The sequence below is a fragment of the Streptomyces sp. SolWspMP-5a-2 genome, assembly GCF_900091845.1.
Taxonomy (GTDB): domain Bacteria; phylum Actinomycetota; class Actinomycetes; order Streptomycetales; family Streptomycetaceae; genus Streptomyces; species Streptomyces doudnae.
This window is the reverse complement of sequence record NZ_FMCI01000250.1, coordinates 115,344-171,068: the sequence shown is the minus strand read 5'-3', so window position 1 is coordinate 171,068 and position 55,725 is coordinate 115,344. Positions and strand designations below refer to the sequence as shown.

At 72.6% G+C, this 55,725-nt stretch carries 47 protein-coding genes, 1 tRNA gene, 1 rRNA gene and 2 pseudogenes (1 of these 51 cut by a window edge); 32 read left to right on the top strand and 19 right to left on the bottom strand.

Translation table 11 applies throughout. The features are described from left to right. Positions 1-43: 43 nt before the first annotated feature. The 3 genes from rrf (at position 44) to GA0115242_RS25315 (ending at position 1,098) form a co-directional block, all read left to right on the top strand. Positions 44-160: ribosomal RNA gene (rrf, locus tag GA0115242_RS25325) — 5S ribosomal RNA — on the top strand. A 115-nt stretch (positions 161-275) separates the two neighbouring features. Next, positions 276-938 carry a DegT/DnrJ/EryC1/StrS family aminotransferase gene (locus GA0115242_RS25320; RefSeq protein WP_093832278.1) on the top strand — a complete coding sequence of 221 codons (663 nt, stop codon included), beginning with the start codon at positions 276-278 and terminating at the stop codon, positions 936-938. Between the two features lie 84 nt (positions 939-1,022). Further along, positions 1,023-1,098 (top strand) — tRNA-Thr (locus tag GA0115242_RS25315). A 65-nt stretch (positions 1,099-1,163) separates the two neighbouring features. Here GA0115242_RS25315 and GA0115242_RS25310 read toward each other — a convergent pair. Further along, positions 1,164-3,917 carry a SpoIIE family protein phosphatase gene (locus GA0115242_RS25310; protein WP_093832276.1) on the bottom strand — a complete coding sequence of 918 codons (2,754 nt, stop codon included), beginning with the start codon at positions 3,915-3,917 and terminating at the stop codon, positions 1,164-1,166. Positions 3,918-4,224: 307 nt separating this feature from the next. Between GA0115242_RS25310 and GA0115242_RS25300 the strand changes: the two genes are divergently transcribed. The 10 genes from GA0115242_RS25300 to GA0115242_RS25255 all read left to right on the top strand — a co-directional run bounded on the left by GA0115242_RS25300 (position 4,225) and on the right by GA0115242_RS25255 (position 18,999). Continuing rightward, complete coding sequence (locus tag GA0115242_RS25300; RefSeq protein WP_093832274.1) at positions 4,225-9,699, top strand: HAMP domain-containing protein; 5,475 nt, start codon at positions 4,225-4,227, stop codon at positions 9,697-9,699. 277 nt (positions 9,700-9,976) lie between these two features. After that, positions 9,977-10,657 (top strand): response regulator, encoded by a 681-nt coding sequence (locus GA0115242_RS25295; protein WP_093832272.1) that lies wholly within the window; start codon positions 9,977-9,979, stop codon positions 10,655-10,657. 123 nt (positions 10,658-10,780) lie between these two features. After that, positions 10,781-13,489, top strand: coding sequence for a DNA translocase FtsK (locus GA0115242_RS25290; protein ID WP_176729912.1), 2,709 nt, complete (start codon positions 10,781-10,783; stop codon positions 13,487-13,489). 239 nt (positions 13,490-13,728) lie between these two features. Beyond that, positions 13,729-14,568 (top strand): helix-turn-helix domain-containing protein, encoded by an 840-nt coding sequence (locus GA0115242_RS25285; protein WP_176729911.1) that lies wholly within the window; start codon positions 13,729-13,731, stop codon positions 14,566-14,568. Between the two features lie 107 nt (positions 14,569-14,675). Continuing rightward, on the top strand, positions 14,676-16,148 hold the full coding sequence (gene rimO, locus GA0115242_RS25280; protein WP_093832267.1) for a 30S ribosomal protein S12 methylthiotransferase RimO: 1,473 nt from the start codon (positions 14,676-14,678) through the stop codon (positions 16,146-16,148). Continuing rightward, complete coding sequence (gene pgsA, locus GA0115242_RS25275) at positions 16,145-16,936, top strand: CDP-diacylglycerol--glycerol-3-phosphate 3-phosphatidyltransferase (protein ID WP_093832265.1); 792 nt, start codon at positions 16,145-16,147, stop codon at positions 16,934-16,936. The genes rimO and pgsA overlap by 4 nt, the downstream gene beginning before the upstream one ends. Then, positions 16,933-17,478 (top strand): CinA family protein, encoded by a 546-nt coding sequence (locus GA0115242_RS25270; RefSeq protein ID WP_093832263.1) that lies wholly within the window; start codon positions 16,933-16,935, stop codon positions 17,476-17,478. Before pgsA ends, GA0115242_RS25270 begins: the two co-directional genes overlap by 4 nt. Before the next feature lie 109 nt (positions 17,479-17,587). Continuing rightward, positions 17,588-17,962: a helix-turn-helix domain-containing protein gene (locus GA0115242_RS25265; protein ID WP_030947329.1), complete on the top strand. Its 375-nt coding sequence runs from the start codon at positions 17,588-17,590 to the stop codon at positions 17,960-17,962. A gap of 174 nt (positions 17,963-18,136) precedes the next feature. Then, complete coding sequence (locus tag GA0115242_RS25260; protein ID WP_093832261.1) at positions 18,137-18,607, top strand: Dps family protein; 471 nt, start codon at positions 18,137-18,139, stop codon at positions 18,605-18,607. 110 nt (positions 18,608-18,717) lie between these two features. After that, complete coding sequence (locus tag GA0115242_RS25255) at positions 18,718-18,999, top strand: hypothetical protein (RefSeq protein ID WP_093832296.1); 282 nt, start codon at positions 18,718-18,720, stop codon at positions 18,997-18,999. Here GA0115242_RS25255 and GA0115242_RS25250 read toward each other — a convergent pair. The 3 genes and pseudogenes from GA0115242_RS25250 to GA0115242_RS25240 all read right to left on the bottom strand — a co-directional run bounded on the left by GA0115242_RS25250 (position 18,947) and on the right by GA0115242_RS25240 (position 25,852). Further along, positions 18,947-19,711 (bottom strand): SDR family NAD(P)-dependent oxidoreductase, encoded by a 765-nt coding sequence (locus GA0115242_RS25250; protein ID WP_093832259.1) that lies wholly within the window; start codon positions 19,709-19,711, stop codon positions 18,947-18,949. The two genes, GA0115242_RS25255 and GA0115242_RS25250, sit on opposite strands and share 53 nt — an antisense overlap. 57 nt (positions 19,712-19,768) lie before the next feature. Continuing rightward, positions 19,769-20,572 carry an Fpg/Nei family DNA glycosylase gene (locus GA0115242_RS25245; RefSeq protein ID WP_093832257.1) on the bottom strand — a complete coding sequence of 268 codons (804 nt, stop codon included), beginning with the start codon at positions 20,570-20,572 and terminating at the stop codon, positions 19,769-19,771. 332 nt (positions 20,573-20,904) lie between these two features. After that, positions 20,905-25,852 (bottom strand): annotated as a pseudogene (locus GA0115242_RS25240) (ATP-dependent helicase). Positions 25,853-25,957: 105 nt separating this feature from the next. Here GA0115242_RS25240 and GA0115242_RS25235 point away from each other — a divergent pair. The 3 genes and pseudogenes from GA0115242_RS25235 (at position 25,958) to GA0115242_RS25225 (ending at position 27,866) form a co-directional block, all read left to right on the top strand. Continuing rightward, positions 25,958-26,899: pseudogene (locus GA0115242_RS25235) on the top strand (AraC family transcriptional regulator). Further along, the gene (locus tag GA0115242_RS25230; RefSeq protein ID WP_093832294.1) at positions 26,842-27,561 is read left to right on the top strand and encodes an AzlC family ABC transporter permease; all 720 of its coding nucleotides are present in this window, start codon (positions 26,842-26,844) and stop codon (positions 27,559-27,561) included. The pseudogene GA0115242_RS25235 and the gene GA0115242_RS25230 overlap by 58 nt, the downstream one beginning before the upstream one ends. Then, entirely contained in the window at positions 27,558-27,866 is a 309-nt protein-coding gene (locus tag GA0115242_RS25225; protein ID WP_093832253.1) for an AzlD domain-containing protein, read from the top strand. Before GA0115242_RS25230 ends, GA0115242_RS25225 begins: the two co-directional genes overlap by 4 nt. Positions 27,867-27,885: 19 nt before the next feature. Here the strand turns inward: GA0115242_RS25225 and GA0115242_RS25220 are convergent, their stop codons facing one another. Next, entirely contained in the window at positions 27,886-28,830 is a 945-nt protein-coding gene (locus tag GA0115242_RS25220) for a hypothetical protein (RefSeq protein ID WP_093832251.1), read from the bottom strand. A gap of 81 nt (positions 28,831-28,911) precedes the next feature. On the opposite strand from GA0115242_RS25220, the gene GA0115242_RS25215 reads away from it, so the two are divergent. From GA0115242_RS25215 to recX, 4 genes are all read left to right on the top strand, one after another. Then, on the top strand, positions 28,912-29,106 hold the full coding sequence (locus tag GA0115242_RS25215; RefSeq protein ID WP_093832249.1) for a DUF3046 domain-containing protein: 195 nt from the start codon (positions 28,912-28,914) through the stop codon (positions 29,104-29,106). A 60-nt stretch (positions 29,107-29,166) separates the two neighbouring features. Beyond that, positions 29,167-30,582 carry an AI-2E family transporter gene (locus GA0115242_RS25210; RefSeq protein WP_256089627.1) on the top strand — a complete coding sequence of 472 codons (1,416 nt, stop codon included), beginning with the start codon at positions 29,167-29,169 and terminating at the stop codon, positions 30,580-30,582. Positions 30,583-30,941: 359 nt separating this feature from the next. After that, positions 30,942-32,060 carry a recombinase RecA gene (recA, locus tag GA0115242_RS25205; RefSeq protein ID WP_093832247.1) on the top strand — a complete coding sequence of 373 codons (1,119 nt, stop codon included), beginning with the start codon at positions 30,942-30,944 and terminating at the stop codon, positions 32,058-32,060. 3 nt (positions 32,061-32,063) lie between these two features. After that, positions 32,064-32,984 carry a recombination regulator RecX gene (gene recX / locus GA0115242_RS25200; protein WP_093832245.1) on the top strand — a complete coding sequence of 307 codons (921 nt, stop codon included), beginning with the start codon at positions 32,064-32,066 and terminating at the stop codon, positions 32,982-32,984. A 444-nt stretch (positions 32,985-33,428) separates the two neighbouring features. On the opposite strand, the gene GA0115242_RS25195 is transcribed toward recX, so the two are convergent. The 8 genes from GA0115242_RS25195 to GA0115242_RS25165 form a co-directional block, all read right to left on the bottom strand. Beyond that, complete coding sequence (locus GA0115242_RS25195) at positions 33,429-33,830, bottom strand: rhodanese-like domain-containing protein (protein WP_256089624.1); 402 nt, start codon at positions 33,828-33,830, stop codon at positions 33,429-33,431. Then, positions 33,827-34,441 (bottom strand): cysteine dioxygenase, encoded by a 615-nt coding sequence (locus GA0115242_RS25190; RefSeq protein WP_093832290.1) that lies wholly within the window; start codon positions 34,439-34,441, stop codon positions 33,827-33,829. Before GA0115242_RS25190 ends, GA0115242_RS25195 begins: the two co-directional genes overlap by 4 nt. 77 nt (positions 34,442-34,518) lie before the next feature. Next, on the bottom strand, positions 34,519-34,971 hold the full coding sequence (locus GA0115242_RS42550; protein WP_346013888.1) for a putative leader peptide: 453 nt from the start codon (positions 34,969-34,971) through the stop codon (positions 34,519-34,521). A 27-nt stretch (positions 34,972-34,998) separates the two neighbouring features. After that, positions 34,999-36,642, bottom strand: coding sequence for an FAD-dependent monooxygenase (locus GA0115242_RS25185; protein WP_093832243.1), 1,644 nt, complete (start codon positions 36,640-36,642; stop codon positions 34,999-35,001). 262 nt (positions 36,643-36,904) lie between these two features. Further along, complete coding sequence (locus tag GA0115242_RS25180; RefSeq protein ID WP_093832241.1) at positions 36,905-37,798, bottom strand: amino acid ABC transporter permease; 894 nt, start codon at positions 37,796-37,798, stop codon at positions 36,905-36,907. Continuing rightward, complete coding sequence (locus tag GA0115242_RS25175) at positions 37,795-38,463, bottom strand: amino acid ABC transporter permease (RefSeq protein ID WP_093832288.1); 669 nt, start codon at positions 38,461-38,463, stop codon at positions 37,795-37,797. The genes GA0115242_RS25180 and GA0115242_RS25175 overlap by 4 nt, the downstream gene beginning before the upstream one ends. Positions 38,464-38,538: 75 nt before the next feature. After that, positions 38,539-39,375, bottom strand: coding sequence for a glutamate ABC transporter substrate-binding protein (locus tag GA0115242_RS25170; RefSeq protein ID WP_093832239.1), 837 nt, complete (start codon positions 39,373-39,375; stop codon positions 38,539-38,541). A 50-nt stretch (positions 39,376-39,425) separates the two neighbouring features. After that, positions 39,426-40,202: an amino acid ABC transporter ATP-binding protein gene (locus tag GA0115242_RS25165; RefSeq protein WP_093832237.1), complete on the bottom strand. Its 777-nt coding sequence runs from the start codon at positions 40,200-40,202 to the stop codon at positions 39,426-39,428. A gap of 285 nt (positions 40,203-40,487) precedes the next feature. Here GA0115242_RS25165 and GA0115242_RS25160 point away from each other — a divergent pair, with 285 nt between their 5' ends. Together GA0115242_RS25160 and GA0115242_RS25155 are read left to right on the top strand one after the other, a co-directional pair. Then, positions 40,488-41,174, top strand: coding sequence for a response regulator transcription factor (locus GA0115242_RS25160; protein ID WP_093832235.1), 687 nt, complete (start codon positions 40,488-40,490; stop codon positions 41,172-41,174). 13 nt (positions 41,175-41,187) lie between these two features. Next, on the top strand, positions 41,188-42,591 hold the full coding sequence (locus tag GA0115242_RS25155; RefSeq protein WP_093832233.1) for a sensor histidine kinase: 1,404 nt from the start codon (positions 41,188-41,190) through the stop codon (positions 42,589-42,591). Here the strand turns inward: GA0115242_RS25155 and GA0115242_RS25150 are convergent. Further along, positions 42,581-43,582 (bottom strand): TAXI family TRAP transporter solute-binding subunit, encoded by a 1,002-nt coding sequence (locus tag GA0115242_RS25150; RefSeq protein WP_093832231.1) that lies wholly within the window; start codon positions 43,580-43,582, stop codon positions 42,581-42,583. The two genes, GA0115242_RS25155 and GA0115242_RS25150, sit on opposite strands and share 11 nt — an antisense overlap. Before the next feature lie 166 nt (positions 43,583-43,748). Here GA0115242_RS25150 and GA0115242_RS25145 point away from each other — a divergent pair, with 166 nt between their 5' ends. After that, positions 43,749-44,153, top strand: a complete 405-nt coding sequence (locus tag GA0115242_RS25145) for a MazG nucleotide pyrophosphohydrolase domain-containing protein (RefSeq protein WP_093832229.1) — start codon at positions 43,749-43,751, stop codon at positions 44,151-44,153. A gap of 75 nt (positions 44,154-44,228) precedes the next feature. On the opposite strand, the gene GA0115242_RS25140 is transcribed toward GA0115242_RS25145, so the two are convergent. Both GA0115242_RS25140 and GA0115242_RS25135 read right to left on the bottom strand, forming a co-directional pair. After that, the gene (locus GA0115242_RS25140) at positions 44,229-45,446 is read right to left on the bottom strand and encodes a cation:proton antiporter (RefSeq protein ID WP_093832227.1); all 1,218 of its coding nucleotides are present in this window, start codon (positions 45,444-45,446) and stop codon (positions 44,229-44,231) included. A 4-nt stretch (positions 45,447-45,450) separates the two neighbouring features. Continuing rightward, the gene (locus GA0115242_RS25135) at positions 45,451-45,936 is read right to left on the bottom strand and encodes a cation:proton antiporter regulatory subunit (protein WP_093832225.1); all 486 of its coding nucleotides are present in this window, start codon (positions 45,934-45,936) and stop codon (positions 45,451-45,453) included. A 179-nt stretch (positions 45,937-46,115) separates the two neighbouring features. Between GA0115242_RS25135 and GA0115242_RS25130 the strand changes: the two genes are divergently transcribed. The 3 genes from GA0115242_RS25130 (at position 46,116) to miaB (ending at position 49,386) form a co-directional block, all read left to right on the top strand. Next, positions 46,116-47,075 (top strand): HAMP domain-containing sensor histidine kinase, encoded by a 960-nt coding sequence (locus tag GA0115242_RS25130; protein WP_256089616.1) that lies wholly within the window; start codon positions 46,116-46,118, stop codon positions 47,073-47,075. Continuing rightward, complete coding sequence (locus GA0115242_RS25125) at positions 47,072-47,755, top strand: response regulator (protein WP_093832221.1); 684 nt, start codon at positions 47,072-47,074, stop codon at positions 47,753-47,755. Before GA0115242_RS25130 ends, GA0115242_RS25125 begins: the two co-directional genes overlap by 4 nt. Before the next feature lie 101 nt (positions 47,756-47,856). Beyond that, positions 47,857-49,386 (top strand): tRNA (N6-isopentenyl adenosine(37)-C2)-methylthiotransferase MiaB, encoded by a 1,530-nt coding sequence (gene miaB, locus GA0115242_RS25120; RefSeq protein WP_093832219.1) that lies wholly within the window; start codon positions 47,857-47,859, stop codon positions 49,384-49,386. Positions 49,387-49,587: 201 nt separating this feature from the next. Here the strand turns inward: miaB and GA0115242_RS25115 are convergent, their stop codons facing one another. After that, positions 49,588-50,040 (bottom strand): Lrp/AsnC family transcriptional regulator, encoded by a 453-nt coding sequence (locus tag GA0115242_RS25115; protein WP_093832217.1) that lies wholly within the window; start codon positions 50,038-50,040, stop codon positions 49,588-49,590. A gap of 111 nt (positions 50,041-50,151) precedes the next feature. Here GA0115242_RS25115 and GA0115242_RS25110 point away from each other — a divergent pair, with 111 nt between their 5' ends. Beyond that, entirely contained in the window at positions 50,152-50,778 is a 627-nt protein-coding gene (locus GA0115242_RS25110; RefSeq protein WP_093832215.1) for a LysE family translocator, read from the top strand. Between the two features lie 69 nt (positions 50,779-50,847). Further along, a complete protein-coding gene (locus tag GA0115242_RS25105) occupies positions 50,848-51,567 on the top strand; it encodes a class III extradiol dioxygenase subunit B-like domain-containing protein (RefSeq protein WP_093832213.1) in 720 nt (239 codons plus the stop codon). Between the two features lie 137 nt (positions 51,568-51,704). Here the strand turns inward: GA0115242_RS25105 and GA0115242_RS25100 are convergent, their stop codons facing one another. Both GA0115242_RS25100 and GA0115242_RS40900 read right to left on the bottom strand, forming a co-directional pair. After that, positions 51,705-51,998: an antitoxin gene (locus GA0115242_RS25100; protein ID WP_093832211.1), complete on the bottom strand. Its 294-nt coding sequence runs from the start codon at positions 51,996-51,998 to the stop codon at positions 51,705-51,707. Positions 51,999-52,013: 15 nt separating this feature from the next. After that, positions 52,014-52,208 carry a hypothetical protein gene (locus GA0115242_RS40900; RefSeq protein ID WP_237549292.1) on the bottom strand — a complete coding sequence of 65 codons (195 nt, stop codon included), beginning with the start codon at positions 52,206-52,208 and terminating at the stop codon, positions 52,014-52,016. Between the two features lie 272 nt (positions 52,209-52,480). Between GA0115242_RS40900 and miaA the strand changes: the two genes are divergently transcribed. From miaA to GA0115242_RS25075, 4 genes are all read left to right on the top strand, one after another. Further along, positions 52,481-53,419 carry a tRNA (adenosine(37)-N6)-dimethylallyltransferase MiaA gene (miaA, locus tag GA0115242_RS25090; protein ID WP_093832207.1) on the top strand — a complete coding sequence of 313 codons (939 nt, stop codon included), beginning with the start codon at positions 52,481-52,483 and terminating at the stop codon, positions 53,417-53,419. 103 nt (positions 53,420-53,522) lie between these two features. After that, on the top strand, positions 53,523-54,026 hold the full coding sequence (locus tag GA0115242_RS25085; protein ID WP_093832286.1) for a hypothetical protein: 504 nt from the start codon (positions 53,523-53,525) through the stop codon (positions 54,024-54,026). Between the two features lie 46 nt (positions 54,027-54,072). Continuing rightward, on the top strand, positions 54,073-54,942 hold the full coding sequence (gene dapF / locus GA0115242_RS25080; protein ID WP_093832205.1) for a diaminopimelate epimerase: 870 nt from the start codon (positions 54,073-54,075) through the stop codon (positions 54,940-54,942). A gap of 298 nt (positions 54,943-55,240) precedes the next feature. Then, on the top strand, positions 55,241-55,725 hold the beginning of the coding sequence (locus GA0115242_RS25075; RefSeq protein WP_093832203.1) for a RelA/SpoT family protein. The gene runs 1,642 nt beyond the window's last position; the window shows 485 of its 2,127 coding nt (coding positions 1-485); it begins with the start codon at positions 55,241-55,243; the stop codon falls past the right edge of the window.

Sequence of the window (55,725 nt, the reverse complement as noted above, 5' to 3'; positions counted from 1 at the left end):
CTATTGAGGGATGGCGTGGTGCGGCTGGACAGTTTCATAGTGTTTCGGTGGTTATAGCGTGAGGGAAACGCCCGGTTACATTCCGAACCCGGAAGCTAAGCCTCACAGCGCCGATGGTACTGCAGGGGGGACCCTGTGGGAGAGTAGGACGCCGCCGAACAATCATTCAAAAGGGCCGGTCCCGGGATTTCGATCCCAGGACCGGCCCTTTTCTGTTGCGCGTCATCTCGTGTTCACATTGCGCAACAAGCATCGACGGCATGGGTACTGCTGCAATGCTCAGGGCCGCCGGCGTCGGACTCGGTGACGAGGTCATCGTCCCGGCCTTCGGGAACGTCGAACTCGCCGAGGCTGTCGCCCTGGTCGGGGCCATGCCGGTGTTCGCCGACATAGATCCGGCGACCTACTGCCTCGACCCCGGCGCCGTCGAGGCCGCCGTCACCGCGCGGACCGCGGCCGTCACCGTCGTCCACCGCTTCGGGCGGCCCGCCGACCTGGCGCGGCTGCACGGTGTCGGGCAGCGGCACGGGCTGCTGGTGCTGGAGGAGGGCGAGTCCGAGGCGCCCTACGACGAGATCGCGCAGCGGCGGGAGCGGGCCTCCTACCTGGACGCCAAGCTGCGCGGAGTCCGCACCCCCGACCACGGCGACGGGCACACCTACCAGCAGTACGTCGTGCGGGTGCCCGGCAACGGGCGGCCCGACCGCGACGCGTTCGCACGCGCCCTGCGGGTCAAGGGAGTCGACTGCCGGGTGCCCGTGAAGACCCCGGTGCACCGGCTGCCCGACTTCCGCCGCTGCGTGACGCTGCCCGAGACCGAGCGGGCCGCCGACGAGACGCTCGCGCTGCCCGTGGACGCCGCGCTGACCAAGCGGGACATGCAGCGGATCGTGTCCGCCTGCAACGCGCTCGGCGGGCTCCTCCAGCCCGCGTTCTGAGCCGCGGAAGGTGGTTGGGAGCCGGCTCCCGTTCGGGGTATGATCTATTTCGTTGCCACGGGGGAGACCCCGAAAAGGCAACTGGCCCCTATAGCTCAGTCGGTAGAGCGTCTCCATGGTAAGGAGAAGGTCAACGGTTCGATTCCGTTTGGGGGCTCCACACAGAAGGCCCCGCCCACCAGGGCGGGGCCTTTCTCGTGTCCGCGGGTCCCCGCGGGGACCCGGTCAGTCCTTCTGGAGACCGGGCACCCGCATCGCGAGGATCGCCATGTCGTCCGACGGGGCGTCCGAGGCGAAGCGTTCCACCGCCCGCATCACCCGGGCCGCGACCGCGCCCGCCGTGAGGCCCGTGCACGTCGTGAGGACGTCGGTGAGGCCGTCGTCGCCCAACATGCGGGTGCCCTCGCGCCGTTCGGTGACGCCGTCGGTGACACAGAGCAGGACGTCGCCCGGGTCGAGGGTGACCCGCTGCTCGTACAGCTCCAGGTCCTCCATGACGCCGAGGAGCGGCTGCGGCTCCGCGGCCGGTTCGACCGTGCCGTCCTGGCGCAGGCGCAGCGGCAGCGGATGGCCCGCGCAGACCACCTTCAGCTCTGCGCTGCCGTCCTCCTGGGGCCTCAACTCGCCGTAGAGGAGCGTCAGGAAGCGGCTGCGGGCGCCCTCGTCCAGGATCGCGGAGTTGAGACGTTCGAGGACGGCGGGGCCGCTGAGGCCCTCCCTGGCCAGCAGGCGCAGGGCGTGCCGGGCCAGGCCGGTCACCGCGGCGGCGTTCGGGCCCGTGCCGCAGACGTCGCCGATGGCGAACCCGTAGGCGCCGTCGCTGATCGGGAAGAGGTCGTAGAAGTCGCCGCCGACCTCGTTGCCCTCGCCGGCCGCGCGGTAGATGACCTCCACCTCGACGCCGTCGATCACCGGGAGTTCGGGCGGCAGCAGACTGCGCTGGAGGGACTGGCTGATCGCCGTGCGCTCCGAGTAGAGGCGGGCGTTGTCCAGGGCGAGGGCGGCCCGGCGGCTCAGGTCCTCGGCCAGCTCCAGGATCTCCTGGCGGAAGTGCTCGTCGGTGGGCTTGCCGAGGGTCAGCATGCCGATCACGCGGTTGCGGGCGACCAGCGGCAGCACGACCGTCTCGCCGCCGACCGCGGACGCCGTCGCCAGCGTCGGGCCGATGCTGGACGCGACCTGGTGGGTGGGGCCGCCGGAGAGCCCGAGGCTGCGCATGGAGCTGCGCAGGGCCGCCTGGTGGGCGACCTCGCCCGGGGCGGGCCACACCCGGGCGCCGGGGGTGGGCACCGGGTCCGGCGGGGCGATCTTCGACAGCAACGACTTGATGCCGTCGATGAGTTCCTCGTCCTCGTGCAGGACGTAGGAGAGGTACGGCTCGGACGCCTGGTCGGCGATGGTGTAGACGGCGCACCAGGTGGCGAGGGTCGGGACCGTCATCTGTGCCATCAGGGCCAGGGTCTGGTCGCGGTCCAGGGTGCCGGCGAGCAGGTCGGACGCCTCGACGAGGAAGCTGAGCGAGCCGCGGCGCAGGCGTTCCAGCTCGCCGAGGCGGGCCGACTCGACGGCCAGCGCGATGCGGTCGGCGGCGAACTGCAGGCGCAGCGCCTCCTCGTTGGAGTACCTGCCGGGGCCCTCGGCCGCGACGCCGAGCGAGCCGGTGAGACGGCCCTCGACCTTCAGCGGCACGGTGACCACCGAGCGCATGCCGGTGCCGGAGAGCAGCGGGACGGCGCCGGGGACGGCCGTCAGATCGTCGTGGACGGCGGGCATGCGGGCGGAGCCGTAGCGGCCGGGGCCCGCCTCCACGGGGACCCGTGCGAAGCGCTGGCGGGCCGAGGGCAGGCCGGTGGAGGCGCGGACCTCCAGCTCCGTCTCGTCGTCGGTGGCCAGGAGCAGGAACGCGGAGTCGCCGTCGAGCATGTCGCGGGCGCGTTCCACGGTGCGCTGGAGGAGGCCGTCCAGGTCGTCGGGGGCGGGAGAGCCGATGAACACCTCGAAGGGGTCGGCGCTCTGGCTCTCGGAGCCGCCGGACCCGTCGGAGGACGCCATCCTGGTCGGCGTCTGGAGCACGGCCCGTTCGTGGTCGCGGACCAGGAGGCAGACCGTGGACGGCTCGCCGCCGGTGTCCCGGACGCGGAGGTGGGAGGCGTAGACGGGGGTGACGCGGCCGTCGGCCCCTCTTATGCCGTAGCTGCCCTCCCAGCGGGAGAGCTGGAGCGCCTCCACGATGCCGGTGCTGGTGCCCGGGGTGTGCGGCCAGGCGGCGAGGTCGGTGAGGGGCTTGCCGACGACCTGCTCGGCGGGGTAGCCGAACAGCTCCTCGGCGTCCTCGTTCCACGCGGAGATGGCGCCCGTGCGGTCGATCTGCACGACGGCGACCCGGACCCGGCCGTCGGCGAGGGGCAGCAGGTCGGCGGGGAGGGAGGGGCCCGCGGCGCGGGTGCCGACGGCGCGCTCGGGCAGGTGGAGCTGGAACCAGACCTGCTTGTGGGTGGGGGTGTAGTCGACGCCCCAGCGGCCGGCCAGCGCCGCGCAGAGCTGGAGGCCGCGGCCGCCCTCGCGGTCCGGGCTGCCCATGGTGGCGGGGGAGCCCTGGAGCGGGATCTCGCGCTCCGGGTAGTGGTCGGCGACCTCGATGCGCACTCCGTCGTCGCTGCGCAGGCAGAGGACGTCGGCGGCGGTGCCCGCGTGCACCACGGCGTTGGTGACCAGCTCGCTGGTGAGGACGACGGCGTCGTCGACGATGTCGGAGAAGCCCCAGCCCTGGAGGGTGTCGCGGACGAAGGAGCGGGCGGTCGCGACGGAGCGCCCGACGGGCTCGAAGCTGGCTGCCGCGCGCGCGGTGATCACGGAACTCCTCGGCCGGTTGTCGACGTGCAGGGCTGCTGGACCGGCATTCTCCCGCCGCTGCTGCGGCAGTCCGCCCGTCGGCCCGTGGTCCGGGGGGTTCGCCCCCGGGATCAGTCCGGTGGTCATGGTGCCGGCCGCCCCTCCGATGCCCGCTCGTCTCGTGCCACCGCCCAGACCGGTCGGACCGGTGCGGCTGGACAGCCGCATGCAAGGTTACTTACCTTCACCGTCCACGCGGATGCCGGTCGGCACTGATTCCGCCCAGAGGGTGTGCGGACGATGTGCGAAGCTGCCGAACTGTTATGGCCTGGTTCGGACAGGGTGAAACACTGGGCACGATTCACGATGACACAGCACGGGCCGCGGCGACGAACAGGTCACGCGGTCGTACGCGAGCACAGCGGTGACGGTCGACCCCTTCGGGAGGGACACAGTGGAGTCTGGCGCAGCGACGCGGGGCACGAAAGCGCGCGCGAAAGGCGGACAGTCCCTGAAGAACCAGGGCAAACCTCGCAACAACACGACCACTGTGGACACGGCGGCCCTGAACCGGCTGATGGCGGCTCTCGTGTCGATGCGGGACGGGAACTTCCGCAAGCGGCTCACGGTGTCGGGCGACGGCGTGATGGCGGAGATCGCGGCGGTCTTCAACGAGGTGGCCGACCGCAATCTGCATCTCACCGGTGAGCTGTCCCGGGTGCGGCGGATGGTCGGCCGCGAGGGCAAGCTCACCGAGCGCCTGGAGACGGGTTCGGGGGAGGGGTCGTGGGCCGCGGCCGTCGAGGCGTCGAACGCGCTCGTGGACGACCTCGTGCGGCCGGTCTCCGAGGTCGGGCGGGTGCTGTCGGCGGTGGCCGAGGGTGATCTGTCGCCGCGCATGGAGCTGCGGACGCAGGCGCCCGACGGGACCGGGCATCCGCTGCGCGGGGAGTTCCTGAAGGTCGGGCGGACGGTCAACAACCTCGTCGACCAGCTCTCGACGTTCACCGACGAGGTCACCCGGGTGGCCAGCGAGGTGGGCACCGAGGGCAAGCTCGGCGGGCAGGCCCGGGTGCGGGGCATGTCGGGTTCGTGGAAGGACCTCACCGACTCCGTCAACACGATGGCGTACCGGCTGACCGCGCAGGTGCGGGACATCGCGCTGGTCACGACGGCGGTCGCCAAGGGCGATCTGTCCCGCAAGGTCACGGTGCACGTGGCGGGCGAGATGCTGGAGCTGAAGAACACCGTCAACACGATGGTCGACCAGCTCTCCTCGTTCTCCTCCGAGGTGACCCGGGTGGCGCGCGAGGTGGGCACCGAGGGCGAGCTGGGCGGGCAGGCGCAGGTGCCCGGTGTGGCCGGGGTGTGGAAGGACCTCACCGATTCGGTGAACCTGATGGCCGGCAACCTGACGGCCCAGGTGCGCGGGATCGCGCAGGTGACCACCGCGGTCGCCAACGGCGACCTGTCGCAGAAGGTGACCGTGTCGGCGCGCGGCGAGGTCGCGCAGCTCGCGGACACCATCAACCAGATGACCGAGACGCTGCGGATCTTCGCGGACGAGGTGACGCGCGTCGCGAACGAGGTCGGCGCGGCCGGGCAGCTCGGCGGGCAGGCGAACGTGCCGGGCGCGGCCGGTACCTGGAAGGACCTGACGGACTCCGTGAACACGGTGTTCCGCAACCTCACCACCCAGGTGCGGGACATCGCCGCGGTGACGACGGCGGTGGCCAGCGGTGACCTGTCGCAGAAGGTCACCGTGGACGTGGCCGGCGAGATGCTGGAACTGAAGAACACCGTGAACGGCATGGTGGACCAGCTGTCCTCGTTCGGTTCCGAGGTGACCCGGGTGGCCCGGGAGGTCGGTGTCGAGGGCGAGCTGGGCGGTCAGGCGCAGGTGCCCGGCGCGGCCGGTACCTGGAAGGACCTCACGGACTCCGTGAACACCGCCTTCCGCAACCTGACCGGGCAGGTCCGCAACATCGCCCAGGTGACGACGGCGGTGGCCAACGGCGATCTGTCGCAGAAGGTCACCGTGGACGTCTCGGGCGAGATGCTCCAGCTCAAGAACACCGTGAACACGATGGTCGACCAGCTCTCGTCGTTCGCGGACCAGGTGACGCGGATGGCGCGGGACGTGGGCACCGAGGGGCGGCTCGGCGGTCAGGCGGTGGTGCCGGGCGTGGCCGGTACCTGGAAGGAGCTGACCGACTCCGTCAACGGCATGGCCGGCAACCTGACGGCCCAGGTGCGCAACATCGCGCAGGTGACGACGGCGGTGGCGCGCGGCGACCTGTCGCAGAAGATCGACGTGGACGCGCGGGGCGAGATCCTGGAGCTGAAGAACACCATCAACACGATGGTCGACCAGCTCTCCGGCTTCGCGGACCAGGTGACCAGGGTGGCCCGCGAGGTGGGGACCGAGGGACGGCTCGGCGGCCAGGCGCAGGTGCCCGGTGTGGCCGGGGTGTGGCGCGATCTGACCGACTCGGTGAACGGCATGGCCGGGAACCTCACCGCGCAGGTCCGCAACATCGCCCAGGTCGCGACGGCGGTGGCGCGCGGTGACCTCTCCCAGAAGATCACCGTGGACGCGCGCGGGGAGATCCTGGAGCTGAAGAACACCCTGAACACGATGGTCGACCAGCTGTCGTCGTTCGCGGAGGAGGTCACCCGGGTCGCCCGCGAGGTGGGCACGGAGGGCCAGCTGGGCGGCCAGGCCGAGGTGCAGGGCGTCTCCGGCACCTGGAAGGACCTCACCCAGTCGGTGAACTTCATGGCGAACAACCTGACCATCCAGGTGCGTCAGATCGCCGAGGTCACCACCGCGGTCGCGAAGGGCGACCTGTCGAAGAAGATCACCGTCGACGCCCGGGGCGAGATCCTCGAACTCGTCACCACCGTCAACACCATGGTGGACCAGCTCTCCTCCTTCGCCGAGCAGGTGACGCGGGTGGCCCGCGAGGTGGGCACCGAGGGCATCCTGGGCGGCCAGGCGCACGTGCCCGGCGTCACGGGCATCTGGAAGGACCTCAGCGGCAACGTCAACCTGATGGCCAAGAACCTGACCATGCAGGTGCGCAACATCTCGCAGGTCGCGGCGGCCGTCGCCAACGGCGATCTGACCCGGACGGTGACGATCGAGGCGCGCGGCGAGGTCGCGCAGCTCGCCGACACCTTCAACACCATGGTGAAGACGCTGAGTTCGTTCGCCGACCAGGTCACCAAGGTGGCCCGTGAGGTGGGTACGGACGGCATCCTGGGCGGTCAGGCGCGGGTGCCGGGCGTGGCGGGCACCTGGAAGGACCTCACCGAGTCGGTGAACCAGATGGCGTCCAACCTGACCGGTCAGGTGCGCAACATCGCCATGGTCACCACCGCCATCGCGAAGGGCGATCTCACCAAGAAGATCGACATCGACGCGCGCGGGGAGATCCTCGAACTGAAGACGACCATCAACACGATGGTCGACCAGCTCTCGTCGTTCGCCGAGGAGGTCACCCGCGTCGCGCGCGAGGTGGGCACCGAGGGGCAGCTCGGCGGGCAGGCACGCGTGCGGGACGTGGACGGCACCTGGCGCGACCTGACCGAGTCCGTGAACGAGATGGCCGGGAACCTGACCCGGCAGGTGCGGGCCATCGCGCGCGTGGCGACCGCGGTGACCCGCGGCGACCTGAACCTGAAGATCGACGTGGACGCGTCCGGGGAGATCCAGGAACTCCAGGACTACATCAACAAGATGATCGCCAACCTGCGCGACACCACGATCGCCAACAAGGAGCAGGACTGGCTGAAGGGCAACCTGGCCCGGATCTCCGCGCTGATGCAGGGCCGCCGCGACCTCCAGGACGTGGCGTCGCTGATCATGAGCGAGCTGACGCCGGTGGTCTCCGCGCAGCACGGCGCGTTCTTCCTGGCGATGCCGCTGGTCGACGGCAAGGATCCGGGCGGCGGCCAGGAGGACGCCTACGAGCTGCGGATGCTCGGGTCCTACGGCTACTCGATGGGGTCGATGCCGACGTCGTTCAGGCCCGGTGAGGCGCTGATCGGGACGGCCGCGCAGGAGAAGCGGACCATCCTGGTGGAGAACGCGCCCAGCGGCTACCTGAAGATCTCCTCGGGGCTCGGCGAGGCGCCGCCCGCGCAGGTGATCGTCCTTCCGGTGCTCTTCGAGGGGCAGGTCCTCGGGGTGATCGAGCTGGCGTCCTTCACGCCGTTCACGCACATCCAGAAGGACTTCCTGAACCAGATCGCCGAGATGATCGCGACGAGCGTCAACACCATCTCCGTCAACACCAAGACCGAGGTGCTGCTGAAGCAGTCGCAGGAGCTGACCGAGCAACTGCGCGAGCGGTCGGCCGAGTTGGAGAACCGGCAGAAGGCCCTCCAGGCGTCCAACGCCGAACTGGAGGAGAAGGCCGAGCTGCTGGCCCAGCAGAACCGCGACATCGAGGTGAAGAACACCGAGATCGAGGAGGCGCGGCAGGTCCTGGAGGAGCGCGCCGAGCAGCTCGCGGTGTCGATGCGCTACAAGAGCGAGTTCCTCGCCAACATGTCGCACGAGCTGCGCACACCGCTCAACTCGCTGCTGATCCTGGCCAAGCTGCTCGCCGACAACGCGGACGCGAACCTGACGCCCAAGCAGGTCGAGTTCGCCGAGACGATCCACGGGGCCGGTTCCGACCTGCTCCAGCTCATCAACGACATCCTCGACCTGTCGAAGGTCGAGGCGGGCAAGATGGACGTCTCCCCGACGCGCATCGCGCTCGTGCAGCTCGTCGACTACGTGGAGGCGACCTTCCGCCCGCTGACCGCGGAGAAGGGCCTCGACCTGTCGGTGCGGGTCTCGCCCGAGCTGCCCGCCACCCTGCACACCGACGAGCAGCGGCTCCTCCAGGTGCTGCGCAACCTGCTGTCGAACGCGGTGAAGTTCACCGACTCGGGCTCGGTGGAGCTGGTGATCAGGCCGGCCGGGTCGGACGTGCCGCCCGCGATCAGGGAGCAGCTCCTGGAGGCGGGTTCGCTGCGGGACGCGGACGCCGGTCTGATCGCGTTCTCGGTGACCGACACCGGCATCGGGATCGCGGCCAGCAAGATGCGGGTGATCTTCGAGGCGTTCAAGCAGGCGGACGGCACGACCAGCCGCAAGTACGGCGGTACCGGGCTCGGTCTGTCGATCTCGCGGGAGATCGCGCAGCTCCTCGGCGGTGAGATCCACGCGCAGAGCGAGCCGGGCCGCGGTTCGACGTTCACGCTGTACCTGCCGCTGCACCCCAGCGAGCTGCCGCCCAACGGCTACCAGCAGCCGGTGCCCGCGCTGGAGGCCGGGGACCTGGTGGCCGCCGCGGAGCTGGCCCAGCGGGCCGACGCGGCGATCGAGACGCCCGCCGAGGTGAAGTCGTACCAGGAGACGCAGAACGGCGCGGCGGCCCTCTTCAGGCGCCGTCGCAGGCCCGCTCTCGACCTGGAGCAGGGCTCGGCCGAGCTGGAGCGCTGGACGACCCCGGAGCAGCACCCGGCGCCCGCGCCGTCGTCGCGGGGCGTCCGTTTCGGTGGCGAGAAAGTGCTCATCGTGGACGACGACATCCGTAACGTGTTCGCGCTGACGAGCGTCCTGGAGCAGCACGGCCTGTCGGTGCTGTACGCGGAGAACGGCCGGGAGGGCATCGAGGTCCTGGAGCAGCACGACGACGTCGCGGTGGTCCTGATGGACATCATGATGCCGGAGATGGACGGCTACGCGACGACGACGGCGATCCGGCGGATGCCCCAGTTCGCGGGGCTGCCGATCGTCGCGCTGACGGCGAAGGCGATGAAGGGCGACCGGGAGAAGGCGATCGAGTCGGGTGCCTCCGACTACGTGACGAAGCCGGTCGACCCCGACCACCTGCTGGCGGTCATGCGCCAGTGGATGCGGGGGGAGTGACGGGAATCGCCGCGGGGTGCCCGGCGTTGCCCACGCCGTGGGCGCGAGGCCGTGTAGAGGCGGGAGATCCGGGGAACCTTCTGGTCTCCTGCCCCGTTCCCGGTCTGTGCGCAGTGACATCACGGTGACAGGGTGTGGCGACAGGCGGGGTGCGGCTACGATGACCGGCACGAGGACGGACGGCGCAAGGGAGTCGTCCCCTGGGGCGGCACCCGAGGGTGTCGCCGCAAGTCCTGAGTACAGGGGAGGCCCCAAGCCGGGGCGAGGAGGGCGGGCCATGGTGCAGAAGGCCAAGATCCTCCTGGTCGATGACCGGCCGGAGAATCTGCTGGCGCTGGAGGCCATTCTCTCGGCGCTCGATCAGACGCTGGTGCGGGCATCGTCCGGGGAGGAAGCGCTCAAGGCGCTGCTGACGGACGACTTCGCGGTCATTCTGCTGGACGTCCAGATGCCGGGCATGGACGGTTTCGAGACGGCCGCGCACATCAAACGGCGGGAACGGACCCGGGACATCCCGATCATCTTCCTCACCGCGATCAACCACGGGCCGCACCACACCTTCCGCGGGTACGCGGCGGGCGCGGTGGACTACATCTCGAAGCCGTTCGACCCGTGGGTGCTGCGGGCGAAGGTGTCGGTCTTCGTCGAGCTGTACATGAAGAACTGCCAGCTGCGGGAGCAGGCGGCGCTGTTGCGGCTGCAGCTGGAGGGCGGTGACAGGTCGGCGACGGGTGAATCGAAGGAGCCCGCCGGGCTGCTGGCGGAGCTGTCTGCGCGGCTCGCGGCGGTGGAGGAGCAGGCCGAGGCGCTGTCGAAGCAGCTCGACGACGAGTCCGCGGACGCGGCCGCGGTCGCCACGGCGGCCCACCTCGAACGCAAACTCACCGGTCTGCGCCGGGCCCTGGACGCGTTGGAGCCGGGCGCCGGGAACACGTCGCCGGTCTCCTCGTCGAACTGAGGCCGGGCGCGCCCCGGTTGACGATGAGGAAGCGTCAGTTCCGCGCCCCGCTCGGGGCGACACGAACGGGTGAAGCCTGGGGCACACGTGTCCCACGGCGTCTCCCCCGGTAACCTCGCACCCATGGCCTCACGTCCCTCCGCCGCCAAGAAGCAGCCCCCGAAGAAGGTGGCGGCTCCGGCGAAGAAGGCCGCTGCGAGGAAGCCCCCGGCGAAGCGGGCGCCCGCGAAGAAGGCCGCCGCCAGGCGTCCGGCGCCGCCCCCGAGGCCGGCGCCGAGCCCCACCAACGGCCTCTACCGGCTCGTCCGGGCCTTCTGGCTCGGTCTCGCGCACGCCGTCGGCGCCGTCTTCCGCGGTGTGGGGACCGGGGCCAAGAACCTCGACCCCGCGCACCGCAAGGACGGCGTGGCGCTGCTGCTGTTCGCCATCGCGCTGATCGTCGCCGCCGGTACCTGGGCCGATCTGAACGGCCCGGTCGGCGACCTCGTCGAGATCCTGGTGACCGGCGCCTTCGGCCGCCTCGACCTGCTGGTGCCGATACTGATCGCGGTCATCGCGGTGCGCTTCATCCGGCACCCCGAGAAGCCCGAGGCCAACGGGCGCATCGTGATCGGCCTCTCCGCGCTCGTCATCGGCGTGCTCGGCCAGGTCCACATCGCCTGCGGCTCGCCCGCCCGCAGCGAGGGCATGCAGGCCATAAGGGACGCCGGCGGCCTGATCGGCTGGGCCGCCGCCACCCCGCTCTCGTACACCATGGGGGACGTGCTCGCGGTGCCCCTGCTGGTGCTGCTGACGGTGTTCGGGCTGCTCGTGGTGACGGCCACGCCGGTCAACGCCATCCCGCAGCGGCTGCGGCTGCTCGGCGTGAAGCTCGGCATCGTCCACGAACCCGAGACGGACGAGTGGGGGCCGGACGACCGGCGCTACGACGAGCAGTGGCGTGAGGCGCTGCCCCAGGACGAGCGCCGACGCGGTCCCGGGCCCGAGGGGTACGCGCCCGAGGACGCCGAGCAGGAGGCGCTCACCCGGCGCCGCCGTCCCCGGCGCTCCGCGCAGCAGCACGACCCGAACCGGCCGATGGACGCCGTGGACGTGGCCGCGGCGGCCGCCGCCGCGCTGGACGGCGCCGTCATGCACGGCATGCCGCCGTCGCCGCTGGTCGCCGATCTCACCCAGGGCGTGAGCGCGGGCGACCGGGAGGAGACGACGCCGACGCCGGTGCCCGCCGCCCGGCCCCGCCAGGACAAGGCCCGGCCGGCGCAGCAGAAGCTCTCCTCGGGGCCGGTGCCCGACCTGACCAAGGAGTCGCCCGAGGCGCCGCGTGACCTGCCCGCCCGCGCCGAGCAGCTCCAGCTCTCCGGGGACATCACCTACGCGCTGCCGTCCCTCGACCTCCTCACCCGCGGTGGTCCCGGCAAGTCCCGCAGCGCCGCGAACGACGCCGTCGTCGCCTCGCTGACCACCGTCTTCACCGAGTTCAAGGTCGACGCGGCGGTCACCGGGTTCACCCGCGGGCCGACGGTCACCCGGTACGAGGTCGAGCTGGGCCCGGCCGTGAAGGTCGAGCGGATCACCGCCCTCACCAAGAACATCGCCTACGCGGTGGCCAGCCCCGACGTGCGGATCATCTCGCCGATCCCCGGCAAGTCGGCCGTCGGCATCGAGATCCCCAACACCGACCGCGAGATGGTCAACCTCGGGGACGTGCTGCGGCTCGCGGCGGCCGCGGAGGACGACCACCCGATGCTGGTCGCGCTCGGCAAGGACGTCGAGGGCGGCTACGTGATGGCCAACATGGCGAAGATGCCGCACGTCCTGGTCGCCGGAGCCACCGGTTCCGGAAAGTCGTCCTGCATCAACTGCCTCATCACCTCGGTCATGGTCCGCGCCACCCCCGAGGACGTCCGGATGGTCCTCGTCGACCCCAAGCGCGTCGAGCTGACCGCCTACGAGGGCATCCCGCACCTGATCACGCCGATCATCACCAACCCCAAGCGGGCCGCCGAGGCGCTCCAGTGGGTGGTGCGCGAGATGGACCTGCGCTACGACGACCTCGCCGCGTTCGGCTACCGCCACATCGACGACTTCAACCAGGCCATCCGCGACGGCAAGCTGAAGACCCCCGAGGGCAGCGAGCGGGAGCTGAAGACCTACCCGTACCTGCTGGTGATCGTCGACGAGCTGGCCGACCTGATGATGGTCGCGCCGCGTGACGTCGAGGACTCCATCGTGCGCATCACGCAGCTCGCGCGCGCGGCCGGCATCCACCTGGTGCTCGCCACCCAGCGCCCCTCGGTGGACGTCGTCACCGGCCTGATCAAGGCGAACGTGCCCTCCCGGCTCGCCTTCGCCACCTCCTCGCTCGCCGACAGCCGGGTCATCCTCGACCAGCCGGGCGCCGAGAAGCTCATCGGCAAGGGCGACGGCCTCTTCCTGCCGATGGGCGCCAACAAGCCCACCCGCATGCAGGGCGCCTTCGTGACCGAGGAGGAGGTCGCGGCCGTCGTCCAGCACTGCAAGGACCAGATGGCGCCCGTCTTCCGGGACGACGTCACCGTCGGCACCAAGCAGAAGAAGGAGATCGACGAGGAGATCGGGGACGACCTCGACCTGCTCTGCCAGGCGGCCGAGCTGGTCGTCTCCACCCAGTTCGGTTCGACCTCCATGCTCCAGCGCAAGCTGCGGGTCGGCTTCGCGAAGGCCGGGCGGCTCATGGACCTGATGGAATCGCGGGCGATCGTCGGACCGAGCGAGGGCTCGAAGGCCCGTGACGTGCTCATCAAACCGGATGAACTGGACGGCGTACTGGCCGTCATCCGCGGCGAGGCGTGAGAACGCGTCGGCCGGGGCACCCGAAGGTGGATCGTGACGCATCCGTGAGGGTTCGTTGAGCAACCGTTTCCCTACGGCGTACGTCAAGTTGAGGTAAGCGTCAAAAGATGTCCCGCCATCGGCATGTCCGGCCATGCCGATGGGCTACAAAGTCCCACCGCCCGGTTGCCCCTCCCTTTCGCACCCCCCCTAGACTGAACCTCCAGCACAGGTGGCTAAAACGCTCGAAAGGCGCCCCCGTGTCCATCGGCAACTCCCCTGAAGACGAGCGTCCGTTCGAAGACGACCACGAGGAAAACCGCCCCTCGATCGGCCACGCCCTGCGCCAGGCGCGTATCACGGCCGGGCTGACCGTCGACGACGTCAGTAATGCCACCAGGGTCCGGATCGCGATCGTGCACGCCATCGAGGCGGACGACTTCACCGCGTGCGGTGGTGACGTCTACGCCCGGGGCCACATCAGGACCCTGGCCAAGGCCGTCCACCTCGATCCGGAACCGCTGCTCGAACAGTTCAGCGCGGCCCGCGGCGGCAGGCCCGTGCCCACCCCGGCGGCCCCCCTGTTCGAGGCGGAGCGCATCCGCCCCGAGCGGCGCGGTCCGAACTGGACCGCCGCCATGGTCGCCGCGATCGTGGCCGTGGTCGGCTTCGTCGGCTTCACCGCGTTCAAGAGCGGCGACGACGGCCACTCCAGCACCCAGGTGGCCGACACCCCGTCGCCCGAGCCCAGCAAGTCCGCCTCGCGCGACCCGCAGGGCGGCAAGCCCGACACCCCCAAGAACGACCCCTCCGACAGCGCCATCGCCGCCGCGCCCCAGGACAAGGTGACCGTCCAGGTCAGCGCGCCCGACGGACGCAGCTGGATCTCGGCCAAGGACCACAACGGCCGGCTGCTCTTCGACGGCCTCCTCAAGCAGGGCGAGTCCAAGACCTTCCAGGACAGCGACAAGATCAACCTGGTCCTCGGCGACGCGGGCGTCATCCAGCTCCACGTCAACGGCAAGAAGATCGAGGACGACTTCCGGCCGGGTGCCGTGGAGCGCCTCACCTACACCAAGGGCGACCCCCAGGTCGGCTGAGCGCACGGGCCGCGCGCCCGGCGAGAACGAGCGGGGCCTGTCCGGCGGCGGACGGGCCCCGCCCCCGTCGACGAGGGGTGTCGGTGGGACGAAGTAGTCTTGAGCCCATGCCTGAACGCCGTACCGTCGCACTCGTCACCCTTGGCTGCGCCCGTAACGAGGTGGACTCGGAGGAGCTCGCAGGCCGTTTGGAGGCGGACGGCTGGGAACTCGTCCTGGACGCCGAGGAAGCGGACGTCGCCGTCGTCAACACCTGCGGCTTCGTCGACGCCGCCAAGAAGGACTCGGTCGACGCCCTCCTGGAGGCCAACGACCTCAAGAACCACGGCAGAACGCAGGCCGTGGTGGCGGTGGGCTGCATGGCCGAGCGGTACGGCAAGGAACTGGCCGAGGCGCTGCCCGAGGCCGACGGCGTCCTCGGCTTCGACGACTACGCCGACATCTCCGACCGCCTCCAGACCATCCTCAACGGCGGCATCCACGCCTCCCACACCCCGCGCGACCGCCGCAAGCTGCTGCCGATCTCCCCGGCCGAGCGGCAGGAGTCCGCCGCCGACGTGGCCCTTCCCGGCCACGCGCCCGCCGACCTCCCCGAGGGCCTCGCGCCCGCCTCCGGGCCCCGCGCGCCGCTGCGCCGCCGCCTCGACGGCAACCCGGTCGCCTCGGTCAAGCTCGCCTCCGGCTGCGACCGCCGCTGCACCTTCTGCGCCATCCCCTCCTTCCGCGGCTCCTTCATCTCGCGCCGCCCCAGCGACGTCCTGAACGAGACGCGCTGGCTCGCCGAGCAGGGCGTCAAGGAGGTCATGCTCGTCTCCGAGAACAACACCTCCTACGGCAAGGATCTCGGCGACATCCGCCTCCTGGAGTCGCTGCTGCCGGAGCTGGCCGAGGTCGACGGCATCGAGCGGGTGCGGGTCAGCTACCTCCAGCCGGCCGAGATGCGCCCCGGGCTCATCGACGTCCTGACCTCCACGCCGAAGATCGCGCCGTACTTCGACCTCTCCTTCCAGCACTCCGCGCCCGGCGTGCTGCGCGCCATGCGCCGCTTCGGCGACACCGACCGCTTCCTCGAACTGCTGGACACCATCCGCTCCAAGGCGCCCCAGGCCGGGGCCCGCTCCAACTTCATCGTCGGCTTCCCCGGCGAGAGCGAGTCCGACCTCGCCGAGCTGGAGCGCTTCCTGAACGGCGCCCGGCTGGACGCCATCGGCGTCTTCGGCTACTCCGACGAGGACGGCACCGAGGCGGCCGGTTACGACGACAAGCTCCCCGAGGACGTCGTCGCCGAGCGGCTCGCCCGGGTCTCCCGGCTCGCCGAGGAACTCGTCTCGCAGCGGGCCGAGGAGCGCGTCGGCGAGACCGTCCAGGTCCTGGTCGAGGCGGTCGGCGGCGAGGACGGCGCCCACGGCCGCGGCGCCCACCAGGCGCCCGAGACCGACGGGCAGGTGCTGCTCACGAGCGGCGAGGGTCTGGTCGTCGGCCGTATGGTCGAGGCGAAGGTTGTCGGTACCGAGGGTGTCGACCTGGTGGCCGAGCCGCTCCAGGGCTCGTGCGCGGGCGGCGAGGAGGAGGCCAGATGACCGGAGTGCCGGCTTCGGCGGCGAACGGCTCCTCCGGCGCGCAGGGCGCCACCTCGGACGTTCCCCCGGCCACCCCGGACGTCCCCGCCGCCGTCCCCGGTGTCCCTCCGGTCGCCCCGGGGCCCGCTCCCGGGCCCGACGGCGGTCACGGCGGCGGGAAGCCGCCCCGGGGCGCGAAGATCGCGGCGGCGGCCGTCAACCAGGCCAGCGTCTGGAACATCGCCAACCTCCTGACCATGCTCCGGCTGGTCCTGGTCCCCGGCTTCGTCGCCCTGATGCTCGCCGACGGCGGCTACGACCCGGCGTGGCGGGCCTTCGCCTGGGCGGCCTTCGCGGTCGCCATGATCACCGACCTGTTCGACGGCCATCTGGCCCGCGCCTACGACCTCGTCACCGACTTCGGGAAGATCGCCGACCCCATCGCCGACAAGGCGATCATGGGAGCGGCGCTGATCTGCCTCTCGGTGCTGGGCGACCTGCCCTGGTGGGTGACGATCGTCATCCTCGGCCGGGAACTCGGGATCACCCTGATGCGTTTCCTGGTCATCCGGTACGGGGTGATCCCGGCGAGCCGGGGCGGCAAGCTCAAGACGCTCACCCAGGGCGTCGCCGTCGGCATGTACGTGCTGGCGCTGACGGGGTGGCTGGCCACCCTGAGGTTCTGGGTGATGGCCGCGGCCGTCGTGCTCACCGTGGTGACCGGGCTCGACTACGTAAGACAGGCCATTGTGCTGCGCAGGCAGGGAATCGCCGAACGCAAAGCGGCGGCGGAGGAGACGGAAGCGTGAGTTCCGCAGCCGCCGACGTGGTGCGACTACTGACAGTGAGGGGCTGGACCCTCGCGGTCGCCGAGTCGCTGACCGGCGGTCTCGTGGCGGCGGATCTGACCTCGGTGCCCGGGGCCTCCCGGGCCTTCCGCGGCTCGGTCACGGCGTACGCCACCGACCTCAAGCGGGCGGTGCTGGGCGTCGACGCCACCCTGCTGGAGCAGCGCGGCGCGGTGGACGCGCAGGTCGCGGCCCAGATGGCGGCCGGTGTGCGGACCGCGCTCGGCGCCGACTGGGGCATCGCGACCACCGGAGTGGCGGGCCCCGACGCCCAGGACGGGCAGCCCGTGGGGACGGTGTTCGTCGCGGTGGCGGGCCCGCACGGAGCGGATTCCGGTTCCGCCGCTGGCGGAAAAGTGGCTGCCCTGCGGTTGAACGGCGACCGTACGGAAATTCGTAAGGAGAGTGTACGCAGCGTGCTCGCCCTGCTCCTGGGCGAGCTGCTGGGCGAACAGACCGGGAATGAGCGGGCACAGGATACGGAACAGAACGGGGGGTTTTGATGTTTGCAGCCCTGAGTGAACACGACATCGCTCCCCGCACGGCCGCGGCGCAAGGCGGTACGGTGGGGCGTGAAGGATGCGGCTACGCGGTCCGAGGAGGGAGCCACCGATGATTCTGCTCCGTCGCCTGCTGGGTGACGTGCTGCGTCGGCAGCGCCAGCGCCAGGGCCGTACTCTGCGCGAAGTCTCCTCGTCCGCCCGAGTCTCACTCGGCTATCTCTCCGAGGTGGAGCGGGGGCAGAAGGAGGCATCCTCCGAGCTGCTTTCCGCCATCTGCGACGCGCTGGACGTACGGATGTCCGAGCTCATGCGGGAAGTGAGCGACGAACTCGCTCTCGCCGAGCTGGCCCAGTCTGCCGCGGCCACCGAGCCCGTACCCGCGCCGGTTCGTCCGATGCTGGGTTCCGTCTCGGTGACCGGTGTGCCGCCGGAACGGGTGACCATCAAGGCGCCCGCCGAGGCGGTGGACGTCGTCGCCGCCTGATCCCGGCGCGGCACCACGTCCGAGCTGATCGTGCGCGCGGGAGACCGCGCCCGAACCGACGGCAGAGAGCCCCGCCCGTCGCCTCCCCACTTTCCGGAGAGGCGACGGGCGGGGCTTTCGTGCATCGTGGAGGAGCGGAACTCGGGGCCGGACCCAGCGATCGGAGCACAACGGATGTACGTCGTGAAAAGCCCCCTGTCCGACGCCGACCTCAAGACCGTCGCCGAGGCCCTCCAGGGCGCCCTCGTCGACCTGGTGGACCTGTCCCTGGTCGCCAAGCAGGTGCACTGGAACGTGGTCGGACCGCGCTTCCGCTCCGTCCACCTCCAGCTCGACGAGGTCGTCGACACCGCGCGGGCCCACTCCGACACCGTCGCCGAACGCGCCTCCGCGCTCGGCGTACCGCCGGACGGCCGCGCCTCCACCGTGGCCACGGGCAGCGGCATCGGGGTCATCCCGGACGGGTGGATCCAGGACTCGGACGCGGTCGCCACCCTCGTGGAGGCCCTGGGCGCGGTGATCGTGCGGATGCGCGAGCGGGTCGCCGACACCGCCGAGGCCGACCCGGTGAGCCAGGACATCTTCATCCAGATCACGGCCGACCTGGAGAAGCACCACTGGATGTTCCAGGCCGAGAACGGCTGAGCCGGACGGCGGCGGTAGCGGACGGCGGACGGGTGCCACCGTGTGCCGTCCACGCGCCCTTTCCCAGGACGAGAACGGCGTTCTAGCGTCGGGCTGGAGGTGATGTGCGCATGGCGCGGCCGATAGTGCGCCGGGGGGTGCTGATCGGGCTGGGCTTGCTGTGGTGGTGGGCCGTGCTGCGGCTCGCGCTCGCGCCGGGCGCCACCGGAGTGCTGGAGGGGACCGTCGCCGCCGGAGGGTGGGGCCTGAGCCTGCTGCCGGTGCACTGCGTCGCGAAGGCGCGGGCGGCCGGGGCCGTCGCCACCGGGCGGTGGCGGAGCGCCTGGCGGACGGGACGGCTCACCATGGCATCGCCACCCCGCCGTTCGGACGCAGGATCTGGCCCGTCGTGAACGACGACGCGTCGGACGCCAGGTGCAGCACGGCGTGGGCGACGTCGTCCGGCTCGCCGACCCGGCCCAGGGGCGCCATCCGCGCCATCGCCGTCTCCGTGCGCTCCCGCGCCCCGGCCTCGTGCCGCTCGGTCATCGGGGTGCGGATCCAGCCCGGTGCGACCGCGTTGACCCGGATGCCGTGCCGTCCGACCTCCTGGGCCAGGGTCTTCGTCAGCTGCACGACGGCCGCCTTGGCGACGCCGTAGCAGAGCAGCCCGGGGCGGCCGGTGTCCACGGCGCCGGAGGCCATGGTGACGATGCTGCCGCCGGTGCCGTGCTCCAGCATCAGCCGGGCCGCCTCCTGGCAGGCGTACAGGACCCCCTTGAAGTTGACGTCGAAAACCCGGTCCAGATCCTTGTCACGGGTCTCCAGGACCGGGCTGGTGTGCATGATCCCGGCGATCGCCGCCATCACGTCCAGCCGCGCGCAGGAGCCGACGGCCTGGCGCAGCGCCTGCCGGTCGGTGACGTCCAGGTGGTGGGTGCGGGCCGTGCCGCCCGCGTCCTCGATCAGGGCCGCGGTGCCGCGCAGCTCCCGCGCGTCGCGGTCGGCGCAGTGCACCGTGGCGCCCGCCCGCGCCAGCAGCACCGCCGAGGCCCGTCCGATGCCGGTGGCGGCCCCGGTGACGAAGGCGGTGCGTCCGGAGAGGTCGTACGCCGTGAGGGCCATGGCCACGACGGTACGGACCGATCTGACGGGTCGTCAATTGGTGTGGCGCGGTGGGCTTCAGGCGAAGGGCGGGGCCGGTCCCGTCTGGCAGGCGGGGCACCAGTAGGTGGGGCGCTCCCGGGAACCGTCGCCCTGGTCGGCCACCCGCACGCGGGTGCCGCAGCGCAGACAGGGGCGCGGGGCGCGGCCGTACACGAACAGGTTCGGGCCCCGGCGGCCCGTGGTGTTGCGGACCGCGCGGTCGCGGTTGGCGGCCAGCAGGTGCTGGGCGAGCGCCGGGAGTTTCGCGGCGCGGTCCGCGGGCAGCGCGCCGATCGGCAGCCATGGGGTGGCGCCGAGCAGGAAGCACAGCTCGCTCTTGTAGACGTTGCCGACGCCGGCCAGATTGCGCTGGTCGAGGAGTGCCTCGCAGAGCGGGCGTGCGGGGTCGGCGAGGAGGTTGGCGAGCGCCTGGTCCGCGTTCCAGCCGGGGCCGAGGAGGTCGGGGCCGAGGTGGCCGACGGCGCGGTCCTCGTCGGCGGTGCGCAGCAGCTCCACGACGGGCAGGCGGTAGCCGACCGCCGTGCGCCCGCTGGTGCCGAGGATGACGCGGATCTGGTGGGCGGGGCCGCCGGTCCAGCGGCTGCCGTCCTCGAAGACCTGCCAGGCGCCGTCCATCCTCAGGTGCGAGTGGAGGGTGAGACCGCCCTCGATCCGGGTCAGCAGGTGCTTGCCGCGGGGGGTGACGTCCAGGACGGCGCGGCCGGTGAGGTCGGCGGTCGCGTGCGCGGGCACCCGCAGATCGCTGCGGGTCAGCACCCGGCCCGCGAGGGCGCTGTGCAGGCGCTTCGCGGTCCGCCAGACCGTGTCACCTTCGGGCATGGGTCAAGGGTGGCACGGGTGGGGGTGGCGCGGGTGAGGGTGGCACGCGTGAGGGTGGCATGGGTGGGGGCGCGGTCGGGAGGTGGGGTGGGGTGCGGCTGAGGTTGCGTCGGGGGTGAGGCGTGGTCGGGCGGCCGAGACAGAAGCGGGGCACGGTTGACGGCTAACCGGCGCTCTGTATGGAGCGCGGAGACGGGGCGCGGTCATGGGGCAGGGTCGGGGTGAGGCTTTGCGGGGGAGACGGGGCGCGGTTACGAGGTGCGGTGCGGGGTCGTGGCGGGGTGCGGGGCGCGGTCGCGAAGTGGGGTGCGGGTTTGCGCCGGGGGGGGCGGTCAGGCGCGGAGGCGCAGGCCGCGTGGGGTCGCGATGAAGCCCTTGCCCTCCAGGAGGGCGCCGATGGGGGAGGTCAGGGCGGAGGCGCCGTTGACCCGCTCCACGGTGACCGTGCCGAGGGAGCCCGCGCGGGCCGCCGTCGCCAGGGCCTCGGCCGCGGACCGCAGTCGGGGGTCGTCGGTGGCCGTGCCGCCCGGGTCGGTGGGCCAGGCCAGCAGGGTCTTGCCGCCGCGCTCCATGTAGAGCGCCAGTTCGCCGTCGACCAGGACGACGAGGGAGCCTGCCTTGCGGCCCGCCTTGTGGCTCGCGCCGTCCGGTGGCTCGGGCCAGGGCAGCGCGGCGCCGTACGCGTTCGCCGGGTCGGCGGCCGCCAGGACGAGCGCCCTGGACTCGGGGGCGGGGCGGGGGCGCGCGCCGGAGTAGGGGGTGCCCCTGACCGGGGACGCAAGGGGTGGGAAGGCGAAGGTGTCGTCGTCCGGAGGGGAGGCGGGGGTCGGGGACGCCGAGGTCCGGGGGGCGTCCGAGGGTGAGTCGGGGGACAGCGGCGGGAAGACGAAGGCGTCCTCGGGGGCGGGGGCGGCGCCGGGGGACTCGGGCGGGAAGGCGAAGCCGGTGGCGTCGGGGTCGGTGGTGTCGGGCTGTGGCGGGGTGAAGGCGTCCACCACCGGAGGCGGGGGTGCCGTCTCGCCCCGGTCGCGGGCGTTCGACACCGCGCGCAGCCGGTCCACCGCGCCGTCCATCGCGAACTGGGCCGCCCCGAGCCCCTCCACCACGTAACCGCGCCTGGCCTGGCCGCTGTCCTCGAACGCCGACAGGACCCGGTACGTCGCCGCGAAGCCCCCCTCGACGCCCTCGGCGGCGACCGCGCCCCGGGTGACCACGCCGTGCCGGTCCAGCAGGGTGCGGGCCACGGCGTGCGCGCGGACGGTCGGGTCGCCCTCCCGGGCCGGGAGCAGGGACCAGCGGCCCGCGACGGTCGGGGCGGCCGCCCCGGGACGCCGGGCGGGCCGCCGCGGTGAGCGAGCCGTACCGGCCGCGCGGGACGTTGCGCTTCGCGCGGTGGGCGGTGGAGCCCGCGGTGCGCCCCGAGCCGAGCAGGGCGCGCATCGGGGCCAGCGTGTCGTTGGTCAGCCGTCCCGACCAGGCCAGGTCCCAGACGGCGTCGGCGAGCTGCGGGTCGGTGGCGGCCGGGTGGGTGGTGGCGCGGACCTGGTCGGCGATCTGGCGGAAGAACAGGCCGTAGCCCCCGGCGAGGGCGTCCAGGACGGACTGGTGCAGGGCCGTCAGCTCCAGCGGGTGCGGCGCGGGCAGCAGCACCGGCGCCGCGTCGGCCAGGTAGAGGGAGATCCAGCCGTCCTTGCCCGGCAGCGAGCCCGCGCCCGCCCACACCACCTCACCGGCGGCCGTCAGCTCGTCGAGCATGGCCTGGCTGTAGCCCGCCACCCGGGACGGCAGAACCAGCTTCTCCAGGGCCGACGCGGGCACGGACGCGCCCTGGAGCTGTTCGAGCGCGCGCACCAGGCCGTCGACGCCGCGCAGGGTGTGCCCGGTGCCGATGTGCTGCCACTGGGGCAGGAACTGGGCGAGCGCGGGCGGCGGCACCGGCTCCAGCTCGTGCCGCAGCGCGGCCAGGGACCGGCGGCGCAGTCTGCGCAGCACCGTCGCGTCGCACCACTCCTGGCCGATGCCCGACGGGTGGAACTCGCCCTGCACGACCCGGCCCGCCGCGGCGAGCCGTTGCAGGCCGCCCTCGGTGACCGCGGTGCCCAGGCCGAACCTGGCCGCCGCGGTAGCCGACGTGAACGGGCCGTGGGTGCGCGCGTACCGGGCGAGGAGATCCCCCAGCGGGTCCTTGACCGGCTCGGTGAACGCCTCCGGCACCCCGACGGGGAGCGCCGTGCCGAGGGCGTCCCGCAGCCGTCCCGCGTCCTCGATCGCCGCCCAGTGGTCGGTGCCGCCGATCCGCACCCGGATGGCGCGGCGGGCCGACGCCAGCTCCTGGGCCCACTGGGGTTCGGCGCCCCGCGCGGCCAGTTCGGCGCCGGTGAGCGGGCCGAGCAGCCGCAGCAGGTCCGCGACGCCCTCGGCGTCCTTGACGCGCCGGTCCTCGGTGAGCCACTGCAGCTCCCGCTCCAGCTCGGCCAGCACCTCGGCGTCCAGCAGCTCGCGCAGCTCCGCCTGGCCGAGCAGCTCGGCGAGCAGGTGGGAGTCGAGGGACAGGGCGGCGGCGCGGCGCTCGGCGAGCGGTGAGTCGCCCTCGTAGAGGAACTGGGCGACGTAGCCGAACAGCAGGGAGCGGGCGAACGGGGACGGCTCCTGCGTCGTCACCTCGACCAGGCGGACCCGGCGCGACTCCAGGTCGCCCATCAGCTCGACGAGCCCGGGGACGTCGAAGACGTCCTGGAGGCACTCGCGGACCGCCTCCAGGACGATCGGGAAAGATCCGAACTCGCTCGCCACCTGGAGGAGCTGCGAGGCCCGCTGGCGCTGCTGCCACAGCGGGGTGCGCTTGCCGGGGCTGCGACGCGGCAGCAGCAGCGCGCGGGCCGCGCACTCGCGGAACCGGGACGCGAACAGCGCCGAGCCGCCGACCTGGTCGGTGACGACCTGGTCGACCTCGCCCTTGTCGAAGACGACGTCCTGCGCGCCGACCGGGGCGTCGCCCTCCGCACCGCCCGCCGCGCCCGCGGGCCCGGTCGGTTCCCGGTCGAGCAGCTCCAGGCTCATCAGGTCGGCGTCCGGCAGGCGCAGCACGATGCCGTCGTCCGCGTGCATCACCTGGGCGTCCATGCCGTACCGCTCGGCGAGGCGGGCGCCGAGTGCGAGCGCCCACGGGGCGTGCACCTGCGCGCCGAACGGGGAGTGCACGACGACCCGCCAGTCACCCAGCTCGTCCCGGAACCGCTCCACGACGATCGTCCGGTCGTCCGGCACATGACCGCACGCCTCGCGCTGCTCGGTCAGGTACGACAGGACGTTCCCGGCGGCCCAGGCGTCGAGCCCGGCCGCCAGCAGCCGCAGCCTGGCGTCCTCCTCGGGCAGCGAACCCACCTCACGCAGGAACGCGCCCACCGCGCGGCCCAGTTCCAGCGGGCGGCCGAGCTGGTCGCCCTTCCAGAACGGCAGCCGACCCGGCACGCCGGGCGCGGGGGAGACCAGGACGCGGTCGCGGGTGATGTCCTCGATGCGCCAGGAGCTGGTGCCCAGGGTGAAGACGTCACCGACGCGCGACTCGTAGACCATCTCCTCGTCCAGCTCGCCGACCCGGCCGCCGCCCTTCTTCGGGTCGGCACCGGCGAGGAAGACGCCGAAGAGGCCGCGGTCCGGAATGGTGCCCCCGGAGGTGACGGCGAGACGCTGCGCCCCCGGGCGGCCGGTGACGGTGCCGGTGACCCGGTCCCACACCACGCGCGGGCGCAGCTCGGCGAAGGCGTCCGACGGGTAGCGGCCCGCCAGCATGTCCAGGACCGCCGTGAAGGCCGACTCCGGCAGGGACGCGAAGGGGGCCGCGCGCCGGACGGTCGCCAGCAGGTCGTCGACCTGCCAGGTGTCCAGGGCCGTCATCGCGACCACCTGCTGGGCCAGCACGTCCAGCGGGTTGGCGGGCACCCGCAGGGACTCGATGGAGCCGGTGCGCATCCGCTCGGTGACCACCGCGGCCTGCACCAGGTCGCCCCGGTACTTCGGGAAGACGACGCCCGTGGAGACCGCGCCGACCTGGTGGCCCGCGCGGCCGACCCGCTGGAGGCCCGAGGCCACCGACGGCGGCGACTCGACCTGGACCACCAGATCCACGGCGCCCATGTCGATGCCCAGCTCCAGGCTCGACGTGGCGACCACGGCGGGCAGCCGGCCCGCCTTGAGGTCCTCCTCGACCAGCGAGCGCTGCTCCTTGGAGACCGAGCCGTGGTGGGCCCGCGCGATGACCTGCGGCGCGCCCTGGGCCGCGCCCGAGCCGCCCATCAGCTCGGCGGGATCGTGCTGCTCGTCCAGGGGCTCCCCGGTGGCCCGCTCGTAGGCGATCTCGTTGAGCCGGTTGCAGAGGCGTTCGGCGAGGCGGCGGGAGTTCGCGAAGACGATCGTGGAGCGGTGCGACTGGACCAGGTCGGTGATGCGCTCCTCGACGTGCGGCCAGATCGAGGGGCGTTCCGCGGCGCCCGAGTCGTCGGTGCTGTCGGCGGCGGGGGAGCCGCCCAGCTCGCCCAGATCCTCCACCGGGACGACGACGGAGAGGTCGAACTCCTTGCCCGACGCGGGCTGCACGATCTCCACCCGGCCGCGCGGCGCGAGGTAGCGGGCCACCTCGTCCACCGGGCGGACCGTCGCCGAGAGGCCGATGCGGCGGGCGGGCCGGGGCAGCAGCTCGTCCAGCCGCTCCAGGGAGAGCGCCAGATGGGCGCCGCGCTTGGTGCCCGCCACCGCGTGCACCTCGTCCAGGATGACCGTGTCGATGCCCGTCAGCGCCTCCCTGGTGGCGGACGTCAGCATCAGGAACAGCGACTCGGGTGTGGTGATCAGGATGTCCGGCGGGCGGGTGGCCAGGGCGCGGCGCTCGGCGGCCGGGGTGTCGCCCGAGCGGATGCCGACCTTCACCTCGGGCTCGGGCAGGCCCAGCCGCACGGACTCCTGGCGGATGCCGGTGAGGGGGCTGCGCAGGTTGCGCTCGACGTCCACCGCGAGGGCCTTCAGCGGGGAGACGTACAGGACCCGGCAGCGCTTCCGGGGATCGGCGGGCGGGGGCGTGGAGGCGAGCTGGTCCAGGGCGGCGAGGAAGGCGGCGAGGGTCTTGCCCGATCCCGTGGGGGCCACGACCAGCACGTCCGAGCCCTGCTGGATGGCCTGCCACGCGCCGGACTGGGCCGCGGTCGGCGCGGAGAAGGCGCCCGTGAACCAGCCGCGGGTGGCGGGTGAGAATCCGGCTAGGGACCGGTGCGCGGCGCTGACCATGCGTCCATCCTGCACCCGACCACTGACAACCGCTCCGACCTGCGGATTCGTCGGCGGGTTCGGAGCGGTGACCGGTGCCGGGCGGCGGGGGCGGACAATGGGCGCATGGCTGGATCTGGTGAGGTGGCGCGGCACTGGCGGTACGCCGACCTGCCCGGCGTCGACCTGCTGCGCGCCCGGTACGTGCGCAAGACGTTCGTGCGGCACACCCACGAGAACTTCGTCATCGCCGCCATCGCCGACGGCGTCGAGGTCTTCCACCACGGCGGCGCCGACCAGCACGCGGGCGCGGGCGCCCTCGCCCTGGTCAACCCCGACACCCCGCACACCGGACGGGCCGGGGTGCCGGACGGCTGGCGGTACGGCGCGCTCTACCCGTCGCCCGAGGTGGTCGCCGCGATAGCGGCCGAGACGACGTCGATCCGCGGCACGCCCGCCTTCGTCGCGCCGGTGGTCGACGACCCGTACGCGGTGGCCCTCGTGCACCGGGTGCTGCGGGCCACCGACGAGGGCGACGCGCTGGCCGCCGACACCCTGCTGCGGGTGGCGGTGACCCGGCTGCTGCGGGTGAACGGCGGGACGCTGCCGCGCCGGGAGGTGCGGACCGCGGGCGCGGTGACCGCGGCGCGGGCCCGCGCGCTGCTGGAGGAGCGGATGGCCGCGCCGCCCACCCTCGAGGCCCTCGCCGGTGAGCTGGGCACCAGCCCGTTCGCGCTGCTGCGGGCCTTCAGGGACGCCTACGGGATGCCGCCGCACACCTGGCTCACCGACGCGCGCGTGAAGCGCGCCCGGCGGCTCCTGGACCGGGGCCTGCCGCCCGCCGAGGCCGCCACCGCCGTCGGCTTCGTCGACCAGCCGCACCTGAACCGGCACTTCAGCCGCATCGTGGGGGTGCCTCCCGGCGCCTACCGGCGAGAGCGCAAGAACGTACAAGACACGACCTGACCGCGCCTCCTACCGTCCGGGGTGTGGAAGAACAGACAGTGGTCATGGACCCGGCGGAACGGAAGACGGACAGCGCCGTCGTCCGTGACGCCCTGGGTGTAGGGGTGGCGGTGGGGCTCTCCGGCTTCGCCTTCGGAGTGACGTCGGCCGGTGCCGGGCTCACGGTGGCGCAGACCTGCGCCCTGAGCCTGCTGGTGTTCACCGGGGCGTCCCAGTTCGCCCTGGTGGGCGCGCTGGCCGCCGGGGGCAATCCGCTCACGGCGGCCGCGGGGGCGTTCTTCCTCGGGGTGCGCAACGCCTTCTACGGACTGCGGCTGTCCCAACTGCTCGCCCTCCCGCGCGCGGTGCGGCCGTTCGCCGCCCAGTGGGTGATCGACGAGACGACCGCCGTCGCGCTGGCGCAGCCCACCCGGCGCGCGATACGGATCGGCTTCACGGTCACGGGCGCCACCCTCTACGTGCTGTGGAACCTGACGACCTTCCTGGGCGCGCTCGGCGCCGAGGCCATCGGGGACACCCGCACCTGGGGTCTGGACGCGGCCGGACCCGCCGTCTTCCTCGCGCTCCTCGCGCCGATGCTGCGGACCACCACCGAACGCGCCGTCGCCGGGCTCGCCGTCGTCCTCGGCCTGGGGCTGCTGCCCGTGCTGCCCGCCGGGGTGCCCGTCCTGGTGGCCTCGCTGGCCGCGCCCGCCGTCCTGTGGGCGCGCGGCCGGAACGCCGGGACGCCGTCCGACACGGCCACCGGGGGAGGGCCGCGATGAACGTCTGGATCGCCATCGGGGCCACCACGGTCGGCTGCTACCTCGTCAAGCTCCTCGGCCTGCTGGTGCCCGCGGGGGCGCTGGAACGGCCGCTGGTGAAGCGGCTCGCCGAGCTGCTGCCGGTCGCCCTGCTGGCCGCCCTCACCGCGCAGCAGGCCTTCGCCGACGGCCACGCGCTCGTGCTCGACGCGCGGGCCGCGGGGCTGGGGGCCGCCGCGGTGGCGCTGGTGCTGCGGGCGCCCTTCCTGGTCGTCGTGGGCGTCGCCGTCGTCGTGGCGGCGGGGGCGCGGGCCCTCACCGGGTGACCGCCGGGCCGGGCCGTCCTCAGCCGATGGCCCGGCCGTGTGCCCTGAGCGTGCCCAGCGCCTCGATCGTCACCAGGGGGCGTGCCTCCAGGGCCGTCCCCGGCGCCCACCGGCGCCAGCGGATCGGCCAGCCGCCGTCCTCCTCCTGGGCGTCCGCGAGGAAGTCCAGGGAACGGCTCATCTCGTCGTCCGTGAACCACGCGCGCGCGAGCGAGCCGGGCGTCCGCGCGAAGTCGTGCGGGTAGTGGTGCTCGCCCGGGGCGTACCCGGGGGATACCGGGAAGGCGTCCGGACGGTCCGGGTCGAGGACGGCGAGCCGCCGCTCGCGCACCAGGCGCCCCAGCCGGTCGGCGGCGGCCTCGGCCCGCGGCCGGTCGGGCGCCGAGTCCAGGAAGGCGACGGCGGCCTCGACCTCGTACGGATGCGACGTCGTCAGGGCGTCGATCGCCCGCCAGCAGAATTCGGTGGCCCGGAACAGCCAGGCGTGCCACACCTCGTTGCGGTGCAGCAGACCCACCACGGGACCCGTGGCGAGCAGCTCGCTCGGCGGATCGTCCACGACCGGGATGAACGGCGCCGCCGGATAGCCGCGCTGCGCGGGAAGGACGGCGGGCAGCGCGCCGTCCGCCGCCGAGACCGACGTGAGGTAGCGGCAGACCCGCTCCGCCCGCCGTCCCCCGCAGCGCCCCACGGAGTCCAGCACCCGCAGGGCGTGCGCGGTGTGCAGCGGCTGGCTGACCGGACCCCGCAGATCCGGTTCGAGGGCGTGCCCGTACCCGCCGTCCTCGTTGCGGTAGGCGTCCAGGGCGGTCTCCACCGGGTCGGCGCCGCCGCCGAGGAACCGGTGGGCGAAGCGGCGCTGCTCCAGCACGCGCGCGGTGAGCCACACGAAGTGTTCGGCGCGCAGGAGCGGGGAGCGCGGCCGGGACGTGGTCGGGAGCGGGGAGGCTCCGGTTGCGGACATGCGTCAGACCGTAGGGCGGAAAGCGGCTCCCGCGCGGGGTACCGGCGCGGGGCCCACTCTCAGGAGCGGGATACTGGGGTCATGCGGTTGACGGTCTTCTGGCAGCGGATGGCGGAGCACTTCGGTCCCGGCTACGCCGACACCTTCGCGCGCGATCACGTGATGGCGGAGCTGGGCGGGCGCACCGTCCAGGAGGCGCTGGACTCGGGCTGGGACACCAAGGACGTGTGGCGCGTGGTCTGCGCAGTGATGAACGTTCCGGGCGAGCGGCGCTGAGAGGTCACGAAGTGCGGGAGCCCGTGGCCGATTGTCAGTGGCGTGGGCGAGACTTGCCCCGTGGCACCCACTGACGAGACCGGGCAGCTCGCCCCGCACACAGCACCGTCCGGCCCGACCCCGCCCGAGCGGCCGCCCGCCGACGGCGCCGCCGTCGCGCCGCCCGTGCGCATGCCCCGCTGGCTGCCGCGCGCCCTGGTGCTCGCGCTCTCCCTCTACGCCGTGTTCCAGCTCGGCAGTTGGGCCTTCCACCAGCTCACCGGGCTGCTGATCAACATCCTCATCGCGTTCTTCCTGGCCCTCGCCGTGGAACCCGCGGTGAGCTGGATGGCCTCGCGCGGGGTGCGCCGGGGGCTCGCCACGGCCCTGGTGTTCCTCGCCGTGATGGTGGCCACCGCCGGGTTCGTCACCCTGCTCGGGTCGATGCTCGCGGGTCAGATCATCAAGATCGTCGAGGATTTCCCCGAGTACCTCGACTCCGTCATCAACTGGGTCAACGGCCACTTCCACACCGAGCTGCGGCGGGTCGACGTCCAGGAGGGGCTGCTCCGCTCCGACTGGCTGCGCACCTACGTGCAGAACAGCGCCACCGGCGTCCTGGACGTCTCCGCGCAGGTCCTCGGCGGCCTCTTCCAACTGCTGACGATCGCCCTGTTCTCGTTCTACTTCGCCGCGGACGGACCCCGCCTGCGCCGCGCGATCTGCTCCGTGCTGCCGCCCGCGCGCCAGGCCGAGGTGCTGCGCGCCTGGGAGATCGCCGTCGACAAGACGGGCGGCTACATATACTCGCGCGGCCTGATGGCGCTGATCTCCGGCATCGCGCACTACATCCTGCTGGAGGCCCTGGGCGTGCCCTACGCGCCCGTGCTGGCCGTGTGGGTGGGGCTGGTCTCGCAGTTCATCCCGACCATCGGGACCTATCTCGCGGGCGCGCTGCCGATGCTGATCGCCTTCACCGTCGACCCCTGGTACGCGCTGTGGGTGCTGGCGTTCGTGGTCGTCTATCAACAGTTCGAGAACTACATGCTGCAACCGAAGCTGACCTCGCGGACCGTCGACATCCACCCCGCGGTCGCCTTCGGCTCGGTCATCGTCGGCACCGCGCTCCTCGGCGCGGTCGGCGCGCTGATCGCCATCCCGGCGGTCGCCACGCTCCAGGCGTTCCTGGGCGCGTACGTGAAGCGGTACGCGGTCACCGACGATCCCCGCGTCCAGGGCCACCGGCGGGCCCGGCCGGTGGCCACCACGCGCGCGTGGTGGTCCGGGGTGCGGCAGAGACCTGCGTCCGGGGCGGAGAGCGACGCGGTGGGTCGCGGTGCTGCGGTAAGCAGTGCGGTGGCAGGCGGTCCGACGGCAGGCGGCCCGGCAGGAGGCGGTCCGGCCGACGGGGAGCCGACGGCGCCGGGGCAGGGCGTCGACGCCGACCGCGACAGCGACGCCGGTTCCACGGGTCGTCCCGGCGGATCCTCGTCCTGAGTGCCTGAGTGCCTGAGTGCCTGAGTGCCTGAGTGCCTGAGTGCCTGAGTGCCTGAGCCTCTGAGTGTCTGACCGAGCCCCGTCATCTCACGGATGGCGGGTGCTCGCCGATCGCGCGGGCTCCCGCGGCACAGCTCGCAGCGGTGCCCGGAGACGGGCGTGGTGCGCTTGACACGAAAATCGAACATCCATTCTTATGGAAGCTCTCGACACGGAATCCGACCAGTGATTCGACACGGTTCCAGTGGAGATGTGCCTAAGTTATCCACAGGCCGGAAGGGCGTCGGGGCGCATTGTCAGTGGCAGGCGTTAGCGTCTTTGACGTGAAGCGATCGACTCAAGCAAACCGGGTGGAACCCATGGCAGGAACCGACCGCGAGAAGGCGCTGGACGCCGCGCTCGCACAGATTGAACGGCAGTTCGGCAAGGGCGCGGTGATGCGCCTCGGCGAGCGGCCGAACGAGCCCATCGAAGTGATCCCCACCGGGTCGACCGCCCTCGACGTCGCCCTCGGCGTCGGCGGCCTGCCGCGCGGCCGTGTGGTGGAGGTCTACGGACCGGAGTCCTCCGGCAAGACGACCCTGACCCTGCACGCCGTGGCCAACGCGCAGAAGGCCGGCGGCCAGGTCGCGTTCGTGGACGCGGAGCACGCCCTCGACCCCGAGTACGCGAAGAAGCTCGGCGTCGACATCGACAGCCTGATCCTCTCCCAGCCGGACAACGGCGAGCAGGCCCTGGAGATCGTGGACATGCTGGTCCGCTCCGGCGCCCTCGACCTCATCGTCATCGACTCCGTCGCCGCGCTCGTGCCGCGCGCGGAGATCGAGGGCGAGATGGGCGACAGCCACGTCGGTCTCCAGGCGCGTCTGATGAGCCAGGCGCTGCGGAAGATCACCAGCGCGCTCAACCAGTCCAAGACCACCGCGATCTTCATCAACCAGCTCCGCGAGAAGATCGGCGTGATGTTCGGCTCCCCGGAGACCACGACCGGTGGCCGGGCGCTGAAGTTCTACGCCTCGGTGCGGCTCGACATCCGCCGCATCGAGACCCTGAAGGACGGCACGGACGCGGTCGGCAACCGCACCCGCGTCAAGGTGGTCAAGAACAAGGTCGCGCCGCCGTTCAAGCAGGCCGAGTTCGACATCCTCTACGGCCAGGGCATCAGCCGCGAGGGCGGCCTGATCGACATGGGCGTGGAGAACGGCTTCGTGCGCAAGGCCGGTGCCTGGTACACGTACGAGGGCGACCAGCTCGGCCAGGGCAAGGAGAACGCGCGCAACTTCCTGAAGGACAACCCCGACCTGGCCAACGAGATCGAGAAGAAGATCAAGGAGAAGCTGGGCGTCGGCGTCCGTCCCGAGGAGCCGACCGCCGAGCCCGGCGCGGACGCGGCCGTCTCCGCCGCCGACGACGCGAAGGTGCCCGCCCCCGCGCCCGCCAAGGCGACCAAGGCGAAGGCCCCGGCGGCCAAGAGCTGATCCGTGACACGGCGAACCGACTGGGCCGAGTACGAGTACGCCCACCCGGACCCTCCGCGCGAGCGGGGCCGGGCGGGCGAGGGACGGCGGCGCCCCGCCGGGCAGGACGGCGGCCCCGCCGAGCGGTACGAGGACACCGGGGCCTTCGGCCCGGGTGACGACAGGGAGCCCGCTCCCTCCGAAGGTTCCGATCCGTACGCGGTCACGGGGGCTGGGTACGGATCGGACAGCTCTGACGACGGGGACCCGGAGTACGGGGGCGCCCCGTCGGGCGACGGTTCCGGCCGCCGCACGCGGCGAGGCGGCCGCGGCGCCCGGACGGCGGGCGGTCACCGCGGGCGCGGAGAACGGCGCCGCGGCGGACCGTCCGGTGAGGACGGCGACACCTCTCCCTCGTCGAGGGCCGAGCGGGAGGAGTCACCGGCGGACCCGGTGGAGCGGGCACGGGCGATCTGCCTGCGCCTGCTCACCGGGACCCCGCGCACCCGCAAGCAACTCGCGGACGCCCTGCGCAAGCGGGAGATCCCGGACGACGCCGCCGAGGAGGTGCTGTCGCGGTTCGAGGAGGTCGGGCTGATCAACGACGGCGCGTTCGCGGACGCGTGGGTGGAGTCCCGGCACCACGGCCGTGGCCTCGCCCGGCGGGCGCTCGCCCGGGAGCTGCGGACCAAGGGCGTCGACTCCACACTGATCGACGAGGCGGTCTCCCAGCTCGACACCGAGCAGGAAGAGGCGACGGCCAGGGAACTCGTCGCCCGGAAGCTGCGCTCCACCCGCGGCCTCGACCGCGACAGACGGCTGCGCCGCCTCGCCGGGATGCTGGCCCGCAAGGGCTACTCCGAGGGCATGGCCCTCCGGGTGGTCCGCCAGGCACTGGAGGAGGAGGGCGAGGAGACGGACTTCCTCTACGAGGAGGGGAACTAGGGCCGTCCGGTACGGGGGAACCCTGGCTTGTCCGGCACCGGGGGAACCCGGCCCGTCCGCTACGGGGAGGGGAACCCGGCCCGTCCGGTAACTCCCGCCCGCCTCATGGGAGCCGTCAGCCCGTCGGCTCGCCAGCCCCCGGCATCGTCAGGCCCGCCCGCCCGCCCGCCAGCCCGCCAGCCCGTCGGCTCCCCCGCATGTCCCCTCGCCGCACCGGGGGCAAGCCCGAGTCCCTACAGGGCCGTCAGCACCTCAACCTCCCGTATCCCCAGGCCCTCCAACCTCCCGTATCGGCAGGCCCTCCGTCCCGGACGCGGGCCCACGCCCGGAGCGACGGGAGCCCACACCCGGAGCGAGGGGAGCCCACATCAGGCACGACGGGAGCCCGCCCCGGGCCCCGCGTGGCCGCTCGCCCGTCCGACGACGGGAGCCGTCGGACAGGCCCTACGTTCCCGTACCGTCCGTCACCGGCAGGCCCGCGGCGCGCCAGGCCTGGAAGCCGCCGACCAGGTCCGTCGCGCGGTGCAGGCCCAGCTCGCGCAGGGACGCGACCGCCAGGCTCGACGCGTACCCCTCGTTGCAGATCACCACGATCCGCAGGTCGTGGCCGGTCGCCTCGGGAACCCGGTGGCTGCCCTGGGGGTCCAGGCGCCACTCCAGCTCGTTGCGCTCGACGACCAGCGCGCCCGGGATGAGACCGTCCCGTTCGCGCAGGGCCGCGTAGCGGATGTCGACCAGAAGCGCGTCGCCCGCCGCCGCGGCCTCGTGCGCCGCGCGGGGTTCGATCCGCCGGTAGGTCGAGCGCACCCGCTCCAGCAGCTCGTCTATGCCGGTGGGCCGGGTCACTGCCAGTCCTGCGGGCGCTCGACGTGCTCCAGGCGCAGCACCGGGCCGGTGCGGCTGTAGCGGCGGATCCGGGGGAGCGGCGGGTAGTAGGCGTGCACGGAGATCGCGTGCCGGTCGGTGGACTCGTTGAGGACCTCGTGGACGTGGTGACGTCCGAAGGCGCGGCCCTGACCGGCCGGGAGCCGCCGTTCGCGGTCCACGTCGCCGTCCAGCTCCAGGGTCTTCCAGCCGTCTGCCGGGAGCCGTGCGGCGAGGGAGTGCTCCTTCAGCTCGCCGGACGCCGTCAGGAAGGCGCCTACGGACTCCGCGTGGTCGTGCCAGCCGGTGCCGGTGCCGGGGGGCCAGCCGATCAGCCACGCCTCGCTGCCGCCGGGGCCTTCGAGCCGTACCCAGGTCCGGTCCTCGGGGTCCAGCGGGAGCGAGGCGATCAGCTCGGGGTCGGCGGCGCTGCGGCGGACGAAGTCGAGCAGGTCGGCCTGGGTGGGCGGAGCGGGTGCGGCGGACGGCGACGGCGTGGCGGGAGCGTGGAGAGGCGTCGCGGCGGAGGCGGGCGACGACGTGGAGACAGCGGAGACAGGGGAGGCAGCGGAGACAGACGAAGGAACAGACATGGGACCGTCCTGATGTGCGTTCGCGGACAGCGCGCCGCGGCCGTACGGGCGGGCGAGCCGGAGAGAGGGGTGCGAGATCAGCAGGACGGGCGACACACGCAGCCCGCATAGCGGACGAGGTCCATATGGACCCTCCGCCACAGGCGCACACAGGTGTCGGTCACGATCCGGAGTAGACCATGACGGCCCACACCGGTCAACTGACTGTCACCATGTGGACCGCGAGACGACCGCACAGTGACGGGGGCTCGGAGGGGGTTGGACAGTTCCGCCTGGTCAGGCCGGGCCCACCCCCCCCACCGCCCGGACCGCGAGGGGACGACGCGGCGACGGCCGTCTCGAAGAGGCCGCGCAATCCGCCGGAGCGCCCCGCGGGTCCCCACCGCCGACGCACGGACCCACCCCGCACCGCACAGACCGCACGGCCCACCCCCCCCACCGCACGAAGTCCCCCTCTCCGCACAGACCGCGCGGAACCACCACAGCGACGGTCGGCACCGAGGCACCGAGGCACCGACGCGCGGAGACATGGAGACAGGGAGACGTGGAGACCCGGGTCAGCGGGACGCCGTCGTCGCCTCCGCCTCCGCCTCCTCCGGTGTCTTCTCCTCCGCCGGGGCGGGCTCCGGCTCCGGGGGAGGCCCGCCGAGGGCCGTCTCGGCCGCCGCGTACAGATCGGCCGGGCGGACGCCGTTCAGCGCCGTCACCAGATGGCCGTCCGGACGGATCAGCAGGACGCTGTGGGCGGTGGCGCCCGGGTACTCCTCGGCGACGAGCAGTTCGGCGGGGTGCGGCAGGGCCGCCACCGCGGCGGCCAGCCGGGGCATGATCCCGGCGGTCATCCAGTGCTTGCGGTCCCACACCCCGGTCCCCGGCGCGATCAGCACCACCAGCAGCGTGCCGCGCCCGAGCCGGTCCCGCAGCCGGACGAAGGAGCCGTCCTCCGCCGTCACCCGCACGTCCTCGACCGGGTCACCCGCCGGGGTCTCCACCGGCACCTCGCCCTCCAGGTGCCGGGGCGCGAGCGGGGAGCCCGCGTAGCCGCCGGGGGCGCCGAGCGGACCGTGTCCGAGGTGGCCGTCGACGAGCAGCCCGTCGTGGCCCCGGCCCGAGCCGGGCACGTAGGAGCGCAGCCCGCCGCCCCCGCGCAGCAGCGGCAGCGACTGGTCGGTGGCCCGCAGCCGGGCGGCGACCACCGCGCGCCGCTCCGCCTGGTAGCTGTCGAGCAGCGCCTCGTGCGGCCCGTGGTGCCAGGCGAGCGCCAGCTTCCAGGCGAGGTTGTCGGCGTCCCTGAGCCCCTCGTCGAGGCCCTGGGTGCCGAGCGCGCCGAGCAGGTGGGCCGCGTCCCCGGCGAGGAAGACCCGTCCGGCCCGCCAGCGTCTGGCCAGCCGGTGGTGCACGGTGTGCACGCCCGTGTCGAGGAGTTCGTAGGGCGGGGTGGGGCCGCCGGTCCAGCCCGCGAGGGTCTCCCTGACCCGGGTCAGCAGCAGTTCCGGGGTGACCAGGTCCTTGCCGGGCGGCAGCAGCCAGTCCAGGCGCCAGACGCCGTCCGGGAGCGGGCGGCCGATGACCTCGCCCGCCGACGGGCCCGAGGTCCGCCAGGGCGGCGCGCGGTGCAGCAACGCTTCGTCAGGCCGGGGGAGTTCGGTGCGCAGGGCGGCGACGGCGTGACGTTCCACCGCCGTCCGTCCGGGGAAGCGGATGTCCTGGAGCTTGCGGACCGTCGAGCGGGGGCCGTCGCAGCCCACCAGGTAGCTGCCGCGCCACCAGGTGCCCTGGGCGCCCCGGGTGTGCGCGGTGACGCCGGACGGTTCCTGCTCGACGGCGTCCAGGCGGCTCTCCGTGACGATCCTGACGAGACGTCGGCCCGCCAGGGCGTGGCGCAGGGCGCCGGTGAGCACGTGCTGCGCGATGTGCAGCGGGGCGGGTTCGCCGTCGTCGAAGGTGATCTCGCGCATCACCTGCTTGCGCCGCAGGGACCGCCATCCGGCCCAGCGCGTGCCCTCCTCGTCGAGCGGCACCCCGGTCAGCCGTTCCATCAGGTCGGCGGTGTCCTCGCGCAGCACGACGGTGCGCGCGGGGCGCGGCTCGTCGGTGCCGGTGGACTCGTCCAGGACGACGGAGGGCACCTCCTGACGCGCCAGTGCCAGGGCGAGCGTCAGCCCGACGGGCCCCGCCCCGACGATGATCACCGGGTCCACGGCGTGGCGCCCCCCGCCCGTGACGGCGTCCTGACGGACGTATGTGAACAGGAAGTTGGAGCGGGGTGCACGATCACAGAACGTATGCAACCCACTGCCGGTGCCCGCGTCAAGCGACGCCCTCGTCCGGTGTGCCGGACCGCGCCACCTGGGCGCCGTCACTTCTGGGACGTGGGACGACGGAGGGGACGACAGTGCCGACTGTCGTCCCCTCCGTCGTGCGGCCGGTGCGTCCGTGGGCGGCGCCCGACCGTGCGTCGGCTCAGAGCGTGGCGCCCGTGCCGGCGCCCGGCGCGCCCTGGGCCGCGGCGTCGTCGGCGCTCAGCACCGCGCCCGAGGACTTCTTGCGGCTGCGCAGCCGCTTCTCGAGCCAGCCCGCGAACGTGGTGAGGCTGAAGTTGAGGGCCACGAAGATCACCGCGACGACCGTGAAGCTGGCGATCGTGTTGGCGCCGTAGTAGGCGGACATGGTGTTGGCGGAGGCCAGCAGCTCGGGGAAGGTCAGGACGGCGCCGCCGAGCGCGGTGTCCTTCACGATGACCACGAGCTGGCTGACGATGGCCGGGAGCATCGCCGTGACCGCCTGCGGCAGCAGGATCGACACCATCGTCTGCGTCTTGCGCAGGCCGATCGCGTGCGCCGCCTCCGTCTGGCCCTTGGGCAGGGACAGGATGCCGGCCCGGACGATCTCCGCGAGCACCGAGGCGTTGTAGAGCACCAGGCCGGTGATGACCGCGTACAGCGGCCGGTCGTCGGAGCCGACGTTGGAGTACTCGGAGTACAGCGCCAGGCCGAAGATCATCAGGATCAGGACCGGGATGGCCCGGAAGAACTCGACCAGCATGCCCGCCGGCACCCGGACCCAGCGGTGGTCGGAGAGGCGCGCTATGCCGAGCACGGCGCCCAGCGGCAGCGCGATCAGCATCGCGACACCGGCCGCGATCAGGGTGTTCTCCAGACCGGGCAGGACGTACGTGGTCCAGGCCTCGGTGCCGACGAACGGCTTCCACTTCTCCCAGTCCAGCTGCCCCTTGTCGGAGAGGCTGGAGAACACCCACCACAGCAGGGCCGCGGCGGCGACCAGGAAGACGCCGGTGAACAGGACGTTGCGCTGCTTGGCGCGGGGCCCCTGGGCGTCGTAGAGAACGGAGCTCATCGCTTCACCGCCACCTTCTTGCCGACCCAGCCGAGGACCATGCCGGTCGGCAGCGTCAGACAGACGAATCCGAACGCGAAGACCGCGGAGATCAGGATGAGCTGGGCCTCGTTCTCCACCATCTCCTTCATCAGCGTGGCCGCCTCGGCGACGCCGATCGCTGCGGCCACCGTGGTGTTCTTCGTCAGCGCGATCAGCACGTTGGCCATCGGGCCGACGACCGCGCGGAACGCCTGCGGCAGGACCACGAGGGAGAGCACCTGGGTGAAGCTGAGGCCCAGTGCCCGCGCGGCCTCGGCCTGGCCGACGGGAACCGTGTTGATGCCGGCGCGCAGTGCCTCGCACACGAAGGCCGAGGTGTAGGCGACCAGACCGAGCACGGCGAGCCGGAAGTTGATCGTGTCGAAGTTGTCGCCGCCGCCGAGCGTGACGCCGAGCGTCTGGCTCAGGCCGAGCGACGCGAACAGGATGATCACGGTCAGCGGGATGTTCCGCACGACGTTGACGTAGCCGGTGGCGAATCCGCGCAGCAGCGGCACCGGGCCCACCCGCATCGCGGTCAGTACGGTTCCCCACACCAGGGAGCCGACGGCGGAGAGCAGGGTGAGCTGCACCGTCACCCAGAAGGCTCCCAGCAGGTCATAACCTTCAAGAAAGTCGAACACGTTCTCCCGCGCTTCCACGAGTGGTGGGACCCGCGGTGCGCCGCCGCGGCGGACGGCGCACCGGTCGGGATCTGGTCAGCTCTTGACGTCGCCGATCTTCGGCGCGGGGTCGTTCTTGTAGTTCGCGGGGCCGAAGTTCTTGTCGACGGCCTTCTGCCAGGACTGGTCGGAGACCATGGCCTCGAGGGCGGTGTTGATCTTCGCCTTGAGGTCGCTGCCCTTCTTGACGCCGATGCCGTAGTTCTCGTTGGTCATCTTCAGGCCGGCGAGCTTGAACTTGCCCTTGAACTGCGACTGCGAGGCGTACCCGGCGAGGATCGAGTCGTCCGTGGTCAGCGCCTCGATGGCACCGTTCTGGAGACCGGTGAGGCAGGCCGAGTAGGTCGGGTACTTCTGCAGGTTGGCCTTGGGGGCCAGCTTGTCCTTGACGTTCTGCGCCGAGGTCGAGCCGGTCACCGAACACAGCTTCTTGCCGTTGAGGTCGGCGGCGGACTTGATCGACGAGTCGTCGGCGGCGATCAGGACGTCCTGGTGGGCCAGCAGGTACGGGCCAGCGAAGTCGACCTTCTCCGCGCGCTCGGGGGTGATCGAGTAGGAGGCGACGATGAAGTCGACGTCACCGCGCTGGAGCATGGTCTCGCGGTCCTGGCTCTTCGACTCCTTCCACTCGATCTGGCCGGCGTCGTAGCCGAGCTTCTTGGCGACGTACGTGGCGACGTCGACGTCGAAGCCGCTGTAGCCCTGCGGCGTCTTCTGGCCGATGCCGGGCTGGTCGAACTTGATGCCGATGGAGATCTTCTTGGAACCGCTGCCCGACCCCTTGTCGTCGCTGTCGCCGGAGCCGCAGGCGGTGGCGGCGACGGAGAGGGCGAGCACGGCGGCCGAGGCGGCGGTGACCTTGCGGAGCTTCATGGTGAACGTCCTTTTGGTGGTGAAGGGTTGGCGGCCGTGCGGGGCCTGGGTCAGTGGTGCAGGATCTTCGACAGGAAGTCCTTCGCCCGGTCGCTGCGCGGGTTGCTGAAGAACTGGTCGGGCGTGGCCTCCTCGACGATCCGGCCGTCGGCCATGAAGACCACCCGGTTCGCGGCGGAGCGCGCGAAACCCATCTCGTGCGTGACGACGATCATGGTCATGCCGTCCCGGGCGAGCTGCTGCATGACTTCGAGGACCTCGTTGATCATCTCCGGGTCGAGCGCCGACGTCGGCTCGTCGAAGAGCATCACCTTCGGGTCCATGGCCAGCGCCCTGGCGATCGCCACGCGCTGCTGCTGGCCGCCGGAGAGCTGCGCCGGGTACTTGTCGGCCTGGGTGCCCACCCCGACCCGGTCGAGCAGCGCCCGCGCCTTCTCCTCGGCCTTCGCCTTCTCCGTCTTGCGGACCTTGATCTGGCCCAGCATGACGTTCTCCAGCACCGTCTTGTGCGAGAAGAGGTTGAAGGACTGGAAGACCATCCCGACGTCGGCCCGCAGCCGGGCCAGCTCCTTGCCCTCCTGGGGCAGGGGCTTGCCGTCGATCGTGATGGCGCCGGCGTCGATGGTCTCCAGCCGGTTGATGGTGCGGCAGAGCGTGGACTTCCCGGACCCGGAGGGCCCGATGACGACGACCACCTCGCCACGGGTGATCGTCAGCTCGATGTCCTGGAGCACGTGCAGAGCGCCGAAGTGCTTGTTGACGTTCTTCAGGACGACCAGGTCGCCGGTGGAGGCCACCTCTTCCTTGGCCACCGATACTTCGGTCATCGCGATCAGGCTCCCGTCCTCCTCGGTTTCGGAGGACAGTAATGACGGGGTAATGCGACCGTCATCACATCTGAGCGAGATCTGAGCATCACGATCCGGTAGCGAGCGGGCACCCCCTGTGCTCCTCGGGCGATCCGTGCGTATCGGGCGGATAACGGAAGTGCCGCGCAACCGGAACGCCCTTGACGGCGTCCTCGTCCATCAGCGTGACTGCGGAAGTGCACGCGCGCGTACGCGAGGTGTACCCACGCCGTGCGTACGGCCGATGAACCGAAGGGGGCCCGGGTGAGGCTGCTGCTCGTCGAGGACGACAACCATGTCGCCGCCGCGCTGTCCGCCGTCCTGGCCCGCCACGGGTTCGACGTCACCCACGCCCGCAGCGGCGAGGAGGCCCTGCGCGCCCTGGTCCCGGAGAGCGACGGGTTCGGCGTCGTCCTGCTCGACCTCGGCCTGCCCGACCAGGACGGCTACGAGGTCTGCGGCAAGATCCGAAAACGCACCAGCACACCGGTGATCATGGTCACCGCGCGGGCGGACGTCCGCTCCCGCATCCACGGCCTCAACCTGGGCGCCGACGACTACGTGGTCAAGCCCTACGACACCGGCGAACTCCTGGCCAGGATCCACGCCGTGAGCCGCCGCACCGTCCACGAGGACCCGGCGGGCGGCGACAGTGACGCGCTGCGGCTCGGCCCGCTCCTCATCGAACTGTCCACCCGGCAGGTCGGCGTGGACGGCACCGTCGTCCAGCTGACCCGCAAGGAGTTCGACCTGCTGGCCCTGCTCGCCCAGCGCCCCGGCGTGGTCTTCCGCCGGGAGCAGATCATCAGCGAGGTCTGGCGCACCAGTTGGGAGGGGACCGGCCGCACCCTCGAAGTGCATGTCGCGTCCCTGCGGGCCAAGTTGCGCATGCCCGCGCTGATCGAGACCGTGCGCGGGGTGGGCTACCGGCTCGTCACCCCGGCCGCCTAGCGGGGGACGACAGGTGCGTACCCGGCTGCTGCCGCTGCTCATCGTCCTGCTGGCGGCCGTGCTGCTGGCGCTCGGCGTGCCGCTCGCGATCAGCGTGGCCGCCGCCGAGCAGCAACGCGTCGTCGTCGACCGGATCGACGACACCGCGCGCTTCGCGGCCCTCGCCCAGTTCGTCACCGACGGCTGCGGCACCACCCGGGTCACCACCGACGAACGCCTGGAGACCCTCAGCACCGAACTCGCCAGCTACTACGACGTGTACGGCATCCGTGCCGGTGTCTTCTGCCACAGCGAGGTCCCGATGGCCGCCGCGCCCGTCCACTGGCGGCTGCCGGAGGCGGGGGAGATGCGGGACGCGTTCGCCGAGGCGCTGCTCAGCCGGCGCAGCCACGACCCCGAGCAGGTGTGGCCGTGGCAGCGCGACCGGCTGGTCGTCGCCTCGCCGGTGATCCGGGACGGTGACGTCGTCGCCGTCGTCGTCACCGACTCGCCCACCGGGTCGATGCGTTCACGGATCCTGCACGGCTGGCTGGTGATCGCCGCGGGCGAGAGCGCGGCGATGCTGCTGGCCGTGGGGGCGGCGCTGCGGCTGACCGGCTGGGTGCTGCGGCCGGTGCGCATCCTGGACGCCACCACCCACGACATCGCCACCGGACGCCTGAAGTCGCGGGTCGCGGCGGCCGGCGGTCCGCCGGAACTCCGGCGCCTGGCCCGGTCGTTCAACGAGATGGCGGACAACGTCGAGGACGTCCTCGAACAGCAGCGGGCCTTCGTCGCCGACGCCTCCCACCAACTGCGCAACCCGCTGGCCGCGTTGCTGCTGCGCATCGAGCTGCTCGCCCTCGAACTGCCCGACGGCAACGAGGAGATCGCCTCCGTGCGCACCGAGGGCAAACGGCTCGCCACCGTCCTCGACGACCTGCTCGACCTCGCCCTCGCCGAGCACGCCGAGGCCGATCTGCGGATCACCGACCTCGGGGCGCTGACCGCGGAGCGGGTGGCCGCCTGGACCCCCACGGCCGAGGCCAAGGGCGTCCGGCTGGCCGGTGACTGCCCGCCGACCACCGCCTGGGCCGACCCGGTCACCCTCTCCAGCGCGCTGGACGCGGTGATCGACAACGCCGTCAAGTTCACGCCCGAGGGAGAGACGGTCGAGGTGGCCGTGGGCTTCGACGGCACCACCACGACCGTCGTCGTCGCGGACCGCGGCCCCGGGCTGACCGACGAGGAGCTGAGCCGGGTCGGCGACCGCTTCTGGCGCAGCGCCCACCACCAGAACATCAAGGGCTCCGGCCTCGGCCTCTCCATCTCCCGCACCCTGCTGGCGGCGGGCGGCGGCACCATCGCCTACGACCACCACCCCCCGCACGGGCTGCGGGTGACGGTGACGGTGCCCCGGTCGGGCCCTACGGCTTGACCGAGCGGTAGTACCTGCGGGCGCCCTCGTGCAGGGCGAGCGGGTCCGTGTAGATCGCCGTGCGCAGGTCGACGAGTTGCGCGGAGTGCACGGTGGAGCCGATCCGGTCCCGGCTCTTGATGACCGTGCGGGTGATCCACTCGGTCAGCCGGGGATCGACGTCCGTGCGGGTCATCAGGATGTTGGAGACCGCGATCGTCGGGACCGCGGCGCCGTTCTGGAGCCCCCGGTAGGCCGACTCCGGCATGTTCGTCGACCGGTAGTAGCGGGTGGCGCCGCCCTGTTCGTGCAGCTTGGCCACGAGGTCGGCGCCGATCGGCACGAACCGGAACGCGAAGGACGGCGTCAGCTTCTGCAGCCCCTGCGTGGGCAGCCCGCCGGACCAGAAGAACGCGTCGATCCGGCCGTCCCGCAGCCCGGCTGGCCCGATGTCGATGCCGTCGGAGCTGGGCGTGATGTCCTTGACGGGGTCGACCCCCGCCGCCTTCAGGACCCGGTCCGCTATCAGCCGCACCCCGGAACCCGGCAGCCCCGTCGCCACCCGCCTGCCCTTGAGGTCGGCGACCGACCGCACGGGGGAGTCACGCGGCACCACGAGCTGGACGTAGTCGTCGTAGAGGCGGGCCACCCCGCGCAGCCGGGTCGCGCCCGGGTTGTCGTCGCTCAGCTCGTACGTCTCCACCGCGTCCGCCGCGGTGATGGTGAAGTCGGCCTCCCCGGTGGCCACCCGCCGCACGTTCTCCTGGGACCCGGCGCTGGTCGTCAGGGTGACCCGCAGCTCCGGCATGTCCTGATGGAACTCCTGCTGGAGGAGCTTGCCGTACTGCTGGTAGACCCCGGCCCTGGTGCCGGTGCTGAAGGTGATCGTGCCGCTCGGCGGGTCCTCGCCCAGGGGCAGCAGCCACCACAGCAGCAGCCCGAACGCGACGGACCCGGCGGCGGCCGCCAGGAGGGCGCGGCGCCGGCCGGGCCGGGGGAAGAACGTGGACATGAGCGCGATCCTGCCAGCAGACACACGGAACTGACCAGGGGCGGGGGCGGGGGGGCAGGGGAGGGGATGGAGGCGGGACGGGGTCAGGGGGGCGGGGCACGGACCCCGGGCGGGGCGGGGGCTCGGACCGGGCCGGGGCGGGGGCCCGCGTCGGTAGAGTCGCCGTATGACTGCATCGCCCGCCGACCTGGTCCGCGCCTTCCACCTCGCCGTCGGGCTCGACGTCCGCACCAGTCCCGGCGAGGTGCCGCCCGAGCTGGCCGCCCAGCGCGGTGAGCTGCTGCGCGAGGAGGCCGCCGAGGTGGCCGAGGTCGCCGTGAGCGGCCCCCTCGACAAGCTCGCGCACGAACTGGCCGACGTCGTCTACGTGGCCTACGGAACCGCCCTGGTGCACGGCATCGACCTGGACGCGGTGATCGCCGAGATCCACCGCTCCAACATGACCAAGCTCGGCCCGGACGGCCGGGTGGTGCGCCGCGACGACGGCAAGGTCCTCAAGGGCGAGCACTACCGGGCCCCGGACGTGACGGCCGTCCTGCGCGGCCAGGGCTGGAGCCCCGAGGCGGACTGAGCGGGCCGGAACGACGGACGGGCCCACGGCGGCTCCCCTCCAGGGCGTGCCGTGGGCCCGGTGCACCGGCGGGGCTCAGTCGCCCACCGGAACCTCCTCCGCCTCCTCCACCGGCTGCGCGACCCGCTTGCGGGCGGCCAGCCGCTCGGTGACCAGACGGGCGACCGGCTCGGTGTACCGCGCGGTGAGCGGCCCGAGGACGACCAGGATGAGCACGTACGCCGTGGCCAGCGGGCCGAGCGAGGGCTCGATGCCCGCGCCGACCGCGAGGCCCGCGATGACGATCGAGAACTCGCCGCGCGCCACCAGCGCGCCGCCCGTGCGCCAGCGCCCCTTGACCGAGATGCCCGCCCTGCGGGCCGCCCAGTAGCCGGTGGCGATCTTCGTGGCCGCCGTCAGCACCGCCAGGGCCAGCGCGGGCAGCAGCACCGGCGGGATGCTCGCCGGGTCGGTGTGCAGCCCGAAGAAGACGAAGAACACGGCGGCGAACAGGTCGCGCAGCGGGCTCAGCAGGGTGTGCGCGCCCTCCGCGACCTCCCCGGACAGCGCGATGCCGACCAGGAACGCGCCGACCGCGGCCGACACCTGGAGCTGCTGGGCGACACCCGCGACCAGGATCGTCATGCCGAGCACGACCAGCAGCAGCTTCTCCGGGTCGTCGCTGGAGACGAACCGGGAGATGACCCGGCCGTAGCGCACCGCGACGAACAGGACGAGACCGGCCGCGCCCAGGGCGATGGCCAGCGTGAGGCTTCCGGCGAGCAGCCCGGCCCCGGCGACCAGCGCGGTCACGATGGGCAGGTACACCGCCATCGCGAGGTCCTCGAGGACCAGCACGGAGAGGATCACCGGCGTCTCGCGGTTGCCGACCCGGCCCAGGTCGCCGAGGACCTTCGCGATCACCCCGGACGACGAGATCCAGGTGACACCGGCGAGCACGACGGCCGCCACCGGGCCCCAGCCCATCAGCAGGGCGACGGCGGCACCGGGCACGGCGTTGAACATCATGTCGACCAGACCGGCCGGGTAGTGCGACTTCAGGTTGGTGACCAGGTCACCCGCCGTGTACTCCAGGCCGAGCATGAGCAGCAGCAGGATGACGCCGATCTCGGCGCCGGTGGCGACGAACTCCTCGCTCGCGCCGAGCGGCAGCAGCCCGCCCTCACCGAAGGCGAGACCGGCCAGCAGGTACAGGGGGATGGGGGAGAGACTGAACCGGGCGGCCGCCCGGCCGAGCAGGCCGAGGGCCAGCAGGATGGAACCGAACTCGATCAGCAGGACCGCGGAGTGCACCCGATCACTCCCGCCCCAGTATCGCCGCGGCGGCGTCCACGCCCTCACGGGTGCCCACGACGATCAGGATGTCACCGCCCGCCAGCCGGAAGTCGGGAGCGGGGGAGGGGATCGCCTCGGCCCGGCGCAGCGCCGCGACCACGGAGGCCCCGGTGTCGGTGCGCATCCGGGTCTCGCCCAGGACCCGTCCGTTCCAGCGGGAGGCCGCGGCCACCTCGATGCGCTCGGCCACCAGGCCGAGATCGGTGGTGTACAGCAGGCTCGCGCTGTGGTGGGAGGGCTTGAGGGCGTCGATGAGCACGCCCGCCTCGGGGCCGGTCAGACGCAGGGAGTGGGCGCAGGAGTCGGGGTCGTCGGCCCGGTACATGTTCACGGTCCGGGCACCGTCCCGGTGCGCCACCACGGACAGGTGGCGCTGGTCCTTCGTCACCAGGTCGTACTGGACTCCGATCCCCGGCAACGGCGTCGCCCGCAGGCGTGGCGCAGACACGTTTCTCCCCTTCGCTCAACAGCTGGTCGTGATCATCGGCGATCACGGTCGGCAGTCTGCATGGTGCCACCCACACGTACCGTGGCGATATGGGTGACGTGACGGATATACGCGAGCGGGGGGCTGTGGGGAGACTCGGCACAGCAGTGCCGGGAGCACGTGCCGGACGAGGGAGGACCGTGTCGCTGTTCTGGCGGATCTTCTCGCTCAACGCCGTCGGGCTGGTCGTCGCCGCCTCCCTGCTGCTCGGTCCTGTCACCGTCTCGACCCCCGTGCTGCCCGCCGAGGCGATGGTCGTCGTCGGCGGCCTCGGCCTGCTCCTGGTCGGCAACGCCTTCGTGCTGCGCGCCGGGCTCGCCCCGCTGCGCCGCCTCGGCGGTGCCATGGCCGCCGCCGACCTGCTGCACCCGGGCGCCCGCGCCGAGGTCTCGGGACCCGCCGAGGCGGCCGAGCTGATCATCACGTACAACACCATGCTCGAACGGCTGGAGAACGAGCGCGCGGCGGGCGCCGGGCTCGCCCTCTCCGCGCAGGAGCGCGAGCGCCACCGCATCGCCCGCGAACTGCACGACGAGGTCGGCCAGACCCTCACCGCCGTGCTGCTCCAGCTCAAACGGGTCGCCGACCGGGCCCCCGCCGAACTGCGCGCCGAGGTCGGCCAGGCGCAGGAGGCCACCCGGGACGGCCTGGACGAGATCCGCCGGATCGCCCGCCGTCTGCGGCCCGGCGTCCTGGAGGAACTCGGCCTGGTCAGCGCGCTGCGCTCGCTCGCGGGCGAGTTCACCACCCGCGGGCTGACCGTGCGCCACCACATTCCGGGAGGTCCAGGCGATCTGCCCGCCCTGACCGAGGAGTCGGAACTCGTGCTCTACCGCGTCGCCCAGGAAGGGCTGACCAACACCGCGCGCCACTCCGGTGCCGACCGCGCCGAGATCAGGCTGCGGCCGGTCGACGGCGGCGTCGAACTCGTCGTCCGCGACAACGGCAGCGGCCTCGGCGGGGCCAGGGAGGGTGCCGGGATCGTCGGGATGCGCGAGCGCGCCCTGCTCGTCGGCGCCGACCTCACCCTCGGCCCCGGCCCGGAGGCGGGCACCGAGGTGCGGCTGCGGGTCCCGGCCGCGGAAGGAGCCGCCCGATGACCGCACCGCCGCAGCCGACGTCCCCGGGCACGCCGCCCGCCCGGGTGCTGCTGGCCGACGACCACGCGCTGGTCCGCCAGGGCGTCCGCCTCATCCTGGACGGCGAACCCGACCTGACCGTCGTCGCCGAGGCGGGCGACGGCGCCGAGGCCGTGGAGCTGGCCCGCGCGCACGACATCGACCTCGCCGTCCTGGACATCGCGATGCCCCGGATGACCGGCCTCCAGGCGGCCCGCGAACTCTCCCGGCGGCTGCCGGACCTGCACATCCTGATCCTGACCATGTACGACAACGAGCAGTACTTCTTCGAGGCGCTCAGGGCGGGCGCCAGCGGGTACGTCCTGAAGTCGGTCGCCGACCGGGACCTGGTCGAGGCGTGCCGGGCGGCGGTGCGCGACGAGCCGTTCGTGTACCCGGGCGCGGAACGGGCCCTGGTCCGCTCCTACCTCGAACGGCTGCACCGCGGCGACGGCCTGCCCGAACGGGCCGTCACCGAGCGCGAGGAGGAGATCCTCAAGCTGGTCGCCGAGGGCCACACCTCGAAGGAGATCGGCGAACTGCTGTTCATCAGCGCCAAGACGGTCGAGCGCCACCGCGCCAACCTCCTGCACAAACTGGGCATGAAGGACCGCCTCGAACTGACCCGGTACGCGATCAGGGCGGGGCTCATCGAGCCCTGAGCGCCGCTGCCGCTCCCGTCGTGCGTGCGGCGTCGATGGCACCGCCCCCGCCGTCCCCGTCCGTGAGAAGGGGGTGTGCGGCGAGCGCCTACCCTTGAGCCATGACCATCAGCAGCGACCGGAGCCCGGCAGTGGACACCTCAGCGCCCAAGACCTACGAAGTCCGTACCTACGGGTGCCAGATGAACGTCCACGACTCCGAGCGATTGTCCGGGCTGCTGGAGGGCGCGGGCTACGTGCGCGCGCCCGAGGGGTCCGACGGCGACGCGGACGTCGTCGTCTTCAACACCTGCGCGGTCCGTGAGAACGCCGACAACCGGCTCTACGGCAACCTCGGCCGCCTCGCGCCGCGCAAGGCGAGCAGGCCCGGCATGCAGATCGCGGTCGGCGGCTGCCTCGCGCAGAAGGACCGCGACACCATCGTCAAGAAGGCGCCGTGGGTGGACGTCGTCTTCGGCACGCACAACATCGGCAAGCTGCCGGTCCTGCTGGAGCGCGCCCGGGTCCAGGAAGAGGCCCAGGTCGAGATCGCCGAGTCGCTCGAGGCGTTCCCCTCCACGCTGCCCACCCGGCGCGAGAGCGCCTACGCGGCCTGGGTGTCGATCTCCGTCGGCTGCAACAACACCTGCACCTTCTGCATCGTCCCGGCGCTGCGCGGCAAGGAGAAGGACCGCAGGACCGGCGACATCCTGGCCGAGGTCGAGGCGCTGGTCGCCGAGGGCGTCAGCGAGGTCACCCTGCTCGGCCAGAACGTGAACGCCTACGGCTCCGACATCGGCGACCGCGAGGCGTTCAGCAAGCTGCTGCGGGCCTGCGGCGCGATCGAGGGCCTGGAGCGGGTCCGCTTCACCTCGCCGCACCCCCGCGACTTCACCGACGACGTCATCGCGGCCATGGCCGAGACGCCCAACGTGATGCCGCAGCTGCACATGCCGCTGCAGTCCGGCTCGGACCCGGTCCTCAAGGCGATGCGCCGGTCCTACCGGCAGGAGCGCTACCTCGGGATCATCGAGAAGGTCCGCGCCGCCATCCCGCACGCCGCGATCACCACCGACATCATCGTGGGCTTCCCCGGCGAGACGGAGGAGGACTTCGAGCAGACCCTGCACGTCGTCCGCGAGGCCCGTTTCGCGCAGGCGTTCACCTTCCAGTACTCCAAGCGGCCCGGCACCCCGGCGGCGACCATGGAGGGGCAGATCCCCAAGGAGGTCGTCCAGGCGCGCTACGAGCGGCTGGTCGCGCTCCAGGAGGAGATCTCCTGGGAGGAGAACAAGAAGCAGGTCGGCCGCACCCTGGAGCTGATGGTCGCCGAGGGCGAGGGCCGCAAGGACGGCGCCACCCACCGGCTCTCCGGACGCGCCCCCGACAACCGGCTCGTCCACTTCACCAAGCCGGACCAGCCGGTGCGCCCCGGTGACGTCGTCACCGTCGAGATCAGCTACGCGGCGCCGCACCACCTCCTCGCCGAGGGCGCCGTCCTCGCCGTGCGCCGCACGCGCGCGGGGGACGCCTGGGAGAAGCGCACCGCGGCCGAGGCCGCCAAGCCCGCAGGCGTCATGCTGGGCCTCCCGAAGATCGGCGCCCCGGCCCCGCTGCCGGTCGCGACGGGCAGCGGCTGCGGCTGCGACTGACCGACCCGAACCGGAACACCCCGCCCAGCACGGAGAGCACCTCTCCGTGGCGCCCGTGCACCCCGCCCCGCGCTCGTCCACCCCCGCCTGCGCGCGAGCGCCATCCCGTCCAGGTCATGACCCCGTCCGCCCGCGCGTCGGCCCCCTTCGGCGGGCCGTAGGCACGTCCGCGACGGTGGAGGGGGCGGGGGCGCTCGGGGGCTAGGCGGGGAGCGGTCGGTCGTCGACGACGTTCTTCATGACGAGGGTCGAGGTCAGGCGCTGCACCCCGGGCAGGCGGGCGAGCCGCTCGTCGTAGAGCCGCTGGTAGGCGGCGAGGTCGGCGGTGGCGACCCGCAGCAGGTAGTCGGGTTCGCCGAACAGGCGCTGTGCCTGGAGGACGTGCGGGATCCCGGCGACGGCCTCCTCGAAGGCGGTGACGGTGTCGGGGGACTCCCAGCGCAGGGTGGCGAAGACCAGGGTCTCGAAATGCAGCCCGACCGCCGCCGGGTCGACCACCGCGCGGTACCCGCGGATCGCGCCCTCGCGTTCGAGGTCGCGCAGCCGGCGGTGGCAGGGCGAGACGCTGAGCCGCACACGGGAGGCCAGCTCGGTGACCGTCAAACGGCCGTCCTTCTGCAGCTCGGTCAGAATCTTCCGGTCCATGGCGTCCATGGAGAAGATTCTCCCTCTGATCCCGCGATCACGGGGTAAAGAAGCAAACATACTTGGGCGTATCCGTCCTAGCCTTCCTCGCGCAGTGGACGAGGAGAGGAGACGGGTCCGATGGACGCGACCACGCTGGCGGCCTTCCTGGCGGTGGATCTGCTGCTGGTGCTCACCCCCGGCGCGGACTGGGCGTTCGCCATCTCGGCGGGTCTGCGCGGGCGCTCGGTCCTCCCGGCGGTGTCCGGGCTGGTCGCCGGATACGCGGGCTACACGGTCCTCGCCGTCGCCGTCGCCGGCCTGGCCGTGCTCGTGGCGAGTTCACCGGCCCTGCTCACGGCGCTCACGGTCGCCGGGGCCGGGTACCTGATCTGGCTGGGCCGGCACGTCCTGCGGCAGCCGGCCGAGCTGACCGCCGCCGCGGGGACGGCCGGTGCCTCGCGGGCGCGGGTGATGCTCCAGGGGGCTGGGATCAGCGGTCTGAACCCGAAGGCGCTGCTGCTGTACCTCTCGCTGTTCCCGCAGTTCATCGACACCACAGGTGACGGCTGGCCGGTGGCCGCGCAGACCGGGCTCCTCGGCGTCCTGCACATGGCCGCCTGTGCCACCGTCTACCTCGCCGTCGCGGTGCTGGCCCGCACCGTCCTGCGGACCCGGCCCGCCGCGGCCCGCGCGGTCACCCGCGTCTCCGGCGTGCTGATGATCCTCGTCGGGGCCCTCCTGCTCGCCGAGCGGCTGGCCGTCTGATCTGTTCCGGGAGGGGCGCCGACCCGGCCGGGGAGGACGTCCGCACGGTCCGGGGTTACGCTGCCGATCATGCTTGTCGCCGCCGCCGTCTGCCCCTGTCCGCCGTTGCTCGTGCCCGAGGTGGCCGCGGGCGCCGCTCCCGAGCTGGACGCGGCCCGCGCCGCCTGCGCCGACGCGCTCGGGGTCCTCGCCGCCGCCCGGCCCGACCTGCTGGTCGTCGTCGGGCCCGCGGATCCCGGCACGCGGGGCCCGCACCCGCAGGGCACGCCGGGTTCCTTCCGCGGCTTCGGCGTCGGCCTCGACGTCACCCTCGGCGCGCGGGACGACGGCGCGACCGTCCCCGGCGGCACCCTCCCGCCGTCCCTCGCCGTGGCCGGGTGGCTGCTGGCGCGGGCCGGATGGACCGGCGTCCCGGTCGAGGGGCTCGGCGTGGCGGAGACGCTCGACCCCGAGGAGTGCCTCGCCGCCGGGCGTGAACTGGCCTCCCGCGCGCCCCGGGTCGCGCTGCTGGCGATGGGGGACGCCAGCGCGTGCCGCACCGTCAAAGCGCCTGGCTATCTGGACGAGCGCGCGGCGCCCTTCGACGCGGTGGCCGCCCGTGCGCTGGCGGACGCCGACCTGGCCGCCCTGCGCGCCCTCGACGCGAAGCTCGCCCGGGAGCTGAAGGCCGCGGGCCGCGCCCCCTGGCAGGTCCTCGCGGGCGCGGCGCAGGACGCGGACCTCGGCGGCGCCCTGCTCCTGGACGACGCGCCCTACGGCGTCGGCTACCTGGTCGCCGCCTGGTCCTGACACCCGGCGGGGGAGAGGGGCGCGCTCACCGTCGTCCGACCCGCACGCCGCACGCCGGGCGCACGGGAACGGCGGACGGCCCGGAGTCTTTCCGCTCCTGGGGTCGTCCGCCGTTCCTCGAAGGGCCGCACGGGCCGCTACGGCGTCGGGGGTGTCCCCTCGGGCCGTGTCGGCCTCGCCGGGTCGGTGGGGGTCACGGGGTCGGTCGGGGTGGCGGGGTCGTCCTTGTGCGCGAGGCGGTCCACGGCGCCCTTGGCCTTGCCCGTCCCCGACTCGATCTTGTCGCTGTACTTGCCCTTGGTCTTCTCGTCGACCGCCTTCGCGGCCTTGTCCAGACCCTGGGCGATCTTGTCCCCGTGCTGCTGCGCGAGGTCGGAGACCTTGTCCTTGGCCGGGTTCAGCTTGGCTTTCAAGTTGTCCAGAAGACCCATGGTTTACCTTCCCTGTTACCTGCGGGCGTCCTCGTCGGCTCCGCTGTCGGTCGCCTGCCCGACGGACTGCTGCTTGGGGATGCCGATACCCTCACCGGCCCCCGCCACACCGTCCGGGCCCGCCTCCGCGGCCCCGGCCTCCGCCCCGGCCCCGGTCCGTTCCGGCGCCGGTGCGACGGCCCCGGCTCCCGCGGTGCCGTCCTCGGTCACGGCGCCGGGTGCCCCGTCGGTCGACGCGTCCTGTGCCGCCGTCTCCTCGGTAGCCTTCGACCTCCGAATAAGCCGTGCAAATACGCCCATATCAACTCCATACGTTACTCGCGCGGGTGGGATCCCGCGTCGTCCGGTGCGTCCGAACGCGTCCCCCGGTCCGCCGCCCACCGGAACCGGACGGCAGAACCACGCAACGGGCAACGACACCGTGCCGACGCCGTCACGTAGCTCGTTCGGGGAGCGCTCCCGGGGTTTGCGAGACTGGTCCCGTGAGCAGCGCATCCCCCGCCCCCCGAGTCATCGCCGTCGTCGGTCCCACGGCGGCCGGTAAGTCCGATCTGGGTGTCTTCCTCGCCCGCAGGCTCGGCGGCGAGGTCGTCAACGCCGACTCGATGCAGCTGTACCGGGGGATGGACATCGGTACCGCCAAACTGACGCCCGACGAACGCGGGGACGTCCCGCACCACCTCCTGGACGTCTGGGACGTCACCGTCACCGCGTCCGTCGCCGAGTACCAGCGCCTCGCCCGGGAGCGCATCGACGCCCTGCTCGCCGAGGGCCGCTGGCCGGTCCTGGTCGGCGGTTCCGGCCTGTACGTGCGCGGGGCCGTCGACAACCTGGAGTTCCCCGGCACCGACCCCGAGGTCAGGGCCCGCCTGGAGCAGGAGCTGACCCTGCGCGGCTCCGGCGCCCTGCACGCCCGCCTCGCCGCCGCCGACCCCGGCGCGGGCCAGGCGATCCTGCCCAGCAACGGCCGCCGGATCGTGCGGGCGCTCGAGGTCATCGAGATCACCGGCCGCCCCTTCACGGCCAACCTCCCGGGCCACGACTCGGTCTACGACACCGTCCAGATCGGCGTCGACGTGGCCCGCCCCGAACTCGACGAGCGCATCGCCCGCCGCGTCGACCGGATGTGGGAGGCGGGACTCGTCGACGAAGTGCGCGCCCTGGAGGCGCGCGGGCTGCGCGAGGGGCGCACGGCGTCCCGCGCGCTCGGCTACCAGCAGGTGCTCGGCGCGCTCGCCGGCGAGTGCACCCTCGACGAGGCCAGGACCGAGACCGTACGGGCCACCAAACGCTTCGCGCGCCGTCAGGATTCGTGGTTCAGGAGGGACCCGCGGGTGCACTGGCTCAGTGGGGCCGAGGCGGATCTGACGGAACTTCCGCGGCTCGCACTGGCGTTGCTCGAACGACCGGTCACAGCCTGATCACGTCATGGCATCGGGACGCTCCGGCCGTCATCGCGGCCTCCGGGGCCGTGCCATCATCGAGCTTCGATCGACCTAGTCCTAGTTGGGAGGGCGCGTGGCGATGGAGGCCGGCCCTCGCGACACCGCACAAGGAACCGAGCCCTTCACCGCCGACAGCGGTGGGCCGGAGCAGGACGCGGACCGTCTGAGCCCGGACGGGCCCGACGACACCGAGGACGGGGTGACCGCCGACGGGCCCGAGCCCGAGGAGATGTTCGCGGGCGGTCCCGAGGTCGAGGTGGAGCTGCGTCCGCAACGCCGGCTGCGGCTGTGGCACCTGGCCCCCATCGTCGGACTCGCCGCCGTCGGCTCCCTGATGTTCGCCTTCCCGCTCGCCTTCGACTTCGGCGACAGCGGCGCCGTGATCGCCATGCTGGGTCTGCTGATCTGCTCCTGCGCCGCGGGCTGGGGCATGATGGCCGCCCGCCGCGTCGGGCACACCTGGCCAGGTCTGCCCGCCCGCGGCGCCGGACGCCGCCCCGACTGGCGCGTCGTCCTCACCTACGCCGTCGTCGTCGGCGCGGTGATCGTCCTCGCGGTGTGGCGCGTGGCCCGCCTGCGGTAGGCCCGCCGCGGCGGTGACTGTCGGTGCCGCGCCGTACGATCGGGACATGAGCACGCGGATCGCCTTCCTCAAGGGACACGGCACGGAGAACGACTTCGTGATCGTCCCCGACCCGGAGAACAGCCTCGACCTGCCCCCGGCCGCCGTCGCCGCCCTGTGCGACCGCCGCGCGGGCATCGGCGGGGACGGCCTGCTGCACGTGGTGCGCTCCGCTGCGCACCCGGAGGCCGCGGGGATGGCCGCCGAGGCCGAGTGGTTCATGGACTACCGCAACGGCGACGGATCGGTCGCCGAGATGTGCGGCAACGGCGTCCGCGTCTTCGCCCGCTACCTCCAGCGCGCCGGGCACGTCACCGAGGGCGACCTCACGGTCGCCACGCGCGGGGGCGTCAAGAGCGTCCACCTCGCCAAGAACGGCGACGTCACGGTCGGCATGGGCCGCGCCCTGCTCCCCGGGGGCGAGGTCACGGTGCGGGTGGGCGAGCGCTCCTGGCCCGCCACCCACGTCAACATGGGCAACCCGCACGCGGTCGCCTTCGTCGAGGACCTCGCACACGCGGGGGACCTGCGCACCGCCCCGCCGGTCGGCCCGGACGGCGCCTACCCGGACGGCGTCAACGTCGAGTTCGTGGTCGACCGCGGCCCCCGGCACGTCGCCCTGCGGGTGCACGAGCGCGGGTCGGGCGAGACCCGGTCGTGCGGCACGGGCGCGTGCGCCGTCGCCGTGGCCGCGGCCCGCCGGGACGCCGCCGACCCGTCGGCCACCGGCACCCCCGCCACCTACACCGTCGACGTGCCCGGCGGAACGCTGGTGATCACCGAGCGCTCCGACGGCGAGATCGAGATGACCGGTCCCGCGGTGATCGTCGCCGAGGGCGAGATCGATCCGGCATGGCTGGAAAACGCCGTCCGCTGAACGGTGCGTCGGCTTGGCATCAGAGGTGTACCGGCCCGTATGGCACTGAGTGCCAGCCAGTCGGCGGGTCGCGGGGCAGGAAACCACGGCAGGCCGCCCAGCACCTGGCTTGAATCGGTAAACCTGTGAACGATCGCTCGATTGGGTGATCCGTTTCACGCTCGGCGAGAGGCGGTCAGTCGCACGTGGTGGGCTCGGTAGCATCAAGCACCGGCCCGGACGGGGGACCGAAACCAGCCCCCGAGCCGTGTCCGCCCTGGGGCACCCCGTCCGCCGGTCCACGCAGCCGGAGGTGCCCATGAGTGCGGAGGCGACGAACCCCGCGACCCCAGGTCCGGTGACCGCGTCCGCCGCGCGCTGGCGGGCCCGGATCGACCTGCGCCGCCTCGGCCGGGCAGCCCTGCTCGGCCCCGCGGCCCGTGACCGCCTGCCCGACGCCATCGGCCATCTCGCCGACGCCCACCGCGCCCACCACCCCGACGCCGACCTCGAACCCCTGCGCCGCGCCTACCTCCTGGCCGAGTCCTCGCACCGCGGCCAGATGCGCAAGAGCGGCGAGCCGTACATCACCCACCCCCTCGCGGTGACCCTCATCCTCGCCGAACTCGGCGCCGAGACGACCACGTTGACCGCCTCCCTGCTCCACGACACCGTCGAGGACACGGACGTGACGCTCGACCAGGTGGGCGCCGAGTTCGGCGCCGAGGTGCGCTACCTCGTCGACGGCGTCACCAAACTGGAGAAGGTCGACTACGGCGCCGCCGCCGAACCCGAGACCTTCCG

Excerpts from the sequence above, each read along its gene's own strand:
- GA0115242_RS25320 (WP_093832278.1), top strand. The coding sequence starts at position 276 with ATGCTCAGGGCCGCCGGCGTCGGACTCGGTGACGAGGTCATCGTCCCG.
- GA0115242_RS25310 (WP_093832276.1), bottom strand. The coding sequence starts at position 3,917 with ATGACCACCGGACTGATCCCGGGGGCGAACCCCCCGGACCACGGGCCG.
- GA0115242_RS25295 (WP_093832272.1), top strand. The coding sequence starts at position 9,977 with ATGGTGCAGAAGGCCAAGATCCTCCTGGTCGATGACCGGCCGGAGAAT.
- GA0115242_RS25290 (WP_176729912.1), top strand. The coding sequence starts at position 10,781 with ATGGCCTCACGTCCCTCCGCCGCCAAGAAGCAGCCCCCGAAGAAGGTG.
- rimO (WP_093832267.1), top strand. The coding sequence starts at position 14,676 with ATGCCTGAACGCCGTACCGTCGCACTCGTCACCCTTGGCTGCGCCCGT.
- pgsA (WP_093832265.1), top strand. The coding sequence starts at position 16,145 with ATGACCGGAGTGCCGGCTTCGGCGGCGAACGGCTCCTCCGGCGCGCAG.
- GA0115242_RS25265 (WP_030947329.1), top strand. The coding sequence starts at position 17,588 with ATGATTCTGCTCCGTCGCCTGCTGGGTGACGTGCTGCGTCGGCAGCGC.
- GA0115242_RS25260 (WP_093832261.1), top strand. The coding sequence starts at position 18,137 with ATGTACGTCGTGAAAAGCCCCCTGTCCGACGCCGACCTCAAGACCGTC.
- GA0115242_RS25255 (WP_093832296.1), top strand. The coding sequence starts at position 18,718 with ATGGCGCGGCCGATAGTGCGCCGGGGGGTGCTGATCGGGCTGGGCTTG.
- GA0115242_RS25250 (WP_093832259.1), bottom strand. The coding sequence starts at position 19,711 with ATGGCCCTCACGGCGTACGACCTCTCCGGACGCACCGCCTTCGTCACC.
- GA0115242_RS25245 (WP_093832257.1), bottom strand. The coding sequence starts at position 20,572 with ATGCCCGAAGGTGACACGGTCTGGCGGACCGCGAAGCGCCTGCACAGC.
- GA0115242_RS25230 (WP_093832294.1), top strand. The coding sequence starts at position 26,842 with ATGGACCCGGCGGAACGGAAGACGGACAGCGCCGTCGTCCGTGACGCC.
- GA0115242_RS25225 (WP_093832253.1), top strand. The coding sequence starts at position 27,558 with ATGAACGTCTGGATCGCCATCGGGGCCACCACGGTCGGCTGCTACCTC.
- GA0115242_RS25220 (WP_093832251.1), bottom strand. The coding sequence starts at position 28,830 with ATGTCCGCAACCGGAGCCTCCCCGCTCCCGACCACGTCCCGGCCGCGC.
- GA0115242_RS25215 (WP_093832249.1), top strand. The coding sequence starts at position 28,912 with ATGCGGTTGACGGTCTTCTGGCAGCGGATGGCGGAGCACTTCGGTCCC.
- recA (WP_093832247.1), top strand. The coding sequence starts at position 30,942 with ATGGCAGGAACCGACCGCGAGAAGGCGCTGGACGCCGCGCTCGCACAG.
- GA0115242_RS25190 (WP_093832290.1), bottom strand. The coding sequence starts at position 34,441 with ATGTCTGTTCCTTCGTCTGTCTCCGCTGCCTCCCCTGTCTCCGCTGTC.
- GA0115242_RS42550 (WP_346013888.1), bottom strand. The coding sequence starts at position 34,971 with ATGTCTCCGCGCGTCGGTGCCTCGGTGCCTCGGTGCCGACCGTCGCTG.
- GA0115242_RS25180 (WP_093832241.1), bottom strand. The coding sequence starts at position 37,798 with ATGAGCTCCGTTCTCTACGACGCCCAGGGGCCCCGCGCCAAGCAGCGC.
- GA0115242_RS25170 (WP_093832239.1), bottom strand. The coding sequence starts at position 39,375 with ATGAAGCTCCGCAAGGTCACCGCCGCCTCGGCCGCCGTGCTCGCCCTC.
- GA0115242_RS25165 (WP_093832237.1), bottom strand. The coding sequence starts at position 40,202 with ATGACCGAAGTATCGGTGGCCAAGGAAGAGGTGGCCTCCACCGGCGAC.
- GA0115242_RS25150 (WP_093832231.1), bottom strand. The coding sequence starts at position 43,582 with ATGTCCACGTTCTTCCCCCGGCCCGGCCGGCGCCGCGCCCTCCTGGCG.
- GA0115242_RS25145 (WP_093832229.1), top strand. The coding sequence starts at position 43,749 with ATGACTGCATCGCCCGCCGACCTGGTCCGCGCCTTCCACCTCGCCGTC.
- GA0115242_RS25125 (WP_093832221.1), top strand. The coding sequence starts at position 47,072 with ATGACCGCACCGCCGCAGCCGACGTCCCCGGGCACGCCGCCCGCCCGG.
- miaB (WP_093832219.1), top strand. The coding sequence starts at position 47,857 with ATGACCATCAGCAGCGACCGGAGCCCGGCAGTGGACACCTCAGCGCCC.
- GA0115242_RS25115 (WP_093832217.1), bottom strand. The coding sequence starts at position 50,040 with ATGGACGCCATGGACCGGAAGATTCTGACCGAGCTGCAGAAGGACGGC.
- GA0115242_RS25110 (WP_093832215.1), top strand. The coding sequence starts at position 50,152 with ATGGACGCGACCACGCTGGCGGCCTTCCTGGCGGTGGATCTGCTGCTG.
- GA0115242_RS25105 (WP_093832213.1), top strand. The coding sequence starts at position 50,848 with ATGCTTGTCGCCGCCGCCGTCTGCCCCTGTCCGCCGTTGCTCGTGCCC.
- GA0115242_RS25100 (WP_093832211.1), bottom strand. The coding sequence starts at position 51,998 with ATGGGTCTTCTGGACAACTTGAAAGCCAAGCTGAACCCGGCCAAGGAC.
- GA0115242_RS25085 (WP_093832286.1), top strand. The coding sequence starts at position 53,523 with ATGGAGGCCGGCCCTCGCGACACCGCACAAGGAACCGAGCCCTTCACC.
- dapF (WP_093832205.1), top strand. The coding sequence starts at position 54,073 with ATGAGCACGCGGATCGCCTTCCTCAAGGGACACGGCACGGAGAACGAC.